At 72.1% G+C, this 53,309-nt stretch carries 46 protein-coding genes, 2 tRNA genes and 2 pseudogenes; 20 read left to right on the forward strand and 30 right to left on the reverse strand.

Annotation, left to right across the window (positions count from 1 at the left end; all coding sequences use genetic code 11):
* Positions 1 to 73: 73 nt before the first annotated feature.
* From ASG05_RS04115 to ASG05_RS04135, 5 genes are all read left to right on the forward strand, one after another.
* The gene (locus ASG05_RS04115; RefSeq protein ID WP_056257597.1) at positions 74 to 1,216 is read left to right on the forward strand and encodes a glycosyltransferase family 1 protein; all 1,143 of its coding nucleotides are present in this window, start codon (positions 74 to 76) and stop codon (positions 1,214 to 1,216) included.
* A 173-nt stretch (positions 1,217 to 1,389) separates the two neighbouring features.
* Positions 1,390 to 1,842, forward strand: coding sequence for a succinate dehydrogenase, cytochrome b556 subunit (gene sdhC / locus ASG05_RS04120; RefSeq protein WP_082486448.1), 453 nt, complete (start codon positions 1,390 to 1,392; stop codon positions 1,840 to 1,842).
* Positions 1,843 to 1,846: 4 nt separating this feature from the next.
* Complete coding sequence (sdhD, locus tag ASG05_RS04125) at positions 1,847 to 2,296, forward strand: succinate dehydrogenase, hydrophobic membrane anchor protein (RefSeq protein WP_056257598.1); 450 nt, start codon at positions 1,847 to 1,849, stop codon at positions 2,294 to 2,296.
* 58 nt (positions 2,297 to 2,354) lie between these two features.
* The gene (gene sdhA, locus ASG05_RS04130) at positions 2,355 to 4,163 is read left to right on the forward strand and encodes a succinate dehydrogenase flavoprotein subunit (RefSeq protein WP_056257602.1); all 1,809 of its coding nucleotides are present in this window, start codon (positions 2,355 to 2,357) and stop codon (positions 4,161 to 4,163) included.
* Between the two features lies 1 nt (position 4,164).
* Positions 4,165 to 4,920 carry a succinate dehydrogenase iron-sulfur subunit gene (locus ASG05_RS04135; RefSeq protein WP_043594421.1) on the forward strand — a complete coding sequence of 252 codons (756 nt, stop codon included), beginning with the start codon at positions 4,165 to 4,167 and terminating at the stop codon, positions 4,918 to 4,920.
* 84 nt (positions 4,921 to 5,004) lie between these two features.
* Here the strand turns inward: ASG05_RS04135 and ASG05_RS04140 are convergent, their stop codons facing one another.
* Together ASG05_RS04140 and ASG05_RS04145 are read right to left on the reverse strand one after the other, a co-directional pair.
* A complete protein-coding gene (locus ASG05_RS04140; RefSeq protein WP_056257604.1) occupies positions 5,005 to 5,352 on the reverse strand; it encodes a hypothetical protein in 348 nt (115 codons plus the stop codon).
* Positions 5,352 to 6,467: a DUF6177 family protein gene (locus ASG05_RS04145; protein WP_157490043.1), complete on the reverse strand. Its 1,116-nt coding sequence runs from the start codon at positions 6,465 to 6,467 to the stop codon at positions 5,352 to 5,354. The genes ASG05_RS04140 and ASG05_RS04145 overlap by 1 nt, the downstream gene beginning before the upstream one ends.
* Positions 6,468 to 6,655: 188 nt before the next feature.
* Here ASG05_RS04145 and ASG05_RS04150 point away from each other — a divergent pair, with 188 nt between their 5' ends.
* Complete coding sequence (locus tag ASG05_RS04150; RefSeq protein WP_056257610.1) at positions 6,656 to 7,399, forward strand: hypothetical protein; 744 nt, start codon at positions 6,656 to 6,658, stop codon at positions 7,397 to 7,399.
* Between the two features lie 62 nt (positions 7,400 to 7,461).
* Here the strand turns inward: ASG05_RS04150 and ptsP are convergent, their stop codons facing one another.
* The gene (ptsP, locus tag ASG05_RS04155) at positions 7,462 to 9,111 is read right to left on the reverse strand and encodes a phosphoenolpyruvate--protein phosphotransferase (RefSeq protein ID WP_255354539.1); all 1,650 of its coding nucleotides are present in this window, start codon (positions 9,109 to 9,111) and stop codon (positions 7,462 to 7,464) included.
* Positions 9,112 to 9,286: 175 nt separating this feature from the next.
* Here ptsP and ASG05_RS04160 point away from each other — a divergent pair, with 175 nt between their 5' ends.
* The 9 genes and pseudogenes from ASG05_RS04160 to ASG05_RS04200 all read left to right on the forward strand — a co-directional run bounded on the left by ASG05_RS04160 (position 9,287) and on the right by ASG05_RS04200 (position 19,676).
* Positions 9,287 to 10,447: a YihY/virulence factor BrkB family protein gene (locus tag ASG05_RS04160; protein WP_056257611.1), complete on the forward strand. Its 1,161-nt coding sequence runs from the start codon at positions 9,287 to 9,289 to the stop codon at positions 10,445 to 10,447.
* Between the two features lie 10 nt (positions 10,448 to 10,457).
* Positions 10,458 to 11,303, forward strand: coding sequence for an exodeoxyribonuclease III (locus tag ASG05_RS04165; protein ID WP_056257614.1), 846 nt, complete (start codon positions 10,458 to 10,460; stop codon positions 11,301 to 11,303).
* Between the two features lie 91 nt (positions 11,304 to 11,394).
* On the forward strand, positions 11,395 to 12,399 hold the full coding sequence (trpS, locus tag ASG05_RS04170; protein WP_056257618.1) for a tryptophan--tRNA ligase: 1,005 nt from the start codon (positions 11,395 to 11,397) through the stop codon (positions 12,397 to 12,399).
* A 2-nt stretch (positions 12,400 to 12,401) separates the two neighbouring features.
* Positions 12,402 to 13,106 (forward strand): GNAT family N-acetyltransferase, encoded by a 705-nt coding sequence (locus ASG05_RS16540; RefSeq protein WP_056257621.1) that lies wholly within the window; start codon positions 12,402 to 12,404, stop codon positions 13,104 to 13,106.
* A gap of 38 nt (positions 13,107 to 13,144) precedes the next feature.
* On the forward strand, positions 13,145 to 14,146 hold the full coding sequence (ribD, locus tag ASG05_RS04180) for a bifunctional diaminohydroxyphosphoribosylaminopyrimidine deaminase/5-amino-6-(5-phosphoribosylamino)uracil reductase RibD (protein WP_082486450.1): 1,002 nt from the start codon (positions 13,145 to 13,147) through the stop codon (positions 14,144 to 14,146).
* Positions 14,146 to 14,784: pseudogene (ribA, locus tag ASG05_RS04185) on the forward strand (GTP cyclohydrolase II); the annotation flags it as partial. The gene ribD and the pseudogene ribA, both read left to right, overlap by 1 nt.
* A 252-nt stretch (positions 14,785 to 15,036) precedes the next feature.
* Entirely contained in the window at positions 15,037 to 16,383 is a 1,347-nt protein-coding gene (locus ASG05_RS04190; protein WP_056257629.1) for an MFS transporter, read from the forward strand.
* 174 nt (positions 16,384 to 16,557) lie between these two features.
* The gene (locus ASG05_RS04195; protein ID WP_056257632.1) at positions 16,558 to 18,495 is read left to right on the forward strand and encodes an ABC transporter ATP-binding protein; all 1,938 of its coding nucleotides are present in this window, start codon (positions 16,558 to 16,560) and stop codon (positions 18,493 to 18,495) included.
* A gap of 146 nt (positions 18,496 to 18,641) precedes the next feature.
* Positions 18,642 to 19,676, forward strand: a complete 1,035-nt coding sequence (locus tag ASG05_RS04200; protein ID WP_056257634.1) for an enoyl-CoA hydratase/isomerase family protein — start codon at positions 18,642 to 18,644, stop codon at positions 19,674 to 19,676.
* 120 nt (positions 19,677 to 19,796) lie between these two features.
* On the opposite strand, the gene ASG05_RS04205 is transcribed toward ASG05_RS04200, so the two are convergent.
* The 15 genes from ASG05_RS04205 to ASG05_RS04270 all read right to left on the reverse strand — a co-directional run bounded on the left by ASG05_RS04205 (position 19,797) and on the right by ASG05_RS04270 (position 35,042).
* Positions 19,797 to 20,849 (reverse strand): Gfo/Idh/MocA family oxidoreductase, encoded by a 1,053-nt coding sequence (locus ASG05_RS04205; RefSeq protein ID WP_056257637.1) that lies wholly within the window; start codon positions 20,847 to 20,849, stop codon positions 19,797 to 19,799.
* Complete coding sequence (locus ASG05_RS04210; RefSeq protein WP_056258428.1) at positions 20,846 to 22,321, reverse strand: NAD-dependent succinate-semialdehyde dehydrogenase; 1,476 nt, start codon at positions 22,319 to 22,321, stop codon at positions 20,846 to 20,848. Before ASG05_RS04210 ends, ASG05_RS04205 begins: the two co-directional genes overlap by 4 nt.
* Before the next feature lie 11 nt (positions 22,322 to 22,332).
* Positions 22,333 to 22,941: an isochorismatase family protein gene (locus tag ASG05_RS04215; protein ID WP_056257640.1), complete on the reverse strand. Its 609-nt coding sequence runs from the start codon at positions 22,939 to 22,941 to the stop codon at positions 22,333 to 22,335.
* 37 nt (positions 22,942 to 22,978) lie between these two features.
* Positions 22,979 to 24,505: a D-alanyl-D-alanine carboxypeptidase/D-alanyl-D-alanine-endopeptidase gene (locus ASG05_RS04220; RefSeq protein ID WP_082486451.1), complete on the reverse strand. Its 1,527-nt coding sequence runs from the start codon at positions 24,503 to 24,505 to the stop codon at positions 22,979 to 22,981.
* 31 nt (positions 24,506 to 24,536) lie between these two features.
* Entirely contained in the window at positions 24,537 to 25,520 is a 984-nt protein-coding gene (locus tag ASG05_RS04225; RefSeq protein ID WP_056257642.1) for a Gfo/Idh/MocA family protein, read from the reverse strand.
* A 35-nt stretch (positions 25,521 to 25,555) separates the two neighbouring features.
* Positions 25,556 to 26,272: a hypothetical protein gene (locus tag ASG05_RS04230; RefSeq protein WP_157490045.1), complete on the reverse strand. Its 717-nt coding sequence runs from the start codon at positions 26,270 to 26,272 to the stop codon at positions 25,556 to 25,558.
* Positions 26,273 to 26,490: 218 nt separating this feature from the next.
* A tRNA-Thr gene (locus ASG05_RS04235) sits at positions 26,491 to 26,566 on the reverse strand.
* Between the two features lie 57 nt (positions 26,567 to 26,623).
* Positions 26,624 to 27,286 carry a TetR/AcrR family transcriptional regulator gene (locus ASG05_RS04240; protein WP_157490046.1) on the reverse strand — a complete coding sequence of 221 codons (663 nt, stop codon included), beginning with the start codon at positions 27,284 to 27,286 and terminating at the stop codon, positions 26,624 to 26,626.
* 157 nt (positions 27,287 to 27,443) lie between these two features.
* A complete protein-coding gene (locus ASG05_RS04245; protein ID WP_056257654.1) occupies positions 27,444 to 28,592 on the reverse strand; it encodes a DNA polymerase III subunit delta' in 1,149 nt (382 codons plus the stop codon).
* A gap of 40 nt (positions 28,593 to 28,632) precedes the next feature.
* A complete protein-coding gene (gene topA, locus ASG05_RS04250; RefSeq protein ID WP_056257657.1) occupies positions 28,633 to 31,584 on the reverse strand; it encodes a type I DNA topoisomerase in 2,952 nt (983 codons plus the stop codon).
* Positions 31,585 to 31,743: 159 nt separating this feature from the next.
* Positions 31,744 to 32,124 carry an Rv3654c family TadE-like protein gene (locus ASG05_RS04255; RefSeq protein WP_157490047.1) on the reverse strand — a complete coding sequence of 127 codons (381 nt, stop codon included), beginning with the start codon at positions 32,122 to 32,124 and terminating at the stop codon, positions 31,744 to 31,746.
* Positions 32,121 to 32,498 (reverse strand): TadE family type IV pilus minor pilin, encoded by a 378-nt coding sequence (locus ASG05_RS04260; RefSeq protein WP_056257661.1) that lies wholly within the window; start codon positions 32,496 to 32,498, stop codon positions 32,121 to 32,123. Before ASG05_RS04260 ends, ASG05_RS04255 begins: the two co-directional genes overlap by 4 nt.
* Before the next feature lie 7 nt (positions 32,499 to 32,505).
* The gene (locus tag ASG05_RS15715) at positions 32,506 to 32,763 is read right to left on the reverse strand and encodes a DUF4244 domain-containing protein (protein WP_082486341.1); all 258 of its coding nucleotides are present in this window, start codon (positions 32,761 to 32,763) and stop codon (positions 32,506 to 32,508) included.
* Positions 32,764 to 32,866: 103 nt separating this feature from the next.
* Complete coding sequence (locus ASG05_RS04265; RefSeq protein WP_082486452.1) at positions 32,867 to 33,955, reverse strand: type II secretion system F family protein; 1,089 nt, start codon at positions 33,953 to 33,955, stop codon at positions 32,867 to 32,869.
* A complete protein-coding gene (locus ASG05_RS04270) occupies positions 33,948 to 35,042 on the reverse strand; it encodes a TadA family conjugal transfer-associated ATPase (RefSeq protein WP_082486343.1) in 1,095 nt (364 codons plus the stop codon). The genes ASG05_RS04265 and ASG05_RS04270 overlap by 8 nt, the downstream gene beginning before the upstream one ends.
* A gap of 369 nt (positions 35,043 to 35,411) precedes the next feature.
* On the opposite strand from ASG05_RS04270, the gene acs reads away from it, so the two are divergent.
* Positions 35,412 to 37,364 (forward strand): acetate--CoA ligase, encoded by a 1,953-nt coding sequence (gene acs / locus ASG05_RS04275; protein ID WP_056257666.1) that lies wholly within the window; start codon positions 35,412 to 35,414, stop codon positions 37,362 to 37,364.
* Between the two features lie 84 nt (positions 37,365 to 37,448).
* Here acs and ASG05_RS04280 read toward each other — a convergent pair whose 3' ends face one another.
* On the reverse strand, positions 37,449 to 37,919 hold the full coding sequence (locus tag ASG05_RS04280; protein ID WP_056257671.1) for a RidA family protein: 471 nt from the start codon (positions 37,917 to 37,919) through the stop codon (positions 37,449 to 37,451).
* Complete coding sequence (locus tag ASG05_RS16675) at positions 37,919 to 38,077, reverse strand: hypothetical protein (protein ID WP_167599048.1); 159 nt, start codon at positions 38,075 to 38,077, stop codon at positions 37,919 to 37,921. The genes ASG05_RS04280 and ASG05_RS16675 overlap by 1 nt, the downstream gene beginning before the upstream one ends.
* Before the next feature lie 50 nt (positions 38,078 to 38,127).
* Between ASG05_RS16675 and ASG05_RS04285 the strand changes: the two genes are divergently transcribed.
* From ASG05_RS04285 to ASG05_RS04295, 3 genes are all read left to right on the forward strand, one after another.
* Complete coding sequence (locus ASG05_RS04285; RefSeq protein WP_056257674.1) at positions 38,128 to 40,686, forward strand: transglycosylase domain-containing protein; 2,559 nt, start codon at positions 38,128 to 38,130, stop codon at positions 40,684 to 40,686.
* Complete coding sequence (locus ASG05_RS04290; RefSeq protein WP_056257676.1) at positions 40,683 to 41,651, forward strand: metallophosphoesterase; 969 nt, start codon at positions 40,683 to 40,685, stop codon at positions 41,649 to 41,651. Before ASG05_RS04285 ends, ASG05_RS04290 begins: the two co-directional genes overlap by 4 nt.
* Positions 41,652 to 41,729: 78 nt before the next feature.
* Positions 41,730 to 41,806, forward strand: a tRNA-Pro gene (locus tag ASG05_RS04295).
* 170 nt (positions 41,807 to 41,976) lie between these two features.
* Here the strand turns inward: ASG05_RS04295 and ASG05_RS04300 are convergent.
* From ASG05_RS04300 to ASG05_RS04335, 8 genes are all read right to left on the reverse strand, one after another.
* Positions 41,977 to 42,582 (reverse strand): thymidine kinase, encoded by a 606-nt coding sequence (locus ASG05_RS04300; protein ID WP_056257678.1) that lies wholly within the window; start codon positions 42,580 to 42,582, stop codon positions 41,977 to 41,979.
* Positions 42,582 to 43,331: a response regulator gene (locus ASG05_RS04305; RefSeq protein ID WP_082486345.1), complete on the reverse strand. Its 750-nt coding sequence runs from the start codon at positions 43,329 to 43,331 to the stop codon at positions 42,582 to 42,584. Before ASG05_RS04305 ends, ASG05_RS04300 begins: the two co-directional genes overlap by 1 nt.
* Entirely contained in the window at positions 43,318 to 44,490 is a 1,173-nt protein-coding gene (locus tag ASG05_RS04310; RefSeq protein ID WP_056257681.1) for a hypothetical protein, read from the reverse strand. The genes ASG05_RS04305 and ASG05_RS04310 overlap by 14 nt, the downstream gene beginning before the upstream one ends.
* Positions 44,487 to 45,728: a sensor histidine kinase gene (locus tag ASG05_RS04315; protein WP_056257684.1), complete on the reverse strand. Its 1,242-nt coding sequence runs from the start codon at positions 45,726 to 45,728 to the stop codon at positions 44,487 to 44,489. The genes ASG05_RS04310 and ASG05_RS04315 overlap by 4 nt, the downstream gene beginning before the upstream one ends.
* A gap of 176 nt (positions 45,729 to 45,904) precedes the next feature.
* Positions 45,905 to 47,092 (reverse strand): Rv2578c family radical SAM protein, encoded by a 1,188-nt coding sequence (locus tag ASG05_RS04320; protein WP_056257686.1) that lies wholly within the window; start codon positions 47,090 to 47,092, stop codon positions 45,905 to 45,907.
* Positions 47,093 to 47,195: 103 nt separating this feature from the next.
* Positions 47,196 to 48,623 (reverse strand): malate:quinone oxidoreductase, encoded by a 1,428-nt coding sequence (locus tag ASG05_RS04325; protein WP_056257688.1) that lies wholly within the window; start codon positions 48,621 to 48,623, stop codon positions 47,196 to 47,198.
* A gap of 178 nt (positions 48,624 to 48,801) precedes the next feature.
* On the reverse strand, positions 48,802 to 49,857 hold the full coding sequence (locus ASG05_RS04330) for an aspartate-semialdehyde dehydrogenase (RefSeq protein ID WP_056257691.1): 1,056 nt from the start codon (positions 49,855 to 49,857) through the stop codon (positions 48,802 to 48,804).
* 108 nt (positions 49,858 to 49,965) lie between these two features.
* Positions 49,966 to 51,231, reverse strand: coding sequence for an aspartate kinase (locus tag ASG05_RS04335; protein ID WP_055971466.1), 1,266 nt, complete (start codon positions 51,229 to 51,231; stop codon positions 49,966 to 49,968).
* Between the two features lie 137 nt (positions 51,232 to 51,368).
* Between ASG05_RS04335 and ASG05_RS04340 the strand changes: the two genes are divergently transcribed.
* Positions 51,369 to 52,178, forward strand: a complete 810-nt coding sequence (locus ASG05_RS04340; protein ID WP_056257694.1) for a DUF1206 domain-containing protein — start codon at positions 51,369 to 51,371, stop codon at positions 52,176 to 52,178.
* A gap of 39 nt (positions 52,179 to 52,217) precedes the next feature.
* Here ASG05_RS04340 and recR read toward each other — a convergent pair whose 3' ends face one another.
* Positions 52,218 to 52,817 (reverse strand): recombination mediator RecR, encoded by a 600-nt coding sequence (gene recR / locus ASG05_RS04345; RefSeq protein ID WP_043595550.1) that lies wholly within the window; start codon positions 52,815 to 52,817, stop codon positions 52,218 to 52,220.
* A 3-nt stretch (positions 52,818 to 52,820) separates the two neighbouring features.
* Positions 52,821 to 53,309 (reverse strand): annotated as a pseudogene (locus tag ASG05_RS16810) (hypothetical protein); the annotation flags it as partial.

Genomic DNA, 53,309 nt, shown 5'->3' on the forward strand with positions numbered 1-53,309 from the left:
CCTCCATGCCGCCGATCCCCTCCCGCCACCGTCGCCGGTGAGGCTCGCACCACGAGCAGTCCGAGGAGGACCGATGCGAGTCGTGATCGTGACCGAGAGCTTCCTGCCCACCGTCAACGGGGTCACCACCAGCGTGTTGCGCGTGCTCGACCACCTGGCCCGACGAGGGCACGAGGCCCTCGTCATCGCGCCGGCCGGACGAGGCACGACGAGCTACGCGGGCTTCCCGGTGCACCGGGTGCCCTCGGTGGCCTACCGTCAGTTCCCCGTGGGACTGCCGAACCCCCAGGTCGCCGCCGCCATCGCCGGCTTCCGGCCGGACGTGGTCCACGTCGCCTCGCCGTTCCTGCTCGGGGCCCAGGCCATCGCCGCCGCCGCCCGCCTCGGCGTGCCCTCGGTGGCCGTGTTCCAGACCGACGTCGCCCGGTACGCGGGCACGAACGGCCTCGGGCTCGGCTCGGCCGTCGCCTGGCGGCTCGTGCGCCGCATCCACGACCAGGCGACGACGACGCTCGTCCCCTCGCGCGCCTCCCTGCGTGACCTCGAGACGGCGGGCGTCCGTCGACTCGAGACGTGGGGTCGCGGGGTCGACTCGGCCCTGTTCCACCCGAACCGGAAGTCCAGCGACGCCGTCCGGTCGCTTCGCGGCTCGTGGGGGGCACCCGACCAGGTGCTCGTGGGCTACGTGGGCCGCCTGGCTCCCGAGAAACAGGTCGAGCGGCTCGCCGCCCTGCGCCCGCTGCGCGGCGCACGGCTCGTCGTCGTGGGCGGCGGGCCGTCGCTGCCCTCCCTCCGCCGCCGCCTGCGACACCTCGACCCGGTCTTCACGGGCCCCCTGCACGGTGATCAGCTCGCCGACGCGTACGCGGCGCTCGACGTCTTCGTGCACACCGGGTCGACCGAGACCTTCGGTCAGACCGTGCAGGAGGCCCACGCCAGCGGGCTGCCCGTCCTGGCCCCTGCCGCCGGCGGACCCCTCGACCTGGTGCGCCACGGCGTCGACGGGTTCTTCTTCGACCCGCGCCACGACCACTCGCTGAGGCGCGGCGTGCGCACGCTGGTCGAATCGGACGAGCTGCGGGCCCGGTTCGGCGAGGCCGGGAGGCGCGCGGTCGTCGGACGCACGTGGGAGGCCCTCGGCGACGAGCTGGTCGAGCACTACCGACGCGCGACGGCGAGCGTCCGCGACGGGGCCGAGCGCGCCTCCGTCCGTTGATCCCGTGGGCCCGTCTTGTCTCGACGTCGAACGACTTCGGCGGGGCGGGGCCGCGGCTCGTCGCGGCGGGAACGTAGACTGGACGGGTTCTGAGAACGCCACCAGCGGACACGGCTGTCCCTCGTACCGACCGAGTGAGAGCGCATCCGCCCCATCCGCGAGGAGAAGTGCTCATGGCCGAGCAGTCGACGGGAACGGTCGCATCACCGGCAGGCAGACCGGGTGCACCGAAGATCAGCGCGCCCAAGGCGCCCGGGAAGATCGCGGGCACCCTGTACCGGGGCCGTGAGGGCATGTGGTCGTGGGTGCTGCACCGCATCACCGGCGTGAGCATCTACTTCTTCCTGCTCGTGCACATCCTCGACACCGCCCTCGTGCGCATCAGCCCCGAGGCGTACAACGCGGTGATCGGCACCTACAAGAACCCGATCATGGGGCTCGGCGAGACCGGCCTCGTGGCGGCGATCCTGTTCCACGCCCTGAACGGCCTGCGCATCATCCTGATCGACTTCTGGGGCCCGGGCACCAAGTACCAGCGCGTGATGTTCTGGGTCGTCATCGGCCTCGCCGTGGTCCTGTTCGCCGGCTTCGCGCCGCGTCACCTGATGAACGTCTTCTCGGAGTAGAGCCATGACCACCCAGACCGTCGAAGCCCCGCGCTCGGCCCGCACGGCCCAGCGCTCCACCAACTACGAGAAGTGGGGCTGGATCTACATGCGCGCCAGCGGACTGCTGCTCGTCGTGCTCGTGTTCGGCCACCTCTTCATCAACCTGCTCGCGAGCGAGGGTGGCGTCAAGGCCATCGACTTCGCCTTCGTCGCCGGCAAGTGGGCCAGCCCCTTCTGGCAGGTGTACGACACGCTGCTGCTCTGGCTCGCACTGATCCACGGCACCAACGGCATGCGCACCATCGTGAACGACTACGTCTCGAAGCCCACGGTCCGCAAGGTGCTGCTCGTCACCTTGCTCGTGTCGACGGCCGTCCTGCTCGTGCTCGGCACGCTCGTGATCTACACCTTCGACCCGTGCCCCGCGAACGCCCCGGCCGACCTGCTGCCGTCGTTCTGCACCGCCGGCTGACCACCCGGCCCACCGCCCGCTCCGGCCACCGGCCGCACGTCCCCCACCGGAAAGAACCGTGACCACACCCTCCCCCGCCTCCGCCAGCACCGTCGTCGACGGCGTCCACTACCACCAGCACGACATCGTGATCGTCGGGGCCGGGGGTGCCGGCATGCGAGCGGCCATCGAGGCCGGCCCGAACGCCAGCACGGCGGTCATCTCGAAGCTCTACCCGACGCGTTCGCACACCGGCGCCGCCCAGGGCGGCATGGCGGCGGCCCTCGCGAACGTCGAGGACGACAACTGGGAGTGGCACACCTTCGACACCGTCAAGGGCGGCGACTACCTCGTCGACCAGGACGCGGCCGAGATCCTGGCGAAGGAGGCCATCGACGCCGTCCTCGACCTCGAGAACATGGGCCTGCCCTTCAACCGCACGCCCGAGGGCAAGATCGACCAGCGACGCTTCGGCGGGCACACGGCCGAGCACGGCAAGAACCCCGTCCGACGGGCCTGCTACGCGGCCGACCGCACCGGTCACATGATCCTGCAGACGCTGTACCAGAACTGCGTCAAGCACGGCATCAACTTCTTCAACGAGTTCTACGTCCTCGACCTGATCATGGGCGAGATCGACGGTGAGGAGCGCCCCGCCGGCGTCATCGCCTACGAGCTGTCGACCGGCGACCTGCACGTGTTCCAGGGCAAGGCCGTCATCTTCGCCACCGGTGGGTTCGGCAAGATCTACAAGACGACGTCGAACGCCCACACCCTCACGGGCGACGGCGTGGGCATCATCTGGCGCAAGGGCCTGCCCCTCGAAGACATGGAGTTCTTCCAGTTCCACCCGACCGGCCTGGCCGGGCTCGGCATCCTGCTGAGCGAGGCGGCCCGCGGCGAGGGCGCCATCCTCCGCAACAGCGAAGGCGAACGCTTCATGGAGCGCTACGCCCCCACCATCAAAGACCTCGCGCCGCGTGACATCGTCGCCCGCTGCATGGCGACCGAGATCCGAGAGGGCCGGGGGGCCGGTCCGCACAAGGACTACGTCTACCTCGACATCACGCACCTCGACCCGGCGGTCATCGACGCCAAGCTGCCCGACATCACCGAGTTCGCCCGCACCTACCTCGGCGTCGAGCCCTACACCGAGCCCGTGCCCGTGCTGCCCACGGCGCACTACGCCATGGGCGGCATCCCGACGAACGTCAAGGCCGAGGTGCTCCGCGACAACACCACGGTCGTGCCGGGCCTCTACGCCGCCGGCGAGTGCGCCTGCGTCAGCGTGCACGGGTCCAACCGCCTCGGCACGAACTCGCTGCTCGACATCAACGTCTTCGGCAAGCGTGCCGGCAACAACGCGGTCGAGTTCGTCAAGGACGCCCCCTTCGTGCCGCTGCCCGACGACCCCGCCGCCTTCGTCCGCGGGCTGGTCGAGGACGTCCGCGCCGCGACCGGCACCGAGCGCATCGCGACGCTCCGCAAGGAGTTGCAAGACAGCATGGACCGCAACGCCCAGGTGTTCCGCACCGAAGAGACCCTCGACGAGGTCACCCACGTGATCGCCGACCTGCGCGAGCGGTTCAAGAACATCTCGGTGCAAGACAAGGGCAAGCGGTTCAACACCGACCTGCTCGAGGCGATCGAGCTGGGATTCCTGCTCGACCTGGCCGAGGTCGTCGTCTACTCGGCGAGGTCACGCCAAGAGAGCCGCGGCGGGCACTTCCGCGAGGACTACCCCACGCGCGACGACGAGAACTGGCTCGTCCACACGATGGCGTACCTGACCGGCGACGCGCACTCCTCCCTGGCGGGCGACCACATCCGCCTCGATACCAAGCCCGTCGTGATCACGAACTACCAGCCGATGGAACGGAAGTACTGACATGAGCACCGCTGTCCTCGAGAACAAGCCCCAGGGCTCCGACGCCGTCCCCACGTTCACGGCCACCCTCATCATCCGGCGCTTCGACCCCGAGGTCGACGACGAGCCCCGCTGGCAGGACTTCGACGTCCAGGTGCTGCCGACCGACCGTGTCCTCGACGCGCTGCACCAGATCAAGTGGGAGCAGGACGGTTCGTTGACCTTCCGCCGCTCGTGCGCCCACGGCGTCTGCGGTTCCGACGCCATGCGCATCAACGGCCGCAACCGCCTGGCCTGCAAGACCCTCATCAAGGACCTCGACATCTCGCAGCCGATCTACGTCGAGGCCATCAAGGGTCTGCCCCTCGAGAAGGACCTCGTCGTCGACATGGAGCCCTTCTTCCAGTCGTACCGCGAGATCCAGCCGTTCCTGATGGCCTCGTCGAAGCCCGAGAAGGAGCGCCTGCAGAGCGCCACCCAGCGTGAGCGCTTCGACGACACGACCAAGTGCATCCTGTGCGCCGCGTGCACCTCGAGCTGCCCGGTCTTCTGGACCGACGGCCAGTACTTCGGTCCCGCGGCGATCGTCAACGCCCACCGCTTCATCTTCGACTCGCGTGACGAGGGGGCCCAGGTGCGCCTCGACATCCTCAACGACAAAGAGGGCGTCTGGCGCTGCCGCACCACCTTCAACTGCACGGAGGCGTGCCCTCGTGGCATCCAGGTGACCCAGGCCATCGCCGAGGTCAAGCAGGCCGTGCTGCGCGGACGCGCCTGACCCCACCCTGCCGATCACGAACGAGGGCCCGACCACCTGGTGGTCGGGCCCTCGTCCGTCGTCCTCGACGTCGCCCTCGACCGGTCAGTCGTCCTCGACGATGCAGGCGGCCTCGAGGGCCAGGGCCAGTCGCAGGGCGACCGAGACGCCGGCCTCGCCCGCGTCGCCCAGCGGGGCGACGGCGTCGATCCAGAAGACCGGGAGGCGCACCGTCGGCGGGTCCGGCAGCAGTCGGTCGATCTCGCCCGCGTCGGTCAGCTCGGCCGCCTGGTACACCGTCAGAAGGGGAACGCCACCCGCCGCGAAGACCTGGAGGGCGTCGCCACCGTCGATCTCTCGGACGCCAAGCGAGTCGTCGACGGCACGGGCCGCGCTGACGAGGTCGAGCTGGTCGTAGACGTGCGGGCTCAAGATGGTGATGTCGCGGGGCATCAGGCCTCGTCCTCGGAGGGCCCGTCGCCCTCGAGAGTGCTCTCGTGCAGCAGGTCGAGTTCGTGCAGGTCTTCTTCCCACGCCTGCAGCAACGGGCTGGCGACGAGTTGTGCGAGCCGCTCGGGGCCGACAGCCTCGAGGGTGCGGTGCAGGGCGTTCCAGCCGGAGGTGCCCGCGTCGCCCAGGGGGACGACGAACGCCGGCAGTCGCGGACGCCCGACGACCACGACGGGGCGTTCGGCGTCCAACGTCGACCGCTCGAGGCCGAGGCGTCGCACCGACGGGGCCCCGATCAAGAGGGCGACCGGGTTGGGCGGTGGGTACGTGACGGCGCGGACGCACCGGTCGGACTCGCCCTCGCGCGCGATGACCAGCGCGAAGGTGGGCAGCGACGAGCGGGCGATCTCGGCGAGGGCGTCGGTCAGCCGTGCGATCGCCTCGTCGAGCGACCCGTCGGTCACGTCGACCGTCACGGCCGTGGTCTCTTCGATGCCGTGGTCGGTGACCCGGGCGGTGACGGTCGCCGACAGGTGCGGGCCCTCGACCACGACCCGGACCGTCTCGGGGGCCTCGTGGCGCGCGTGCTGGGTGAGGACCCAGCGGTCCCAGGCGTGGACGAGGGGCTCGGTCGCTCCCCACCGGGTAGGGAAGGAGCCCGAGGCGGCGGCCGCCAGGGTCTCGAGCGCGCCTCCCAGGCTCGTGTCGTGCGAGGCACGGTGCAGCACGGTGAGGTCGACGCTCAGCTGGCAGGTGGTGTCGACGGCGTCCGCGATGACCGGCAGCCGCTCGGCCGCGGGCGCGTCGACGGCGGACGCGTCGAGCTCGGCGGCCGCCGCGTCGACGTCGTCGTAGGGCACGCCCGTGAGCCCGTCGCGGAGCCGGTCGGCGTCGTCGTGGACAGCCCAGACTCCCCCGGCGGCGACCAGGGCGGCCCGGAGGCCGACGGTGAGCCGTGACCGCTCGCTGGTGACGAGCACCACCCGGCGCCCCGACGCGGGCCGACCGAGGAGGTCCGCCAGCGGACGGCTGAGTCGGACGACGCGGGCCCTGCTGTCGACACGGACCGCTCGCGACGAGATCGCGTCGACCAACGGGTGTCGGATAGGGGTGCCCACCCGTCGAGTCTGCTCCGTGGGGGGCCGCGGTGACCGGATGCACGGCGGACTCGGACGTGCGCGGCCCGGCACAGCCCGGGCGGCCTAGGCTGGGTCATCGTCATCGCCACCGACCCCGAGAGGCATGCCATGGACGACGTCCGACGTCTCGACCGACGGCCCTCCGCGGTCGTCGCCCGGCCGATCTCGTGAGGCGGCGTCCGTACCGCAACGGTGAGCGGCCCGACGACCAGCGAGAACGCCGTCGTGCCTTCGGCGCCGCCCTCCGCACGCGGCCGCCCGTCCGGCCGTCCGCCGAGCGCGACATGGGGCGTGCCCTGGCCCGACTCGACGAGCTCGTGGAGAAAGCCCTCACCTCGGGCGAGCACGACCGCCTGCTCGACGAGACGCGGGTCTCGACCTGGCCTCGAGAGTTGGACGCCGTCGTCTCGGTGGTCGTCGAGAGGCTCGACCCGCCACCGTCGGTGGACCGTGCCGCGGTCGCGGCCGCCGTCGCCGACAACCTGGAGGCGCGGTTCGGCCTCCGCCCCGGAGCCTCGCCGACCGAGCGGTCCGTCGTGCTCTGGCAGTCCGTCGCCGGCGCCGACTCCCGGCTCGCAGAGACCGGCTGGGAGCGCGACGTCCTCTCGGACGACCGGGAGGCGCTGGCCGAGTTCTTCGCGTCGGACGGCGACCCGGTGCGGGCGCGCCTGACACGGTCGTCGGGTCGGCTGCACCTCGAGCTGCGAGGGACGAACGCACCGGTCGGCGACCGGTCGTCGTCGTACGCCGTGTTGTCGCGGTCGAGCGCGCTCGTGCTGGTCGACGATCCGCGCGGCCTCGTGTCGGTGCTCGACGACGACGCGGCCGCCGCGATCCGCGACGCGGTCGTGGCCTGGGGCGACCTCGCCGACCACCTGGACGAGCGACGAGCGGAGATCGGCGCCCGCTGATCAGCACCCGCTGATCGGCCCGCGAGCGGATCGAGGCGGCCCCTCGGCGGGGCCGCCCGGACTCAGACGGTGACGGCCTCGGCGGCCGCTCGTGCCCCGGCCGCGGTGGTCGCCGCGACGGCTGCGGTCGCCAGTTCGCGTGCCTGCTCGAGCGTGTAGCGCGACAGCTCGAGCCGGACGTCGGCCAGCGCGGCCGGCGTCATCGAGAGGGTCGTCGCCCCGAGGCCGACCAGCACGACGGCCAGCAGCGGATCCGCCGCGGCCTCACCGCAGATGCCCACGGGCTTGCCCGCCTCGGCTCCGGCGTCGCCCAGCGACTTGACCAGGCGCAGCACGGCCGGGTGCCACGGGTCCTGGTACGACGCCACCGAGCCCAGCATGCGGTCGGCCGCCATCGTGTACTGGGTGAGGTCGTTCGTGCCGACGCTGACGAAGTCGGCCGTGGCGAAGATCTGGTCGGCGAGCACGGCGAGCGAGGGCACCTCGGCCATCACGCCGACGGTCTTCAGCCCGAGCTCGCGGCCGAGCGTGACGAAGTACTCGGTCTCTTCGGCGTCGCTGACCATGGGAGCCATGACCCAGAGGTCGGCGGTCGTCGCGGCCTGCGCCGCCGCCAGGGCGGTCAACTGGTCGCGCAGGATGTCTTCTTTGACCCGGAGCGCCCGCAGGCCGCGCAAGCCGAGGGCGGGGTTCTCCTCGTGGGCGTCGTTCAAGAAGCTGAGCGGCTTGTCGGCGCCCGCGTCGAGGGCCCGCACGACGACCTTCTTGCCGGGGAACGCCTCGAGCAGGGCGGTGTAGCTGCTGGTCTGGCTCTCGACGGTCGGGGCGCTCGAGTTGCCGAGGAAGAGGAACTCGGTGCGGAACAGGCCGACGCCCTCGGCACCGAGCTCGATCGCGCCCGCGGCCTCGGCCGGTGCGCCCAGGTTCGCGAGCAGCGGGACGGCGTGGCCGTCGGCGAGGGCACCCTCGGTCAGGGGCGCCGCGGCGGCGGCCGCACGGTCGGCGATGCGCTTCTCCGCCTCGGCGACCTCGTCGGGCGACGGGTCGACCGTGACGACGCCGCTCGCCGCGTCCGCGACGACGACCGTGCCGTCGGCGAGGTCGAGGGCTCCGGTCACGCCGACGATCGCGGGGATCGACTTCGACCGGGCGAGGATGGCCGTGTGCGAGGTGGGACCGCCGTCACGGGTGACGAGGGCGAGCACCTTGTCGAGGTCGAGCAGGGCGGTGTCGGCCGGCGCGAGGTCGGGGGCGACGAGGACGAACGGGGTGTCGCTCTCGGGCACGCCGGGGGCCGGCACGCCGCGCAGCGAGGCGATGACGCGCTGGGCGACGTCGCCGAGGTCGGTCGCCCGCTCGGCCATGTAGCCGCCCATGCCGATCAAGAGGTCCTGGAAGGCGGCGAACGCCTCGTGGACGGCGCGCTCACCGGTGCGGCCGTCGTCGATGCGGGCCTTCACGTCGTCGGTGAGCGTGGGGTCCTGGGCCATCAGCGACTGCGCGTCGAGGACGTCCTTCGCCTCGCCACCGGCCTTCTCGCCGCGCGCGGTGAGGTCGGCCGCGACGGCCGACAGGGCCTTGAGCACGCCGTCGTACTCGAGGGCGGCGTCGGTCGTCCGGGGCGCGGTGCCCGGCTCGGGCAGCGGATCGGGCATCTTCTTGACGGGGCCGACGGCCACCCCACGTCCGACGCCAACGCCCTGTAGTGCCACGGTGAACCTCTTCGAGTCTCGATGGTGGAGACGTGCGGCAGGACGCCGGGCACGCTCACGGTCGGTCCATCGTAGACGGAACGCCCGGGCGTCCGGCCGGTGCGCACCACCGGGGGTGGCCGCGGCCTCGATCCCGACACCCGGACCGGGGCTCGCGCCCCCGTACCCTGGACCCATGCGCGCGCCGTGGACCCGAGAACCGACGCCCGACCCGGCCGAGCCGGCCCGCGCCTCCTCGGCCGTCGGCCCGTCCGGGCGCGCCCGGCAGGCCGGGTCGCGCGTCGCCGGGTCGCGACCGACCCGGGTGCTGGCCCGGCACGTGACGTCGAAGGGGCCGCTGCTGGCGGCGGGCCTGACCTACCAGGCCCTCTTCGCCCTCTTCGCAGCGCTCTGGGTGGGCTTCTCGGTGGCGGGCTTCGTCGTCTCGGGGGACGAACTGCTGCGCGACGAGCTGATCGTCTTCATCCGGTCGGCCGTCCCCGGCCTGATCCAGGACGCCGACGGCACGGGCGTCGTCGACCCCGAACTCCTGCTCGACGCGTCGGTGTTCGGCTGGACCGGCGCCGTGGCCCTCGTCGGCCTGCTCGTGTCGTCGATCACGTTGCTGGGCAGCATGCGCGACTGCGTGCGCATCGTGTTCCGGGCCCCCCAGCCGGTCACGCCGCTCGGTCGGCTGATCGTGCGCGACCTCGGGCTGGCGCTCTGTTTCGGAGCCGCCGTCGTGGTCTCGGCGACGCTCTCGCTGCTGAGCACCTCGGCGGTCTCTGGTCTGCTGGCCGGCGCCGGCGTCCCGGTCCGGTCGATCCTCGGCGAGACGACCCAGCGCGTGGTCGGGGTGCTGCTCGTCTTCGTCTTCGAGACCGCGGTGCTCGCCGTGCTCTTCCGGGTGCTGGCCGGGCTGCACATCCCCTTCCGGCGCCTCCTCTCGGGGGCGGTCATCGGGGCGGCCGGCTTCGTCTCTCTGACGCTCGTCGGCGGCGTCGTGCTGCGCGCCACGGGTTCGAACCCCCTGTTGGCCTCGTTCGCGGCGATCGTCGGACTGCTGATCGTGATCAACCTGCTCTGCCAGGTGCTGCTGCTCAGCGCCGGCTGGATCGCCGTCGGCATGGACGACCTCGGCGTGCACGCCGACCCGCATCAAGAGGCCGAACGCCTGCGCCGCCTCGAAGAGGACCGCCTGGCCGAGGAGGCGCGGACCCGGTCGCGTCGGGGCCGTCTCGTCGCCGGGGCCCGCGGCCTGCTCGCGCGGTCGCGGCGGGCCGTCCGCCCGGGTGACCCGCCCGACGTCCCGCCCACCGGCCCCTCGGTCGGCCCCGGCGACGGTGCCCGCCGCTAGTCTGGAGCCCATGTCCACGCGCCTCCGCCTCGCCACCGTCAACGTCAACGGCGTCCGCGCCGCGTTCCGCAAGGGCATGGGCGACTGGCTCTCGGCGCGCGACGTCGACATCCTCACGCTGCAAGAGGTGCGCGCGTCGACGGACGACCTCGAGGGGCTGCTCGGCCCCGAGTGGAACGTCGTGCACGACCCCGCGACCGCCAAGGGCCGGGCCGGCGTCGCCATCGCCAGCCGGGGCGCGGTCCACGTGCACCGGGTCGAGCTCGGCCCCGACGACTTCGACAGCGCCGGTCGCTGGCTCGAGGCCGACTACGAGATCGGCGGCACCGTCGTGACCGTGGTCAGCACGTACGTCCACTCGGGCGAGGTCGACACCCCCAAGCAAGACGAGAAGTGGAAGTTCCTCGACGCCATGTCGGCGCGCCTGCCCGAGCTCGCGGCGCACAACGAGCTCTCGGTGGTCACCGGCGACCTCAACGTCGGGCACCGCCAGCTCGACATCAAGAACTGGAAGGGCAACGTCAAGCGTGCCGGCTTCCTGCCCCGCGAGCGGTCGTACTTCGACCGGTTCCTCGGGCCGGCGGGCGAGCAGGTCGAGACGGTCGACGGCACCGGCGGCGAGGGCCTCGGCTGGGTCGACGTGGGCCGACGGTTCGCGGGCGAGGTCGAGGGGCCGTACTCGTGGTGGTCCTGGCGGGGTCAGGCCTTCGACAACGACAGCGGCTGGCGCATCGACTACCAGCTGGCGACCCCGTCGCTCGCCGACACCGTCGAGCACTACGTCGTCGACCGTGCCGCCGCCTACGACCAGCGGTGGTCCGACCACGCACCGGTCGTGGTCGACTACCGCCTCTGACCGGCGCCGCGCCGCCGCCTCCCGTCTCGCACCAGCGTCTCGCACCACCCGTCTCGCACCACCTGTCTCGCACCGCCCCACCGAGGACCACATGACCAAGCCCCGCCTCTTCTCCGGAATGCAGCCGTCCGCCGACTCCCTCCACGTCGGTAACTACATCGGTGCGCTCCAGCAATGGAAGTCCCTCCAGACGACGCACGACGCCCTCTTCTGCGTCGTCGACCTGCACGCCATCACCGTCCCGCAAGACCCCGCGGCGCTCCGCGCACAGATCCGCGGGACGGCCGCGCAGTACATCGCGGCGGGCATCGACCCGTCGAAGTCCACCCTGTTCATCCAGTCGCATGTGCCGGCCCACACCCAGCTGGCCTGGGTGCTCAACACGCTGACCGGCTTCGGCGAGGCCAGCCGCATGACGCAGTTCAAAGACAAAGCGGCCAAGCAGGGGTCCGACGCGGCCTCGCTCGGCCTCTTCGCCTACCCCACGTTGATGGCCGCCGACATCCTGCTCTACCAGGCCGAGACGGTGCCGGTCGGCGACGACCAGCGACAGCACGTCGAGCTGACCCGTGACCTCGCCACCCGGTTCAACTCACGCTTCGGCGAGACGTTCGTCGTGCCCGAGGCGACGATCCAGAAAGAATCGGCGCGCATCTACGACCTCCAGTCCCCCGAGTCGAAGATGAGCAAGTCGGCGACGACCGACTCGGGCGTCGTGTGGATGCTCGACGAACCGAGCCGCACCGCCAAGAAGATCAAGTCGGCCGTGACCGACGCCGAACGCGAGATCCGCTTCGACCGCGGCGCCAAGGCCGGCGTCTCGAACCTGCTCACCATCCTGTCGTCGTTCTCGGGCGACAGCGTGGCCGACCTCGAAGAGCGCTACGCCGGTCGGGGCTACGGCGACCTCAAGAAAGACACGGCCGAGGCCGTCGTCGAGACCTTCGCCCCCGTCCGTGCCCGGGCCCTCGAACTCCTCGACGACCCGGCCGAGCTCGACCGCATCCTCGCGGTCAACGCCGACCGGGCGAACGAGATCGCGCAGGTCACGATCGACACCGTGTACGACCGCATCGGCTTCGTCCGCAAGGCCTGACCGTGCTGCCGTTCGTGCTCGCGTCGCCGACCCTCGAGTTGCTGGTGCCGAGCGCGGCCGACGTGCCTGCCATCGTCGAGGCCTGCCGCGACGAGACCCTCCGCCGGTTCACCACGGTGCCCGTGCCGTACGACCGGTCGGACGCCGAGTTCTTCCTGAGCCGCATCGTCGACGACGGCTGGGCCACCGGGCGCGAGTTCACCTGGGGCCTTCGCCGTCCGGGGTCGGGTCTGCTCGAGGGCGTCATCAGCGTGCGCCTGCGATCGTCGGACGTCGGCTTCTGGACGGCACCGGCCTCGCGAGGGCAGGGCCTCATGACCGAGGCCCTCGGCCTGGTGGCCGACTGGGCCTTCGAAGGCGGTGGGCTGCGAGAGCTCTTCTGGGAGGGCTACGTCGGCAACGACGCCTCGGCCGCCGTGGCTCGCCACGTCGGCTTCACGTACCAGGGGGTCGGCCCTGGCTTGCACCCCGGCCGCGACGGTGGTCATCCCCTCTGCTGGAAGGCCCGCCTCCGGCCGGGCGACGAGCGATCGACCCGACCGGGCTGGCCCGCCCTGGTCGGCCCGGCTGCCGAGGCGGACCGGCCGGCGGAATACCGCGGCACGGGTGGCGTTGACTCCGTCACCGGCGCCGTCGAAGGCGCCCGGCGACCGTCCCCCTCACCGCACGCCCTCGCGCGCGACCGTTCCCTCCCGGAGGCCCCGTGAGCACCGACGCGATCGATCGCGACCTGCTCGAGCGCACCATGCGTCGAGCCGTCGCCCTCGCGCGCCGTGGGCCGGCACGCGGCGTGAACCCGCAGGTGGGGTGCGTCCTGCTGCGCCCCGACGGCAGCACGGCGGCCGAGGGGTGGCACCGCGGCGCGGGCACGCCGCACGCCGAGGTCGACGCCCTGTCCCACCTGGCCCCGGGTGACGCCCGAGGCCTCACGGCCGTCGTCTCGCTCGAGCCCTGCGACCACGTCGGACGCACCGGCCCGTGCAGCGTCGCGCTGATCGAGGCAGGCGTCGCGCGCGTCGTCCACGCCGTCGCCGACCCCGGCGCGTCGTCCGGCGGCGGTGCCGAGCGGCTGCGCCGGGCGGGCGTGGACGTGATCGGCGGCGTGCTCGCCGACGAGGCAGAAGAGATGGCGCGGCGTTGGCTGGTCAGGGCACGGACGGGTCGCCCCTTCGTGACGGTGAAGTGGGCGTCCAGCCTCGACGGACGAGTGGCGGCGACCGACGGCAGCAGCCGGTGGATCACCGGCACGGCAGCCCGCCGGCACGTCCACGAGCAGCGTGCGGCCCACGACGCGATCCTCGTCGGGACGGGCACGGTGCTCGCCGACGACCCCGGCCTGACCGCCCGGGACGACGCCGGCGAGCTGATGGCCGAGCAGCCCCTGCCCGTCGTCGTCGGCACGCGAGCCGTCCCGGCCGACGCCGCCCTCCGCCGGCACCCGCGGGGTCTCGTCGAGACCGGCACGCGCGACCTCGAGGCCGTGCTCGACGACCTGGGCCGCCGCGGCGTTCGCAGCCTGTTCGTCGAGGGCGGGCCGACGGTCGCGAGCGCCTTCGTCCGCCTCGGACTCGTCGACGACTACCTCGTCTACCTCGCCCCGACCCTGCTCGGCGGGCCGCGCACGGCCCTCGACGACCTCGGCGTCGACCACATCGACCGGCAACGACGTCTGCGCGTCACCGACGCGCACACCCTCGGCGACGACCTGGTGGTCGTCGCCCGCGACACCTCCAGGAGGCACGCATGACCACCATCCCCGCCGCATCGTCCCAGGTGTCGTTCGAGGTCGAGACCACGGTCCCCACCCGCCACGGCACGTTCCGCATGCGCGCCTACCGCGACACCGTCACCGGCGCCGACCACGTGGCGGTCATCGCGAGCGACCCGACCGGCCTCCCCCCGGCGGACGGCGCCCTGGTCCGCGTGCACTCCGAGTGCCTGACCGGTGAGGCGTTCGGCTCGCTCAAGTGCGAGTGCGGCCCGCAGCTGGACGCCGCGCTCGACACCATCCGCGACCACGGCGGCGTCGTGGTCTACCTGCGCGGGCACGAGGGCCGCGGCATCGGCCTGGTCAACAAGCTGCGCGCCTACCGCCTGCAAGAGGACGGCCTCGACACGCTCGACGCCAACCTCGCCCTCGGCCTGCCCGCCGACGCCCGTGACTACGGGGCGGCCGCCGACGTGCTGCGCGACCTCGGACTGACCCGCGTGCGCCTGCTCAGCAACAACCCCGAGAAGCGTCGCCAGCTCGGCGAGCACGGCATCGACGTGACCGAGCTCGTGCCGCTCGTCGTCGGGGTCGGGGCCTTCAACGAGGGCTACCTCGACACCAAGCGCGACCGCATGGGGCACGAGCTGCCCGGCCACCTCGGCGCCGACGGCTGACCCCGGATCAGGCCGCATCGCGCGCGAGCCGCGGGGACCCGCGGACGGGCGCCTCGGCCGGCCCCGCCGGGGGACGACACGGGGTACAGCCGGGGTAAGATGGGCGACGGCTGTCACGAGCGGCCACCGTCTCACCCGGCCGAGCGACCAGCAGATCCCTGCACCGCGCCTCCGTCCGACCCGTTGTGCCGCATCACGCGCCCGGTCGTCGACGTCTGCCGGGCCATCGACCCCCCGCTTCGGAGTGCCCCCGTGTCTGCCCCCACCGTCGATCCGTCGACGTCGTCCGCCCCCGCCACCAACAAACGCTCGCGCGTCATCGTCGCGAGCCTCATCGGCACCTCGATCGAGTTCTACGACTTCTACGTCTACGCGACCGCCGCGGTCCTCGTCTTCCCGACGATCTTCTTCGCCAACGACGACCCGGCCGTCGCGCGCCTCGCCTCGTTCGCGGTCTTCGGCGTCGCCTTCGTCGCCCGACCCGTCGGCTCGGTCGTCTTCGGCCACTTCGGCGACCGCATCGGGCGCAAGGGCACGCTCGTGGCGTCCCTCCTGACGATGGGCATCGCGACCGTCCTGATCGGCTGCATCCCCGCCGGCACGACGCCCGGGTGGGCGGTCGCCGGCCCCGCCTGCCTCGTCGTCCTGCGCTTCTGCCAGGGTCTCGGCCTCGGCGGCGAGTGGAGCGGTGCCGCGCTGCTCGCGACCGAGAACGCCCCGGCGAACCGCCGGGCGATCTACGGCACGTTCCCCCAGCTGGGTGCCCCGATCGGCTTCATCATCGCCAACCTGCTCTTCGTGCTGCTGAACACGACCCTCACCGAGGAGCAGTTCATGAGCTGGGGCTGGCGCCTGCCGTTCCTGGCGAGCGCGGTGCTCGTCATCATCGGGCTGTACGTGCGCTTCAAGCTGATCGAGACCCCGGCGTTCCAGAAGGTGGTCGACTCGGGCAACGTCGCCTCGCTGCCGCTCGCCCGGGTGTTCCGCACGAGCTGGCGCCCGCTGCTGCTCGGCACGTTCATCATGCTGGCCACGTACACGCTGTTCTACCTGATGACGACGTTCACGCTCACCTACGGCACGGCGGACGCCGCGGGCGACCCGGCCGGCCTCGGCATCGCCCGGACGCAGTTCTTGTGGATGCTGATCCTCGGCGTCGTCTTCTTCGGCATCTTCACCCTCGTCTCGGGGCCGCTCGCCGAGAAGTACGGCCGCCGCGCCATGCTCATCTGCGTCACCGCGGGCATCCTCGTCTTCGGCTTCACCTTCGCCCCGCTGTTCGCGGCCGGCCAGCTCGGAGCTCAGGCGCTGCTCATCATCGGCTTCGTGCTGATGGGGCTGACCTTCGGGCCGATGGGGGCCGTGCTGCCCGAGCTGTTCCCGACCAGCGTCCGCTACACCGGCTCGGCCATCAGCTACAACGTGGCGAGCATCCTCGGTGCGGCCGTGGCGCCGTTCATCGCCGTCGCGCTCTGGACGGCGGCGGGCGGCAGCACCTGGCTCGTCGGCCTCTACCTGTCGTCCATGGCGCTCCTGACGCTCGTGGCGCTCGTGCTCAGCCGCGAGACCCGCGACGTCGACTACGAGGCGGCCGGCTGACCGGACGCACGGCGCCTCACCGGCCGGCCCGCGCCTCCTGACCGGAGGCGCGGGCCGTCGTCGTGACGCAGGTGGATGTCACCCGGACGAAGTACGGTCGTAGTCGGCGGTGGCACCGCCCGCGACATCCGACCGCCGCAGACCGCGACGCCGGTCACCGGCACGAGAGGCATCATGAGCTCCGACACACGCGCGCGCACGACGACGTCCACCGGTCAGGAGGCGCGGGTCGACCAGGTCACCGCGCCCCGGTCGCGCTGGGGTCGCCGTCCGCAGCCCGAGGGGCCGCGTGCCACCTTCCGTCAGCTGCTGCCCTACCTGTTCGAACACAAGAAGGTCATGGCCTTCATCATCGTGCTCAGCGTGCTCGGTGCCGCGGCGTCGCTCGGGCAGCCGTTGTTGGTGCAACAGGTGATCTCGGCCGTGCAGCAGGGCGTGACGCTCGGGCCCCTCGTCTGGGCGCTCGTCGGCCTGGTCGTCGCGGCCGGACTGATCAGCGGGTTCCAGCACTACCTGCTGCAGCGCACCGGCGAGGGCGTCGTGCTCTCGAGCCGTCGCCGGCTGGTGGGACGCATGCTGCGCCTGCCGATCAGCCAGTTCGACACCCGCCGCACCGGCGACCTCGTCTCGCGCGTCGGCTCCGACACCACCCTGTTGCGCGCCGTGCTCACCCAGGGTCTCGTCGAGGCCATCGGCGGCAGCCTCACCTTCGTCGGCGCCCTGGTGGGCATGTTCTTGATCGATCCCGTGCTGCTCGGCCTGACCGTGCTCGTGGTGGCCGTCTCGGTCGTGGTCGTCGTGCTGCTGTCCGGCCGCATCCGCGTCGCGAGCCGGCAGGCGCAAGAGAAGGTGGGCGACCTGACCGCCGCGGTCGAGCGCGCGATCAGCTCGGTCCGGACGATCCGCGCGTCGGGCGCCACCGAGCGCGAGATCGCCGGCGTCGAACGTGACGCCGAGGGCGCCTACCAGCGGGGTCTGCAGGTGGCACGGATCTCGGCCCTCGTCGTGCCGATCTCGTCGGTGGCGCTGCAGGCGTCGTTCCTCGTCGTGCTCGGCGTGGGCGGTTACCGCGTCGCCAGCGGTGCCATCGAGATCGCGTCGCTCGTGTCGTTCGTGCTCTTCCTGTTCCTCATGATCATGCCGCTCGGCCAGGCCCTCGGCGCCGTGCTCAGCGTCAACCAGGCGCTCGGAGCGCTCGGTCGCATCCAAGAGATCCTCGACCTGCCGAGCGAGACCGACGGCGACGAGCGCCTCGCGGCCGAGGTCGCCACGGCTGCTGCCACGACCGGTGCCGCCGGCGCGCGAGCGGGCTCGGCGGCCGACGTCGCCGTCCGCTTCGACGACGTGCACTTCCGCTACCCCGGCTCGCCCGTGGCCGGTGCCTCGACCGCCGACCGCCCGGGCGCTCCCGTCGACACGACGGACGACGACCTGACGGTGCTGCGGGGCGTGAGCTTCACCGTGCCCGTCGGGCGACGCACGGCGCTCGTCGGGCCCTCGGGCGCCGGCAAGAGCACCATCCTCTCGCTCATCGAGCGCTTCTACGACGCCACCTCGGGTGCCGTCGTCGTGGGCGGGGCCGACGTCCGCACCCTCGACCGTCACGAGCTGCGGTCGCGCATCGGCTACGTCGAGCAGGACGCCCCGGTGCTCGCCGGCACCATCCGCGACAACCTCACCCTGGGGTCGCCCGACGCCACCGACGACGACTGCCGCCGGGTGCTCGAGGCGGTCAACCTCACGGCCGTGCTCGAGCGGGGCGACCAGGGTCTCGACGCCCAGGTCGGCGAAGACGGCGTGATGCTCTCGGGTGGCGAGCGGCAACGACTCGCCATCGCCCGGACGCTGCTGAACGCGCCGCCCATCCTGCTGCTCGACGAGTCGACCTCGAGCCTCGACGGCCTGAACGAGCAGCGTCTGCGCGAGGCCATCGACGCCGTGGCCGAGAACCGCACGCTCATCGTCATCGCCCACCGGCTCTCGACCGTGGTCGACTCCGACCAGATCGTCGTCGTCGACGCGGGGCGCGTCGTCGGGGTCGGCACCCATTCCGAGCTCGTGCAGACCACCCCGCTCTACCGCGACCTCGCGAAGCACCAGCTGCTCGTCTGACGTCGGCCGGGTCGCCGGGTCGCCGGGTCGCCGGGTCGCCGGGTCGCCGGGTGGCCGGGTCGCCCGGTCGTCGAGTCGCCCGGTCGCCGAGTCGCCCGGTCGCCGGGTCGCCGGGTGGCAGGGCGACGACGTGCGACGATGGCCCGATGAGCGACGTCGCCCCCACCGTCCTGACCCACGTCGACCGCGGGGTGGGCGTCATCACCCTCAACCGTCCGCAGAAGATCAACGCGGTGACGGTCGAGATGCTCGGCCTCGTCGAACGCGCACTCGACGCGTGGGAGGACGACGACGCCGTGACGGCCGTGCTGCTGCAGGGAGCCGGTCCGCGGGGCTTCTGCGCCGGGGGCGACATCGCCTGGATCCACGCCAACGCGACGGAGGACCCCCGCCGCAGCATCGACATGTGGCGGCGCGAGTACCGGGGCACGCTGCGGCTGTCGCGGTGGTCGAAGCCCATCGTCTCGCTGCTGGACGGCATCGCGATGGGTGCCGGCATCGGGCTGGGCGGTCACATCACGCTGCGCGTCGTCACCGAGCGCAGCTCGCTCGGGATGCCCGAGACCCGCATCGGCCTCTCCCCCGACGCCGGCGGCAGTTTCTTGCTCTCGCGGGCCCCGGGCGAGCTCGGCACCCACCTGGCCCTGACCGGTCGGGCGATGTCGGCGGCCGACGCGCTGCACACCGGGTTCGCCGACGTGCTCGTGCCGTCGGCTGAGCTCGCGCTCGTGCTGCCTGCCCTAGCCGAGGGCGGCGTGGAGGCCGTGCGGGCGCTCGGCGTCGCAGCGGGGCCGTCCGAGCTCGCCGCAGCCGGCGACTGGATCGACGAGGCCTACCGCGGCGATGACGCGCGCGCCATCGTCCGTCGGCTGCGCGACCTCGCGTCGTCGGGCCTCGACGCGGCGGGAGCCGTGGCCGACGACCTCGAGGCCGCCTCGCCGACGTCGGTCGTCGTGACCCTCGAAGCCCAGCGCCGGGCTGACCGGCTGCCCGACCTCGAGGCCGTGCTCGGGCAAGAACTCGGGATCGTCACCTCGCTCGCCGCCTCACTGGACCTCGTCGAGGGCATCCGCGCGCGCGTGGTCGACAAGGACCGTCGGCCCCGCTGGTCGCCGGCGACGCTGGACGAGGTCGACGTGGCGGCGACCCTAGCGACGGTCGACTGGACGACGAGACTCTGACCGCGCCGCAGGCGGGAGGCGCGCCGCAGGCGGGAGGCGCGGCGCAGGCGGGAGGCGGGCGCAGGTCGCCGAGGAGGACACCCTCCCGCCCGGCCCGCGTCACCCGCCCGCGGCCACCGGTCAGGGGCGGACGACGCGTCCCTCGTCGGCCGAGCGACGAGCGGCCTCGATCACCTCGAGCCCGCGGACGGCGTCCCAGGGGTCGACCGGCAGCTCGCCGTCACCGCGCAGCGCACGAGCGAGCTGCGAGTAGAAGTCCGGGTAGCGCCCGCCGTCGGTCGGCTGGTCTCGACGGGAGCCGTCGGTGATCACGACGCCACGACGAGCGGTCTCGTCGACGCCGTACGCCGGATCGGTCGGCGCGACTCCCGAGGCCAGCTGGGCCTCCTGCGGGTCGAGACCGTGCACCTCGTACGCCCCCGACGACCCGAGCACCCGGAACCTCGGCCCCGGCACCGCCGCGACGTGGCTCATCGTCAGCCGCGACCGTCGGCCGCCTTCGTGCCCGAGCGACAGGAACACGTCGTCGTCGGCCGAACCGCCCGGGCGCCGGGTCGTGATCTCGGCGTGGACCGTCAGGACGGGTCCCAGCAGCACCGACGCCTGGTCGACGAGGTGCGGCCCCAGGTCGAACAGGATGCCGCCGCCGTCCGCCGCGGTCGCCCGGCGCTTCCAACCGGCGCGGTTCTCGAGCTTCCAGGGCTCGAACCGCGACTCGACCGTGTGGACCTCGCCGAGGTCGCCCGAGGCCGCCAGCCGCGACGCGGTCAGGAAGTCACCGTCCCACCGGCGGTTCTGGTAGACGGTCAGCGGCCGACCGAGCGTTTCGGCGAGTTCGACCAGCGCCCGGGCGTCGGCCGACGAGGTCGCCAGCGGCTTGTCGACGACCACGGCGACGCCGGCGCGGAGCGCCCGGGTCGCGGTCTCGACGTGGGTGTCGTTCGGTGTGGCCACGATCACGAGGTCGAGGTCGCGGCCCCAGAGCTCGTCGACGCTCGCCACCACCTGGGCACCGGGGTGTGCGTCGGCGACCTGCGCCGACCGGTCGGGGTCGCGGGTCACGACGGCGTCGACCTGCCAGGCCGGGTCGGCGGCCAGGAGCGCGCCGTGGAAGACCCGGCCGGCGAGCCCGTAGCCCACGATGCCGACGCGCAACGGCTGTGCGGCGCTCATGCGGCGAAGGGGTCGGGGGTCAGCACGTACACCGTCTCGAGGTACTCGTGGATGCCTTCGGCCCCGCCCTCGCGACCGAGGCCGGACGACTTGACGCCGCCGAAGGGGGCCGAGGCGTTGGACACGACGCCCACGTTGAGCCCGAGCATGCCGGTCTGCAGGCGCTCGGCCAGGCGCTGCCCCCTCGCGAGGTCACGGGTGAACGCGTAGGCGACGAGCCCGAACTCGGTGTCGTTGGCCAGGCGGATGCCCTCGGCCTCGTCGCGGAACGTCGAGACCGCGAGCACGGGCCCGAAGATCTCGGTGGTGAGGATCTCGCTGCCCGGGACGACGCCCGACAGCACGGTCGGCTCGAAGAACGTGCCCGGCCCGGCGACCACGCCCCCGCCGGTCTCGACGACGGCGCCCCGGTCGACCGCGTCGCGCACGAGGCGGTCGGCCTTGTCGACCGCCCGCGCGTCGATCAACGGACCGACGGTGACCCCGTCGTCGGTGCCCGCGCCGACGCGCAGTCCTCGGACGCGCTCGACCACTCGCGAGGTGAACTCGGCCGCGACCGAGTCCTGCACGATGAACCGGTTGGCGGCGGTGCACGCCTGCCCCACGTTGCGGAACTTCGCCTGCATCGCCCCCTCGACCGCCGCGTCGAGGTCGGCGTCGTCGAAGACCACGAACGGCGCGTTGCCGCCGAGCTCCATCGAGGTGCGCAGCACCTGCTCGGCCGCCTGGGTCAGCAGGGTCGAGCCGACCGGGGTCGACCCCGTGAAGCTGAGCTTCCGGAGGCGCGGGTCGCGGATCAGGGGCTCGCACACGTCGTTCGCCGACAGGGTGGTGACGACGTTGACCACCCCGTCGGGCACGCCGGCCTCGACGAGCAGCGCCACGAAGGCGAGCGTCGTCAGAGGGGTCAGCTCGGCGGGCTTGATCACCACGGTGCAGCCGGCGGCCAGGGCGGGGGCGATCTTGCGGGTGGCCATCGCCAGGGGGAAGTTCCACGGGGTGATGAGCAGGCACGGGCCCACCGGGCGGTGCAGCACCGTCGTGCGGCCGGTGCCCTCGGGGTTGGTGCCGTAGCGGCCCGAGACGCGGACGGCCTCTTCGGAGAACCATCGGAGGAACTCGCCGCCGTAGGTGACCTCGCCGAGCGATTCGGCCAGCGGCTTGCCCATCTCGAGCGTCATCAGCAGGGCGAAGTCGTCGCGCCGCTCCATCAGCAGGTCGAAGGCGCGGCGGAGGACCTCGCTGCGGTGCCGAGGCGACGTCGCGGCCCAGCCGTCTTGCGCGTGGACCGCCGCGTCGAGAGCCCGGAGACCGTCCGCCGGGGAGGCGTCGGCCACGGCGACCAGGACCTCGCCCGTCGCGGGGTCGACGACGTCGAGGGAGTCGCCGGTGGATGACGCCCCCCAGGAGCCACCGATGAACAGGCCTGTCGGCACCGCCTCGAGAACCCGACGACGATCGGCCGCCGTCACGCCCCCGGCGCTCACGCCGTGGCCCCCGTCGCCCCGTCGACGACCTCGGCCGACGGTGCGCAGGTCACGCCGACCGCCCGCAGCTCGGTCAGGGCGGCCTCGCTCGGGCCCGGGGCCACGCCGGCGACCAGATCGGTCAACACGGTCACGCGGAGCCCTGCGGCGACGGCGTCGAGGGCCGAGGCTCGGACGCAGTGGTCTGTCGCGAGACCCACGACCTCGACCTCGTCCAAGCCCCGCTCGGCGAGGACCTGGCCGAACGGCCGGCCCCCCTCGACGACGCCGTCGAACAGCGAGTACGCGGGGCGTCCGTCGCCCTTGAGCACGTGGACGTCGACGGCCGACGTGTCGAGGTCGGGGTGGTACTCGGCCCCGGGCGAGCCCTGGACGCAGTGCGACGGCCACGAGTCGACGAAGTCGGGCGCGGTGCTGAAGTGACCACCGTTGTCACCGTCGGGCGAGTGCCAGTCGCGGCTGGCGACGACGAGGTCGTAGCGGTCGGGGTGCGCGCGCAGGTGGTCGGTGACCGCCTGCGCGACGTGCGCGCCGCCGGCCACGCCGAGCGCGCCTCCTTCGGTGAAGTCGTTCTGGACGTCGACGACGAAGAGTGCTCTGGTCATGCGACCATTCTCGCGCGCCGCACCGACACCCGCGTCGTCAGCTGTTGGCCAGGTTGTCGCCGCAACTGTAGACCGCCGTCGTCACCGTGTCGAGGGCGGCCCGCGCGTTGTCCTGCACCGAGCCGATCGCGTAGAAGGCGAAGGTGAGCTTCGTGCCGTCGGCCGCGTCGATCGTGCCGGCCAGCGTGTAGGCCGTGTCGATCCACCCGGTCTTCGCGTGCACGGCCCCCCGGGCGACGGCGTTCGACCCGGTGAAGCGCGAGGCCAGGGTGCCGGTCTTGCCCGACACGGGCAGGGCGTCGTACACGACTCCGAGACCGTGCTCGCGGTTCAGGACCTGGACCATCAGCCGCGCGACGAAGGTCGACGGCACGGCGTCGTTCTCACTCAGGCCCGAGCCGTCGATGATCGTGAGCGACGACGTGTCGAGTCCGTAGGTCGACGACAGGACGCCCTGGTAGAGCGCGGTGAGCGACGCGGCCGAGCCGTCGGCGCCGGACTCCTTCGACGAGACCCGCGCGAGCATCTCGGCGAGGGTGTTGTCGGACGTCGGCAGCAGCTGCGAGATCAGCCTGCTGACCGGCTGAGACGACACCTGGGCGATGACCGCCGCGCTCGTGGCGGTGCCCTGGGTCATCGTGGCCGTGTCGGCGCCGACCACGCCGGCCGTGACGAGGGCCGACCGGAAGGCGTCGCCGGCCCGGGCGACGGGGTCGGTGCTGCGCGGGCTCGTCTGCGCCGCAGGGTTGGCGCGGTCGCCGTCGACCATCAGCGCGGTCACCTCGGAGTGGTATCCGATCGTCTGCTCGGTGCGCTTCCACGACGGGTCCCACTTGTCGGCGGGGTTCCAGTAGGTGGCGTCGAGCGTGATCTGGGTGAGGGGTTGGTCGCCGAGCGACGTCTTGACCTGGCTCGCGAGGTCGGCGACGGTGGGCGCACCGGCGTACACGCTCGACCCCGTGGCGCTGAGCGTGGCGTCGCCGCCGCCCACCAGCGCCACGGCACCGGTGCCGGGATCGCCGGTGACCCGCGTCGTGAGGCGCGCGTCGGGGCCGAGGACCGACAGGGCGACGGCGCTCGTCAGGGTCTTGAGCACGCTGCCCGTGCGGGCGGCCGTCGAGCCGTTGCGGTCGAAGAGCACCTCGCCCGTCGCCGCGTTGACCACGCTGCCCTCGAACTGGGCGAGCCGCGGGTCGGAGGCGGCCCCGGCGACCGAGCAGGTGCGGAGGCGGGTCGCCCCGGGCAACACGTCGGGCACCGACCGCTCGGGGTCGGCCGTCGGCGTCGCATCGGGCGTCACCGTCACGTCGGGCTGGGGCGTCGCCGAACCGGCCCGGGCCGTCGGGGCGCCGGGAGCGGTGGCCGCACCGGCGGCGACCGCTCCGCCGCCGAGCAAGGCGAGGACGAGCACGCCGGCCGTCACGAGGACGGCGCGCGGTCGGGTCGAGACCCACCGCCAGGCGGAGGTCGGCGACCCGGTCGAGGTCGTGTCGGCGGGACCGTCGCCCCCGGCGCCGGCGCCCGGTTCGGGTCGGTCGTGACGTGGCTCACCCTGATCGCTCATCGAGGACATCATACGGAGCGGTGACGCGACGTCACCTCTCGGACGGGTACCGGACGCCGATCTGCCGCCGCACCTCGTCCATGGTTCGCATCACCTCGACGCCGTCCGCCGCGGTCAACAGGGGGCTCTCGCGTTCGCCCGCCGCGACCACCCGCTCGAGCTCGAGCGCCTGGTGCTGCATGCCGCGGAGGCCGCCCTCGTCGGCGTCGTAGCGTTCGACGACGGCGTCGTCGGAGTCGCGCACGGTGAAGCCGCCGGGTGCGTAGAACGTGTCGTCGACGTCGATGCGCCCCTGGGTGCCGAGGAGCGACGCGCTGTTGCGGCCGGACGCGTCGAGGGCGGCGTAGAGCTGCGACGTCGCGCCGGACGCGTGGCCGAGCTGGATGCCGACGCGGGCGTCGACGCCTTGGTCGCTGAGGGTCGCCGTGGCCGTGACGCTCTCGGGCGCCCCCAGGAGGTCGTGGGCGAACGACACGGGGTAGACCCCCAGGTCGAGCAGGGCGCCGCCGCCGAGGGCCGGGTCGTTGAGGCGGTGCCGGGGGTCGGTGGGCAGCGACTGGACGTGCACCGCGGTCAGGAGGCGCACCTCGCCGATGACGCCGGAGCGCACCACCGCGCGCAGTCGCGCACTCTGCGGCGTGTAGCGCGTCCACATGGCCTCGAGCACGACGACGCCGGCCCGACGAGCCGCCGAGTAGACGGCCTCGGCCTCGGCCGCGTTCACCGTGAAGGCCTTCTCGACGAGGACGTGCTTGCCCGCGGCGATCGCGAGCAGGGCGTTCTCGGCGTGGAACGGGTGCGGCGTCGCCACGTAGACCACGTCGACCTCGGGGTCGGCGACGAGGTCGTCGTAGCTGCCGTGGGCACCGGGCACCCCGGCACGGTCGGCGAACTCGCGTGCCTTGGCGAGGTCGCGCGACCCGACGGCCGAGACGGTCAACCCCGCGCCCTGCAGGTCGGAGGTGAAGGTCGAGGCGATGCCGCCGGCGCCGAGGATTCCCCATCGAAGTGTCATGCGGACTGTCTACCAGCCACCGCCGACGACACCGGTCAGCAGGCGTACCAGCGACTGGCCGACCGGACGAAGTCCGGGCTGTCGCCCGGCGCTCCCCCGTGCACGGACGCGAAACCGAGGCAGGCGTGCGCGAGGTCGCCACGGAAGTCCGGTCGGTAGACGGCGTCACGGTGCGGGCCCGAGGCCCACCACTTCTCCGCGGCGACGGCTCCGGTCGTGCCGGTCCCCCCCGCGAGGTTGCCGTCGCAGCCCACGGGGGGTTCGCCGTCGCTGCGGACGACCTCGCCCTTGTGCCCCCAGGCGCTCAGCGGGTCGGGGTTCGGGTCGCCGGCGATCCAGAGCAGGTACCGCTCGAGGCATGCGTCGTACCGCACGTTGCCGGCCGGCAGCAGCCCGAGGCAGCCCTGGCGACGCTGCTCCTGGTACGCCGCACGGAACGCGTCGAGATCGGCCGTCGTCGTGCCCGTCGCCCCGCTGGCGGCGTCGGTGGCACCCGTGGGCACGGCGATCGCGTCGGCCACGGGCTGCGAGGGCGAGGACGAGGAGGCGCCGGTGGCGTCGGCGACGCACGCCGCGCCTCCTGCGCCCTCGGCCTCGGCCTCGGGGTCGCCGGCTGCGGCGAGGACCGTCGCCCGCCCGTCGGCGACGCCCGCCGTGGCGAGGGCCGAGCTGTCACCACCCGCCCAGACGACGAGGAGCACGCCCGCGAGGACGGCGGCGAGCAGCGCGGTGCAGATCACTCGGAGGGGCATGCAGGCGCCTCCTTCCGTCGGTCACGGGCGTCGCTGTCCGACCGTATGGTGACGACAGGGGGCCGGCGAGCCGTTCGGGGTACAAAGGGGCGACGTGATCACCACTACTGGGGGCGGGAGGCCGTGCGGGGCCGACGCCGGGTCGCTCTCACGCGACCACCTGATTGCCGAGTGCAGGGACGGGAACAGCCCCGGGTCGAGGTGACCCGGGGCTGTGGTGGAGCCGCTTATCAGAATCGAACTGATGACCTTCTCATTACGAGTGAGACGCTCTACCGACTGAGCTAAAGCGGCGGGTCCGGCCTGAGCCGGCTGCCCGTGCCTCGCGGCACGATTAGACACTGTACAGGATCAGCGGACCTCACGCGTCACGAGGCGACCGAGCTCGTCGAAGCTGGCCTCCATGCGGGCACGGAGGCTGTAGCGCATGTCGCTGAGGTGGTCGACGTCGTCGTCGTCGATCCACTCGGCCCAGGCGTGGCGCAGGGTGGCGATGCTGACGAGCGACACGAGGTGCGCCCGACTGACCAGCGACGCGTCGACGGCATCGCTCGCGACACCCTCGTCGGCTGCCATGCGCTGGGCGACGACGGTGGTCAGGCGCTCCTCGAAGACGCGCGTCGAGGCGATGCGACGGGCCAGCAGGTCGGGGTGCGCGCGGAGCACGCGACGGCGCAGCACGACGAGCTCGCGGTCGACCGTCGCCGATTCGACCGAGGTCGTCAGCAGCTTGATCAGGCTCGCGAGGACGGGCTCGTCGCGCTCGGCCACGAAGCGCTCGAGGTCGCCACCGTCGGGCAAGGCGGGCGGGTCGCCGACGACGGCCTCTTCTTTGGACGTGAAGTAGTTGAAGAAGGTGCGCGGCGAGACGTCCGCCTGCCGGCTCACCATGTCGACGGTCACGGCGTCGAGGCCGTGCTCGACGATGAGGTCGAGGACGGCGACCTGGATCGCTCGACGGGTGGCCAGACGTTTGCGTTCGCGCAGACCGGGGGCGGCGTTCGGGTCGCTCATCGGGCCATCATCGCGCATGCGTCCGGGAATCCGGTGGACGGGCGCCGCCACCGCGGCCGTCACGCCCGGTCCGTCACGCCGCCGCGGCCACGACGCCGCCACCACGCCACCGACGGGCAGCGGGTCGTCGACGGGTGGCGGGCCGTCGCCGGGCAGGTCAGCGGGTGGCGTGCCGGCTGACAACGACGAGCATGGCCTCGAGCGCCATGGCCGGCGACACGTTGGCCTCGATGCGGCGACGAGCCACCGCGATCGCGTCCAGCACCGCGAGGGTCGCGGCCGGCGTCGACGCGGCCGCCGCCGAGTCGAGCTGGGCCCTGATGCTGTCGTTGATGGGCTGCTCGTCGACGCCGAGCTGCAACAGCAGGACGTCGCGGTACAGCGAGAGGAGGTCGACCATGATGCGGTCGATGCCGTCGCGCAGGCTGCGGGTCGCCCGACGCTTCTGGTCGTCCTCGAGTGCGCGCAACTGGCTGCGGAGGGCCGGGGGGACGGTGCCGCCCGGCTCGACGCCCAACGAGCGCAGCGCACTCGCACGCTCTTCGGCGTCGCGTTCTTCGGTGATCGCCTTGGCGTCGTCGCCGGCGACGGCGAGCAGGGTGGCCGCGGCGATCACGGCGTCCGAGACGCTGCGGATGCCCAGGGCTGCCTCGAGCGTCTGCCGGCGCCGTGACCTGGCCGAGGTGTCGAGCGCGAGGCGGCGCGCCATGCCGATGTGGCTCTGGGCCTCGCGGGCCGCCACGAGGGCGATGTCGGGATCGACGCCGTCGCGGTGCTCGAGCAGCGCGGCCACGTCGGCCACGGCGGGCATCCGGAGGCGCACGCTGCGGACCCGGGAGCGGATCGTCGGGATGAGGTCGGCCTCGCTCGGGGCGCAGAGCAACCAGACGGTGCGCGGCGGCGGCTCTTCGAGGGCCTTCAGCAACAGGTTCGAGGTGCGCTCGGTCATGCGGTCGGCGTCCTCGATCACGACGACCCGGTAGCGACCGACCGACGGCGAGAACTGGCTGGCCGCGACGAGTGACCGGACCTCGTCGATGGTGATGATGATGCGCTCGGTGCTGAGGACGGCGAGGTCGGGGTGCGACCGCGCGGCGACCTGACGCAACGTGGCCTCCTCGTCGGCGGGGCTCCGCGAGAGCAGGGCGGCCGCGAAGGCGTACGCCAGGTTCGACCGACCGGAGCCGGGCGGACCGGTGATCAGCCACGAGTGGGTCATCGAGGCGTTGCCGGGCTGTGTCGACGCCGCCGCGGTCAACGCCTCGATGGCGTCGGGCTGACCCGTGAGGTGTTCCCAGAGGGGCATGGTCAGCGTGCGCCCTCGGCTCGCGCCCCGACCGCGCCGATCACTCGGCCGTGGCCTCGGACGTCGCGGCCTTCGCCGTCGTCGCCTTCTTCACGGGAGCCTTCTTCGCGGGGGCCTTGGCTGCGGTCGCCTTCGCTGCGGTCGTCTTCGCCGCGCCGGTCTTTGCGGCCGGCGCCTTCTTGGCCGGTGCCTTCTTGACCGGCGCCTTCTTGGCGGGCGCCTTCTTGGCGGCGGTCTTGGGCTTGGCCGGCCCCTTGGCCCGCTTGTCGGCGAGCAGTTGGACGGCCCGGTCGAAGTCGACCTCTTCGACCGTCTCGCCGCGCGGGATGGTCGCGTTGGTCTCGCCGTCGGTGACGTACGGGCCGAACCGGCCGTCCTTCACCTTGATCGGCTTGCCGCTGACCGGATCGGCCTCGAACTCCTTCAGGGCGCTGCTGGCCTTGCGGGCGCCGTACTTCGGCTGGGCGTAGAGCTCGAGCGCACCGGGCAGGTCGATCTCGAAGATCGCGTCCTCGCTCGTCAGCGACCGGGTGTCGGTCCCCTTCTTCAGGTAGGGACCGTAGCGCCCGTTCTGCGCCTGGATCTCGTCGCCGCTCTCGGGGTCGGTGCCGACGGTGCGAGGGAGGTCGAGCAGCCGCAGGGCCGTCGCGAGGTCGACCGTGTCGACGCTCATGCTCTTGAAGAGGGAGGCCGTGCGCTCTTTCGGGGCGGCGGCCTTCTTCGCGGGAGCCTTCTTGGCCGGGGCCTTCTTCGCGGCGGTCGTCGTCGCGGCGGCCGCGGGTTCGTTCACCTCGCCGGTCACGGGGTCCGCCGCGATCTCGCCGGCCGCCTCGTCGGACGCCGTCTCGGGAGTCCGCTCGGTGACGTACGGGCCGAAGCGGCCGTCCTTCGCGACGACCTCCTTGCCGGAGTCGGGGTTCACGCCCAGCACCCGGTCGCCGACGACGGGGGCGTCGATCAGCTCGCGCGCCTTCTCGGCGGTCAGCTCGTCGGGAGCGAGGTCTTCGGGCACGTTCACCCGGCGGGGCGTCTCGGGGTCGTCGCCCGGCGCCTCGAGGTAGGGACCGTAGCGACCGATGCGCAGCGTGACGCCCTCGGAGAGGACGATGGAGTTGATGTCGCGGGCGTCGATCTCGCCCAGGTTGTCGATGACCTTGCGCAGGCCCCGGTGCGACTCGTTGCCGAAGTAGAAGCCGTTCAACCAGTCGACGCGGTCGGCGTCGCCGCCGGCGATGAGGTCGAGGTCGTCCTCCATGCTGGCCGTGAAGTCGTACTCGACCAGGTCGGCGAAGTAGTCCTCGAGCAGGCGGACGACCGAGAACGCGATCCAGTTCGGCACGAGGGCCGTGCCCCGCGGGGTCACGTAGCCGCGGTCGACGATGGTCGACATGATGGCGGCGTACGTCGAGGGGCGCCCGATGCCGAGCTCCTCGAGCGTCTTCACCAGGCTCGCCTCGGTGTACCGCGGCGGCGCGGACGTGTCGTGGCCCTTGGCCTCGACCTCGTCGAGGCCCAGGGCCTGGCCCTCGGTCAGCGGCGGCAGCTTGGACTCGGCGGGCTCGGCGGCACCGTGCCGGTCTTCGTCGCGCCCCTCTTCGTAGGCGTTGAGGAAGCCCCGGAAGGTGATGACGGTGCCGGACGCCGCGAACTCGGCGAGGGTGCCCGACGCGGTGCGGGCCGTGATGCCCTCGACCGCCGCGGGGGTGGTCGCCGACACGACGACCGAGGCCGTCGAACCCTTCGCGTCGGCCATCTGCGAGGCGACGGTGCGCTTCCAGATGAGGTCGTAGAGCTTCCAGTCGTTGCCGCGCAGGACGGCCTGCATCTCGGACGGCGTCTTGAAGGTGTCGCCCGAGGGGCGGATGGCCTCGTGGGCCTCTTGGGCGTTCTTGCTCTTGCCCGTGTACAGGCGCGGCTTGTCGGGGACCGTCTCGGCCCCGTAGAGCTTGGCCGCTTGGCTGCGCGCCGCACCGATCGCCTGCTGCGAGAGCGCCGGCGAGTCGGTCCGCATGTAGGTGATGTGCCCGTTCTCGTAGAGCGACTGGGCCACGCTCATCGTCTGCCGGGCGGAGAAGCGCAGCTTGCGCGCGGCCTCCTGCTGCAGGGTCGACGTCGTGAAGGGGGCCGCGGGGCGGCGGGTGTAGGGCTTCGAGTCGACCGAGCCGACCACGACGTCGACGTCGGGCGAACCCAGGGCCTCGGCGAGCGCTCGTGCGGACGACTCGTCGAGCGCCACGGCCTCACCCTTCAAGCGGCCTCGGTCGTCGAAGTCACGACCGGCGGCCACCCGGCCGCCGTTGACGCGGACGAGGCGTGACCCGAAGGCGACCTTCGCGTCGCCCTCGGCCGCGACGGGCTCGAAGGTGGCGGTGAGGTCCCAGTAGGACGCCGAGACGAAGGCCAGTCGTTCGCGCTCGCGATCGACGACGAGACGGGTCGCGGCGGACTGGACCCGGCCGGCCGACAGCCCGGGCCCGACCTTGCGCCACAGGACGGGCGAGACCTCGTAACCGTAGAGACGGTCGAGGATGCGTCGGGTCTCTTGGGCGTCGACCAGCGCGGTGTCGAGCTCGCGCGTGTTCTCTTGAGCCTTCTGGATGGCGTCCTTGGTGATCTCGTGGAACACCATGCGCTTCACGGGCACCTTGGGCTTCAGCTCTTGCAGGAGGTGCCACGCGATGGCCTCGCCCTCGCGGTCCTCATCTGTCGCGAGGTAGAGCTCGTCGGCGTTCTTGAGCGCGCGCTTGAGGTCGGAGACGGTCTTCTTCTTGGCGTCCGAGACGACGTAGTAGGGCTCGAAGCCGTTCTCGACGTCGACGGAGAACTTGCCCATCGACCCCTTCTTCAGCTCGGCCGGGAGGTTCTTCGGTTCGACGAGGTCGCGGATGTGACCGACGGAGGCCAGCACCTCGTAACCGTCGCCGAGGTACTGCCCGATCGTCTTGGCCTTGGCGGGCGACTCGACGATGACCAGTTTCTTCGTGCCTGGCACGGGACTCCTTGGGTGGTGGTGCGGCGACCCGGTCCGACGGACCGGGCGAGGGGCTGCAGGGCGAGGACGGGGTGCTCGATCGCTCCCACCGACCCCGAGGAACGTCGGGAGCCGTGCAGCCGACAGCCACACCATACACACCCGACGCCCGGGCCTCCTTCACGGGACACGGCCCCCGGGCGGGGCCGACGCGGGCGGCGGACCGGCCGTCGCACGGGCCCTGACGTCGAACGGCCCGAAGGCCGTCGCGACCTCGACCGTCACCTCTGCACCCGTCACGACGCACTCCGAGACCCCGACCCCGTTCGCCGCCGCCGTGACGGCCGCGCGGTCGCACGGTGTGCCCGCGACCAGGCCGGAGAGGGCGTCGGCCGCGGCGAGCGCCGAGGCGTCGGCCGCCCCGGCGGAGCGTGACCGGACGGCCAGCGCGGAGTGCGAGCCGACCAGCACGACGCCGAGGGCGGCGAGCGTCGCCAGGGCACCCGCGAGGACGGCGGTCGAAGTGCCGAGGTCGCACGCCAGCAGGCGGCGCATCGTCATCGCCCGTCCGTGGGGGCACAGCTGCGGGAGGTCAACGTGACCGGCCCGCCCACGGGACCGAGACGGACGTCTCGGCGGAGGTCGATGCAGACGAGGTCGGGGCCGTCGGACCGGACGATCCGGGCTCCGGGTGCGAGACGCTCGAGGGTGGCCCCCACCGAGCTGCCGTCGCCCCGGGCCGTCTGCCGGGCGACGACGGCCGCGGCGTCGGCGAGGCGGACCGACTGCGAGGTGACGGCGAGGCTCGTCACGACGAACGCGACGACCACGATCAGGGAAGGCATCACCATGGCGAACTCGACCGTCGCCGTCCCCCCGTCGTCGAGGAGCGGCCGGAGGAGGCGCCCGCGGCACCCACGGACCCGACCGGACACGGGGTGCTCAACCGACCGTCAGGGCCGAGCGGACCAGGTCGGACAGGACGCCCCGGACCTCGTCCGACCTCATGATCGTCACGAGCAGCCCCGCGAAGCCCACGGCGGCCATGATGACGATCGCGTACTCCGCCGTCGCGGCACCGTTGTCGGCCCGGGCGAGGCGCTGCGCGACGGTCACGAGACGAGGGGCTCGTGAGACGCCCGGGGTGGACGTCGGGCCCGCCGGGGGGACGACGGGCTGCGGATCGGTGGTGAGTGTCATGGTGTTCCTCTCTCTAGGGGTGCGGCACCGCTGCGGTGCCGGTTCGAGCCTGTCGGGGTCACGGCGGCCGAGTCGTGACGCGGGCTCCTGCTGGGGACGACGGTCACCACGAGCCGGCTGTGGACGACACGAGCGAGACGACCAGCGGGACGACCCCGATCACGAGGAAGGCCGGCAGGATGCACACGCCGAGCGGCAGCATGAGGGTGACCCCGAGCCGGCTCGCCGCGGTCTGGGCGGCGGAGCGGGCCTCCGACCGCAGTTCACGGGCCTCGGAGCGCAGGAGCACCCCCGCCGGGGCACCCGCGCGACGGGACAGGTCGAGCACGAGCTCGCAGCGCCGCCGCTCGGCGAGGTCGGCGGCCTCGTCGACCGCACCCGCGCCTCCTCGGGGGTCGGGGGCCACCCCGCCGACGCCGCACGAGGCGACGGCCTCGTCGACGGCGGTGAGGCCGGACGACCACGCTGCTCCCCCGGACAACGCCACCGCCAGCAGTTCGGGCCGCAGGCCCGGCACCCTCGGGGACGGGCGTGCGCGCCGGACGAGGTGCGCGTTCCACCGTCGTGCCAGCGTGACGAGACCCGCCGCGACGACGAGACAGGCCCAGCCGATCGGGGTGCCCACGAGGACGGCACCGGTGTCGAACCCCAACCCCAGGGAGAAGAGCAGACCCACGACCGGGAGCGCGAGCACCACCTGGGACGTCGCGCGGGGGCCGCTCAGCGCAACCCGGACGTCTCGTCGGGCCTCGTCGGCGGCACGCAGAGCCCTGACCACGGAGTGGAGGCAGTCGGCCATCGGAGCCCCGCTCGTCTCGGCGACGCGCCACGCACACGCCACCTGCCGCCACGTGCGCTCGAGCTCGAGGGCGTCCGGGACGCCGACGAAGCGGTCCTCGTCGAGCCACGAGACGAGACCGGCCGACACCGGGACGCCGTCGGCCCCACCGGAGGCCACGGCCTCGGCCAGCCGTCGTATCGGGCCGTCCGGCTCGACGGACGCGACGTGGCCCCAGGCTCGCGTCGGCGCGACCCCGGCCTCGACGAGGACCGCGAGGCGTTCGACGACGACGGCGGCCGGGGTCGGCGTCGTCCTGGTCCGCCTCGCCGTGTGGTGGCTCCGGGGACGGTGACTCGGGCGACGGAGGCCCGGGCCGTCCCGCCGGGTCGGGGCACCCGGCCGGTCAGTCACGCAGCCCCGTCCGGGCGCACAGTCGCCCGTCGGGGCCGACGGCCAGGTGCCCGATGTCGGCGAGCCTCCGGTGACCACCGCGACGCTCGAGGTGGAAGACGGCGTCGATCGCGCTGACGGCTTGGCGGGCCAGGGCGTCGACCGACAACCCGGCGAGTGCCCCCAGCGCCTCGAGACGCGCGGGCACGTCGTCCAGCCCGTTGGCGTGCACGGTGCCCGCCCCTCCGTCGTGACCCGTGTTCAGGGCCGCGAGCAGGTCACGGATCTCGCGCCCTCTCACCTCGCCCACCACGAGTCGGTCGGGTCGCATGCGCAGCGCCTCGCGGACGAGGCGGGACAGGTCGACTCCCCCGGCACCCTCGAGGTTCGGCTGGCGCGTTTCGAGCGCCACGACGTGGGGGTGACGCGGTCGCAGTTCGGCGACGTCCTCGATCGTCACGATGCGGTCCGAGGCGGGCGCCTCGGACAGGAGTGCCGCGAGGAAGGTCGTCTTGCCCGCCCCGCCCGACCCGCTGACGAGCACGTTGGCCCGTCGGGTCACGCAACGCGTCACCGAGTCGAGGTCGCCCCCGTCGAAGAACCCCCGCCGCTCGAGATCGAGCAACGACGGCGACTCGGCACGGGGCACGCGGATGGACAGGGCGGTGCCCGCGACCGCGAGCGGCGGGAGGACCACGTGCACGCGGACGCCGTCGCCGAGGCGGACGTCCACGCACGGACTCGTCTCGTCGACGTGGCGTCCCCCGAGCGACACCAGACGCACGGCCACCTGCCGTGCCGAGGCCTCTGACAGGTGGACCGCCGTCTCGGCTTCGGCCCCGCCACCTCGATCGACCCAGACCCCGACCCCGCCGGTCACGAAGACGTCCGTGACGTCGGGTTCGTCGAGGAAGCGTGCGAGCGGACCGAAGGCGGACCGCTGCTGCCTGGTGAACCTGGCGTGTACCCCGATCTGCGAACCTGTACCCCGTTCTGGAACCGTCGTGGACGACGGCCGGAGGACGAAGCGGGCAGGCGGGTGGTCGAGGGTGAGCGACGGGTGACGGTCGGGCTCAGCGGGCCGGGACGGACGGGGTGGAGAGGACATGCCCCGACGGTAGGCACGCGACCGCCAGTACAGACAGATCGGTGGGCATCGGTGGGGATGCTTCGCCCGCACCAGGACGTGGGGAGGAGGCGACGCCCCACCCGGGCGAGGGCCGGGTGAAAAGAGAGGGGCGGCACCGGTTGGGGGGAACCGGTGCCGCCACGTGCGTCGGGCGATTGGGGGGAATCAGCGCGACGCACGTCGGAATCTAATCCGACTCGCCCACTGTACCCCAGATTGCCCCTCGCGCACCACGACGGCGTCACGGTCGCGGGCGTGTCGCAGGCGTCGGTCCGCCGTGACCTCCGGAGTAAGGTCGTCGGCGCGGCTCCGTGCCGCGGTTCACGCAACGACGCGAGAGGACTTCCGATGCTCGACGGCACCGACGACCACACCCCCGACGGGCGCACCTTCGCCCCGCCCGCCGACTTCGCCAGGACGGCCGTGGCCGGGCCCGACCTGGCCGAGCGGGCCGCCGCCGACCGCCTCGCCTTCTGGGCCGACCAGGCCCGCGAGCGGCTCTCGTGGGCCGTGACGCCGACCGAGACCCTCGACTGGTCGGACGCGCCCTTCGCCCGCTGGTTCGCCGACGGCATGCTCAACGTCGCCTACAACTGCCTCGACCGCCACGTCGAGGCCGGTCTCGGCGACCGCGTCGCACTCCACTGGGAGGGCGAGCCCGGCGACGCACGCTCCCTCACGTACGCCGAGCTGACGCGCGAGGTGAAGCGCGCCGCGAACCTCCTGCTGTCGTTGGGCGTCCGGTCCGGTGACCGCGTCGTCGTCTACCTCCCCCAGATCCCCGAGGCGGTCGTCACCATGCTGGCCGTGGCACGGATCGGGGCCGTGCACTCGGTCGTCTTCGGTGGCTTCAGCGCCGAGAGCCTGCGGGCGCGCATCGACGACGCCGGCGCCCGCCTGGTCGTGACGGCGGACGGCGGCTGGCGCAAGGGAGCCGTCTCGCCCCTCAAGGCGGCCGTGGACGAAGCCCTGGCGGTGGACGGCGAGTCGTCGGTCGAACACGTCCTCGTGGTCCGTCGGGGCGGCAACGACGTCGACTGGACCGACGGCCGCGACGTCTGGTGGCACGACGCGATCGAGACCGTCGACGACGAGCACGTCGCCGAGGCGTTCGAAGCCGAGCACCCGCTGTTCATCCTGTACACGAGCGGCACGACCGGCAAGCCCAAGGGCATCCTCCACACCTCGGGCGGCTACCTGACCCAGGTCGCCTACACGCACTCCGTCGTCTTCGACCTGCACCCCGAGACCGACGTCTACTGGTGCACCGCCGACGTCGGCTGGATCACCGGCCACAGCTACGTCGTCTACGGCCCCCTGGCCAACGGCGCCACCCAGGTGCTCTACGAGGGGACGCCGGACTTCCCCGCTCCCGGCCGGTGGTGGGACCTCGTCGAGAAGTACGGCGTCACGATCTTCTACACCGCGCCGACGGCCATCCGGGGCTTCATGAAGTCCGGGAGGGAGATCCCCGGCGCCCGCGACCTGACGTCGTTGCGCCTCCTCGGCTCGGTCGGCGAGCCGATCAACCCGGAGGCCTGGCTGTGGTTCCGCGAGGTGATCGGCGCGGGCCGCACGCCGATCGTCGACACGTGGTGGCAGACCGAGACGGGCGCGCAGATGATCTCGCCCCTGCCCGGGGTGACGACCACCAAGCCCGGGTCGGCCCAGACCCCGCTGCCGGGCGTCGTGGTGGACGTGGTCGACGACCACGGCGTGCCGGTGGCGAACGGCGAGAGCGGCCTGCTCGTCGTGTCGGAGCCCTGGCCGTCGATGCTGCGGGGCATCTGGGGCGACCCCGACCGCTACGTCGAGACGTACTGGAGCCGCTTCGGCGACCGCTACTTCGCCGGGGACGGCGCCCGCCGCGACGCGGACGGCGACATCTGGCTGCTCGGCCGCGTCGACGACGTCATGAACGTCTCGGGCCACCGGCTGTCGACGGCCGAGATCGAGTCGGCTCTCGTGTCGCACCCCATCGTGGCCGAGTCCGCGGTCGTCGGCGCCGCCGACGAGACGACCGGTCAGGCGGTGGTCGCCTTCGTCATCCTGCGCAACAAGGCCAAGACCACCCAGACCCCCGAGGAGGCGGTGGCCGCCCTGCGCGCGCACGTCGCCCACCAGATCGGCGCGATCGCCCGGCCGCGCACCGTCGTCCTCGTCGACGAGCTGCCGAAGACGCGCTCGGGCAAGATCATGCGGCGCCTGCTGCGGGACGTCGCGGAGGGCCGCGAGGTCGGCGACACGACCACGCTGGCCGACACCTCGGTCATGTCGGTCATCACGGCCGAGATGCGCTGACGCGGCTCGGACACGGCCCGTGACGACGACGGCCCCTCCTCTGGTCGAGGAGGGGCCGTCGGTGCGTCAGGACGAGGAGGCGCGTCAGCGGACCTCGAGGACGAGCTCGACCTCGACGGGCGAGTCGAGCGGCAGCACCGCCACCCCGACCGCGCTGCGGGCGTGACGACCGGCCTCGCCGAAGATCTGGCCGAGCAGGTCGGAGGCCCCGTTGATCACGCCGGGCTGACCCGAGAAGTCGGGGTCTGACGCGACGAAGCCGGTCAGCTTCACCACGCGCACGACGTCGTCGAGCGAGTCGAGCACCGTCGCCGCCGCCGCGAGGCCGTTCAGGACGCAGGTCGCCGCGAGCGCCTGGGCGTCGGCCGGTTCGACCAGGCCGTGGCCCTCGCCCACCTTGCCGGTCGACGGCAACTGGCCGTCGACGAAGGGAAGCTGCCCCGCCGTGAAGACGAGCGACCCGCTGCGGAGGGCGGGCAGGTACGAGCCCGCGGGCGCCGCGACCGGCGGGAGGACGAGACCCAGCTCGGCCAGGCGGTCGTCGACCGTACCCATCAGGCGTCCTGGCGGGGGCGCTTGAGCCACGCGACGGGACCGCCCTCGGGGCCCTGGGTCACCTGGACGAGCTCCCACCCGTCGGAGCCCCAGTTGTTGAGGATCGCCGTGCTGTTGTGCACCAGCAGGGGCGTCGTCGTGTACTCCCAAAGGACCATTTCGGCTTCCGTTCAGCTTGAAATTCGGCGATGTCGCTTACCCTGATCCTATGTCTGCCCAAAAATCGAAGCCCACGTCCGCCATCGGGGCACTCTTCGGATTCGTCGGCTTCAGCGTCCTGGCCGGCCTCCTGGTGACCATCGGCGTGACGCCGGCCATCGCGGTCGCCGGCATGACGGCCTCGAGTTCGATCGGCGTGTTCGAGTCGATCCCCGAGTACATCGAGATCGGCAAGCTGCAGCAGCGCAACACGCTGTACGCGAGCCAGGGCGGGCAGCAGGTCCCCTTCGCGACGCTCTACAGCGAGAACCGCGTCGAGCTCAAGTGGGACGAGGTGAGCGAGAACCTCAAGACGGCCGTCGTCGCCGGTGAGGACCGCCGCTTCTACGAGCACGGCGGCGTCGACGTCACCTCGCTGGTGCGTGCGGCCGTCGGATCGGCGGGTGCCGGCGAACTCGGTGCGAGCGGTGGTGGCTCGACGCTCACGATGCAGCTCGTGCGCAACATCCGCATCGCCCAGTCGCAGCAGCTGCCCACCGCCGAAGAGCGCGACGCCGCCTACAAGGAGGCGACGACCACGACCCTCGACCGCAAGCTCGAAGAGATGAAGTTCGCGATCGGGCTCGAGAAGAAGTACAGCAAGGACGACATCCTGCTGGCCTACCTCAACATCGCCTACTTCGGCGACCAGACCTACGGCGTGCAGGCCGCCGCTCAGCACTACTACAACAAGAGCGCCGCCGACCTGACGGTGCCCGAAGCCGCGAGCCTCATCGCGATCGTGCAGTACCCGGACTCGCGCAACATGTCGACGCCCGAGAAGTACCCGGCCAACAAGGCCCGACGCGACGTCATCATCAAGTCCATGCTCGCCGAGAAGGACATCGACCAGGCGACGGCCGACGCCTCGCTGGCCACTCCCGTCGAGAGCTACGTCGTGCTGACCGCCCCCTCGCAGGGATGCGGTGCCGTGACCGTGCCCTCGGCCGCGTACTTCTGCGACTACGTGAAGAAGAGCATCAAGGACCTCGCAGTCCTCGGCTCCACGCCCGAAGAGCGTCAGGCGAACTGGAACACCGGCGGGTACAGCGTCTACACGACGCTGAACCTCGACCTCAACGAGAACGCGAAGGCCCAGATCGACACCTTCGCTCCGGCGTCGGAGAACCGTCTGAAGCTCGGCAGCGTCGTGGACTCCGTCGAGGCCGGCACCGGCCGCGTCATCGTCATGGCCCAGAACACGACCTTCTCCGAGGTCGTGAGCCCCGACCCGACGCTGACGTCGGTCAACTACAGCACGGACTACGACTACGGCGGATCGGGCGGCTTCCAGCCCGGTTCGACCTACAAGCCCTTCACCCTCATCGACTGGATCGAGCAGGGTCACGGCATCTACGAGTCGGTCAACGCCAAACCCCGCACGTTCAACATGACGATCGACGGGAGTCGCGGCAACAAGTACGCACCGAAGAACGACGCCGGCGAACAGCCCGGCCTGATGAGCGTGGCCGACGCCACGGCGAAGTCGATGAACACCGCGTACGCCGCGATGGCGGAGAAGCTCGACATCGCCGACATCCAGGACGTCGCCGAGAAGCTCGGGGTCCACCGCGCCGACGGCGGCCCGCTGCACGACTACGCCTCGGCCATCCTGGGCTCGGCGGACGAGATTGCCCCCCTGACGATGGCTGCCGCGTACGCCGGCATCGCATCCGGCGGCACGTACTGCACGCCGATCATCGTCGACAACATCAAGGACGCCGAGGGCGCCGACATCGGTGGCCAGGCCCAGAACTGCAACCAGGCGGTCGACCCCCAGGTCGCCGCTGCGGCGGCCGTGGCGATGCAGGGCCTGTGGCGGAACGGTACGGCCGTCGGTGGCCTCCCCGCCGACGGGTACCCCGAGATCGGCAAGACGGGCACCACCGACGCGAAGGACCAGATCTGGATCGCCGGCGCGACGACGAAGCTCGCCACCGTGGTGTGGCAGGGCAACGCCGACGGAGGCAAGAAGAGCCTGCGCACGGTGGCCTCACCCAACCAGAGCAGGTACGGCAGCTACGCGAACGCGCGGCCCCAGTTCTTCAAGGCCGTCCAGAGCGTCAACAACACCGTGTATCCCGGCACCGCGTTCGGTGAGGCGTCGCGGGCCGTGTTGCGCGGCTCGGGCGTCGCCGTTCCCGACATGTCCGGCATCACGCCGTCTGAAGCCCAGGCCCTGCTCCGGGGCGTGTCCCTGAGCTACTCCGACGGTGGCACCCAGGCCTCCGCGCTGCCTGCGGGCCAGGTCGTCGGTTCGGACCCCGCCGTCGGCACCGTCGTGTCGAAGGGCACGACCGTGAAGGTGTTCACCAGTGACGGCAGCGGCGCCACGACCGTGCCCGACGTCTCTCGCCAGAAGGTCGCCGACGCGGTCAAGTCGATCGGCGGGGCGGGCTTCGACACGTCGAAGGTCTCGATCGCCGGCTTCACGCAGGGCGACGGGAAGAACGCCTGCCAGGTCAGCGCGACGAACCCTGCCGCCGGGACGTCGGTGGCCAAGGACTCGGCCATCGGCCTGACCGTCTTCGGCGACAAGGACGGCAACGACCCGGGCAACTGCACGTGAGCCCTCGCACCACCTCCGGGCTCAGCCCCCTCGGGACGACGGCCGTGACCGCAGCAGCGGGCGCGGCCGTCGGCCTCGGGGCCCTCGCCTGGGGAGTCCTCGTCGAGCGCAACCGTTTCACCGTGCGACACGAGGTGCTGCCGATCCTCGAACCCGGCTCGCGCACCCTGACGATCCTGCACCTCTCCGACCTGCACCTCGCCCCGTGGCAGTCCGAGAAGCAGGAGTGGGTCCGCGGCCTCGCCGTGCTCGAACCCGACCTGATCGTCAACACGGGCGACAACATCGGCCACGCCGACGCCCACACCGCCCTCGAGTACACCCTCGAGCCCTTCCGCGGCGTCCCCGGCGTCTTCGTGAACGGCTCGAACGACTACTACGGCCCCTCCCCCAAGAACCCCTTCACCTACTTCGGCGGGCCCAGCAAGGCCCACCGCGCGCCGGTCGACCTCGACATCGACCGGATGCAGTCGTTCTTCACCGACCAGCTGGGGTGGCTCGACCTCGACAACACGGCACGGGCCCTCGAACTCCGCGGCTCGAGGCTGGAGCTCTTCGGCGTCAACGACGCCCACCGGGGCTGGGACCGGCTCGACCGCATCCCCGGAGCCCTCGACGACCTCCGTGAGAACGTCGGCTGGCAGGACGACCGCGGCGGGCCCGACCCGATCAGCATCGGCGTCACTCACGCCCCCTACCAGCGCGTGCTCAACTCGTTCGTCAACAACGGGGCCGACGTCATCTTCGGCGGCCACACGCATGGCGGACAGGTGCAGGTGCCCGGCTACGGGGCCCTCGTCACCAACTGCGACCTCCCGCGCAGCAAGGTCAGCGGTCTGACGACCTGGAGCCATGCGCGGAAGACCGCGCACCTCGAGATCTCGGCCGGACTCGGCACCTCGATCTACGCCCCCGTGCGGTTCTCGTGCCGCCCCGAAGCCGTGATCGTCACCCTCACGGCCTGACCTTCGGGACGGTGACACGAGGAGCCTCGAACATGGGCTATTCTTGTCAGGTTGCTTCACGTGAGAACGCGAAGACATCGGGGTGTGGCGCAGCTTGGTAGCGCGCCTCGTTCGGGACGAGGAGGTCGTGGGTTCGAATCCCGCTACCCCGACCAATGCAAATGGCTCCACCTTTGGGTGGAGCCATTTGCATTCTGTGCTTGTTGGTTCGCCCTTCGGGCGACACGGATTGGTCCCACCTCAGGGTGGGGCCAATTGCTCTTCGCCCTTTGGTTCGCCCTTCGGGCGACACGAATGGCTCCACCTCTGGGTGGGGCCGACGGGGTCAGGCCAGGCGGCCGCCGGACTCGGCGAGGTAGCAGGCACCGCAGAGCGACTCGTAGGTGACCTCCTGCCCGTCGATGGCCACCTGGTCACCGTCGAACACGAAACGGTCGCCGACGGTCCGAGCCGTGAACACGGCCTTGCGTCCACAGCGGCAGATCGTCTTCAGCTCTTCGAGCGAATGCGCCACCTCGAGCAGACGGCGGCTGCCCGGGAAGGCCACCGTGCGGAAGTCCGTCCGGATGCCGTAGGCCAGCACGGGGACGTCGTCGAGGATCGCGATGCGCAGCAGGTCGTCGATCTGGTGGGGCGCCAAGAACTGCGCCTCGTCCACGAGCAGGCAGGCCAGGCTCGACCCCGTCTCGGCACGCACCGAGTCCCGACGTTCGAGGAAGACCCGTCGCACCTCGTCGTGGGGCGCGAACGTGACGTCCGCGGCCCGCGTGACGCCCAGGCGCGACACGATGGCATCGTCGCCCTTCGTGTCGACGCCGGGCTTGGCCAGCAGCACGCGCTGCCCGCGCTCTTCGTAGTTGTAGGCGGCCTGCAGCAGAGCCGTGCTCTTGCCGCTGTTCATCGCGCCGTAGCGGAAGTAGAGCTTGGCCACTACTGCAGGTAGCCGTCTTCGGCGGCCCGACGGATGAGCTCGGACTTCTTGCTGGCCGGCCGGTTCGCCTTGGCGTACTTCTCCCTGACCCGACGCAGGAACGTCTTCGCCGTCTCGTACTGCACGTTCATCTGGGCCGCGACCTCGTTCGTGCTGAACCCCGACACGTAGAGCCGGAACGCCTCGGCCTCACCCGCGCTGAGCTTCGGTCGGGTCTGGTTCGCAGCACCGGCCGGCAGCGGACGCCAGTCGCGCTGGGGCGAGTTGTCGCGAGCGACGCCCATGACCTGCCGGGCGGCGTCCATGACCTCGCGCATCGGCAAGGTCTTCGACAGGAAGGCCGAGGCACCCGCCTCGAGGGCCCTCTCGCGGGACTCGCGGGTGTCGAGGCTGGACAACACGACCACCTTCGCACCGGCGGCGCGACACGTGCGCACCCTGGCCTCGATCGACACGGGCTCTTTCAGCTGGAAGTCGAGGAACACCAGGTCGGTCGGGAAGTTGTCGCTGTGCACCAGCTGGAGCCACGTGTGTGCCGTCAGCACGAGGTCGAAGTCGTACGCGTTGACGTTGATCCAGCTGCTGAGGCTGTCGAGCAGCACTTCGTGGTCGTCGAGGATCGCGAGCCGGACGCGTCGCGCCGGCGGCGCCTCGGACCCCGGGCCGACGGTGGCCCACGACGGTGCTGCGACGGGCCTCCCGAAGCCCGGACGGTGGGACGAGCGGCCGCTCGGCTCAGTGCTGGTCATAAGAAAACCTTAGTGTCAGAAGCGAGGTCGACCGGTCGACGCGGAGGTCGCCCGAGACGAGGCGGAGCACGGTGAGGTAGGGCGAGAGCGACCGCCGTGCGGCCGTGGCCGACGACGCGACCGCGAGCTCGATCGTGACGTCGACCCGCGCCTCCTGACCGACGAGAGCGACCCGCAGCGAGCTCACGTCGACCACCGCGGGGTCGTCCACGGCCGCGAACAACGCCCAGAGCGCCGTCCGGTGCTCGGGCCCGAGCCGATCGGCCACCCGACCGGGGTCGACGACCTCGGTCGACACCCGCCGGCCGGGGGCGTCGAGTCGTCGCGTCAACCACGTCGCGTCGGCGTCCGCCACCAAGGAGGCGCGGAGGGCGTCCGCCACTCGGCGCGCCTCGTGGGCGTCGTGGTCGGTGACCCGGCCCGCCGCGATCAGGCGGGCCAAGAACGGCACGACCTCTCGGTTCAGCACCGTGACGCGGTCCTGCTGGACGGACCGGGCGAGGGTCACCCGCAGGTCGTCGGTGCTGACGCGCCGGAAGCCGACCGCGCGGGTGATCCACCGCTCGACGTGGCCGACGTGGACGGCCGAGAACACGGCCGACGCGGCCGTGAGGGCCAGCAGCGGAGTGACGGCGACCACGACGTACGTCGCGGTGGGCACCGTCGTGACGAAGCCCGGGGACTCGACCACGACCACGATCGCGACGACGACCCCGATGACGGCACCCGCCAGGGCGATCTCGCGAGCGGGTCGGTACGGGGCGAGGCCGAGCAGGAGCACGCCCGAGACGACCCCTGCCCAGTCGTCCCGGACGAACGGGTTGCTGCCGGACGTCGCCACGGCCGACAGCACGGACGCGACGGCGCAGCCCGCGGCGACGCACCAGGCGGCCCTCGGCCCGAACGGCGCCCTCAGCGGGTCCGCCGCCACGACGAGCACGGCCGCAGCGGCGGCCACCGTGACCAGCGCGGCCACCGCCGCCCAGGGCGTCGACACGTCGGACGCGCGGAACACGGTCTGGAAGGACGCGACGAGCAGGGCGGTCGCCCCGGCCGCTCCCGTGATCGGCCGGGCCGCGAGGGCACCGAGCGGATCGACCTCTTGAGGCGTGGGCACGGAGGCGCGAGTGACCACTCGCGGGGCGGCACCGGCGGTCATGCCGACACCCCGTCGTCGGTCGCGACCGCGAGGGGCGTGGTGGTCGCAACGGCGAACGGGACCCGCAGCACGATCGAGGTGCCGCTGCCGGGCGACGACCAGATCTGCACGTGGCCGTCGACACGACCGAGACGGGCCTCGACCGAGTTCGTCAGCCCGAGACGATCGGGGGCCACCGCCGCCTGGTCGAACCCCACGCCGTCGTCGATGACCATCACGGTCAGGTCGGTGCCGTCGCCGAAGACGACGATCTCGGCACGGTCGACGCCGCTGTGCCGGCTCACGTTGACCAGGCACTGGGCGGCCGCGAGACCCAGGGCGTCCGCGGTGGTGCCGTCGAGGCGGCCGACCGACGAGACGTCACCCGTCACGGCGACGTCGAGCCCGTCGGCCCGCGCCTGCTCGACGGCGGCGTGCAGGCGGCTGCGCTCCCAGCCGTCGGCGGCCGCGATCGCCTCGGCCGGGGCTCCGACGCCCGGTGACAGCCAGTCGCGCCCCACGAGGACCTCGAGGTCGTCGGAGATCGAACGTGCGGCCTGCGGACTCAGGGGCCCCGGGCCGGTGGCGGCCACCGCCGCGAGGTGACCGAGGACGGTGTCGTGGACGAGGGCCGCCGCCTGACCCTCGACGTCGACGCGCAGCCGCTGCACCTGCTGCTCGAGCGCGGCCCGGTGCAGCCCCGGCTGCGCCCGGCGCGCACGACCGCGCGAGGCCTCGCCGTGGACCGACACGACGGCGACGAGGACGAAGGCGAGCAGCGTGGTGACGTCGAGTCGGAAGGACGCGCCCGTGTGCCGGGTCGCCAGCTGCGTGGCGAGCTCACCGGCCGCGTACCCTGCCGCCGACCAGAGCAGCCCCCGACGCGGGCCGAGGGCCGTGCTGCCCACCATGACGAGGGCGATCTTCGGCAACGACAGCGAGAACGCGTCGGAGGCCTGAACCGACGCCACCTGGGCGAACAGGGTGACGGCGTACCAGTAGAGGGAGGCCGTGCCGACGATCAGGTAGGCGAGGTGGGCCGTCATGGACCTCGTGCGTTCGACCACGACGAGCAACGCGAGCACCGGGACGAGCGAGACGAGCGCGGGCCAGAGCAGGAGGCTCGGTGAGGCGACCTGCTTGACGACCAGGAGGGCCGCCGCCGCCACCAGCACGGTGGCCGCGATGGCGTGACACGCCCTCGACACGGAGTCCCCGAGGGCCGCCGGTGCGAGGTGGGCCGGGAGGCCGAGCAGCATGCGGCCTCCTGATCGGCTCGTTCGTGGTCTGGAGAGATCATGGCAGAAGGCTGACCACCCGTGTACCCCGGCATGAGGGGACGTCGCCGCAGGTGGGCGGACGAGTGCCGCCGTTTGTGCCCCGATCTGCCCACCGGGGCACAGACGGGGGGAAGGACCGCGGCCGTCGGGACGACTCAGAACAGCCGCGGCTGCGTGGACCGGGCACCGCCCGGGAGCTCGTGGGCGATCAACGCCCGTGGTGGCCCTGCCGGCCTCGTGTCGACGTCCGCGCCCGTGGCGGTGCCGGCGCCCGTGCCGATGCCTGTGCCGGCTCCGGTGCCCCGACCGTTCAGTCCCATCAACCGCAGCGAGCGCGCGCTGTCGTCGAGGGCCGCCGAACGCATCGACCCGGTGGACGGATCGGCTCGCCCCTTCTCGAGGCCGTACTCGCGGAGCAACGGACGCAGGCGGGCCGCCAGCCAGGAGCGGTAGCCCGTCGGGGCGTAGGTGCCGTGAGCGTAGAGCGCTCGGTACTTCGGCACGAGCTCGGGGTGCTCACGGTCGAGCCAGGAGAACCACCACTCTTTGACGCCGGGCTTGAGGTGCAGCGCGCTGTACATGACGCTGGAGGCGCCCGAGTCGCGGACGGCGGCCAGCGCCGCGTGCAGGTGGTCGAGCCCGTCGGTGAGGTAGGGCAACACGGGCATCATGAACACCGAGCACGACAGCCCGAGGTCGCGAGCCGCCGAGACGGTGGCCAGGCGGGCTGCGGTCGTCGGCGTGCCCGGCTCGACCGACTGCTGCAGGTCGTCGTCGTAGATCGCGACGGACATGGCCAGGTCGACGGGCACGTGCTGCGCCGCCTCGGCGAGCAGGGCCAGGTCGCGCCGCAGCAGCGTGCCCTTCGTGAGGATGCTGAACGGCGTGCCCGAGTCGGCCAGGGCCGCGATGATGCCGGGCATGAGCCGGTAGCGCCCCTCGGCCCGCTGGTACGGGTCGGTGTTGGTGCCGAGGGCCACCGGGTGGTGCTGCCACGTCGGACGGTGCAGCTCGCGCGCGAGCACCTCGGCGACGTTCACCTTGACGACGATCTGCCGGTCGAAGTCGTCGCCGCCGTCGAGGTCGAGGTACTCGTGGGTGGGACGGGCGAAGCAGTAGACACAAGCGTGGCTGCACCCCCGGTACGGGTTGATCGTCCAGCCGAAGGGAAGAGCCGAGTCGCCGCCCGGGACGCGGTTCAGGGCACTCTTCGCGACGACCTCGTGGAAGGTCACCCCCGCGAACTCGGGCGTGGTGACCGAGGTGATGAGGTTGTTCAGGCGCGCCAGGCCGGGCAGGGCCGACGCCTTCTCGGTGTCGACCGCTTGCTCGGACCATCGCATGAGCCCATTCGAACACACGTTCGAACGGGGGTCAAGCCGGCGCGACGAGCAAACGTCGTCCCGACCGGGCCGGGCACGGAGACCGCGGGGTGAGCGGAGAACGTCAGGCGTGGATGCCCAGCGCCTCCGCGGTCGCCCCGATGGTCGAGGCCGCACGTCGCTCGTCGGACGACAGGTCGTCGCCGTAGGTCGGGATCATCGCGTTGAGGCGGGGCTTCCAGGCCGCGATGCGGTCGGGGAAGCACCGTTCGAGCACGGTGAGCATGATCGGCACGGCGGTCGACGCACCGGGCGACGCGCCGAGCAGACCGGCGATGGTGCCGTCGCCGGCCGTGATGACCTCGGTGCCGAACTGCAGCACGCCGCCCTTCTTCGCGTCCTTCTTGATGACCTGCACGCGCTGACCGGCCGTGATGCGGTACCAGTCCTTCGGGTCGGCGTCGGGCATGAACTCGCGCAGGGACTCGAACTTGGTCTGCTTGCTCGCCGCGAGCTGGCCCACGAGGTACTTCACCAGCGACAGGTTCGCGAGGCCGGCCCGGATCATCGGGTACAGGTTGTGCGGGCGGATCGAGGCGAAGAGGTCGAGCATCGAGCCGTGCTTCAAGAACTTGGGGCTGAACCCGGCGTACGGCCCGAACATCAGGCTGGCCTGGCCGTCGACCACGCGCGTGTCGAGGTGCGGCACCGACATCGGCGGCGACCCCACGGCGGCCTTGCCGTAGACCTTGGCCTGGTGCTTGCCGACGACGACCGGGTCGTCGCACCGCAGGAACTCACCGCTCACCGGGAACCCGCCGAAGCCCTTGATCTCGTCGATGCCGGACTTCTGCAACAGGTGCAGGGCCCCGCCTCCGGCGCCGACGAACACGAACCGTGCGTCGACCGTCGTGGGGCTGCCACCCTTCGCGCGCAGGGCGACGCGCCAGGTGCCGTCGGGGAGCTTCGTGAGGTCGGTGACTCGGTGGTCGACCTCGAGGGTCGCGCCCTCGCCCTGCAGGTAGGTGAAGAGGAGGCGCGTGAGGGACCCGAAGTCGACGTCGGTGCCGGCCGCGATGCGGGTCGCGGCGATCGGCTGGCCCTCGGCCCGGCCCGGGATGAGCACGGGTGCCCACGACCGGATGACGGACGGATCGGTGCTGAACTCGAGCCCCTGGAACAGCGGGTGCTCGCGCAGCGCCTCGTGGCGCTTGCGGAGGTACTCGACGTTCTTCTCGCCCCAGACGAAGCTCATGTGCGGGGTCGAGTTGATGAAGGCGTCGGGCTGGGGCAGGGCGCCCTCGGCCACGAGGAACGACCAGAACTGGCGGGACACCTGGAACTGCTCGTTGACCTTGACGGCGCTCGAGGTGTCGATCGTGCCGTCGGCCCGCTCGGGCGTGTAGTTGAGCTCGCAGAGGGCCGAGTGGCCCGTGCCCGCGTTGTTCCAGGGGTTGCTCGACTCGAGGGCCACGTCGCCCAGGGCCTCGTAGATCTCGATCGTCCAGCTCGGCTCGAGCTGCTTGATCATGGCACCGAGGGTGGCACTCATGATGCCGGCCCCGATGAGGGCTACGTCGACGGGCTTCTTCGCATCAGTCACGGAGGTCAGTCTAGGCCTGGGCCCCGCCCGGGCCCCGGGTGCCCGACACGGGACGGACCCGGGGTTTCTCGACGTCGAGAGACCCGGTGACGTCGTCGACGCCCCGGTCCGCCCCCGTCGGAGCGCCTCAGACGACGGCGGAGCGCTTCGCCGCCACGAGCTCGGCGATCTGCACGGCGTTCAGCGCCGCACCCTTCCGCAGGTTGTCGTTGCTGATGAAGAACGCCAGCCCCCGGTGGCCGGGGACGCCTTCGTCGTGCCGGATGCGGCCGACGAAGCTCGGGTCGGCGCCGGCGGCCTCGAGCGGCGTCGGCACGTCGGTCAGCACGACCCCGGGGGCGTCGCGCAACAGCTCTTCGGCCCGTTCGACCGTGATGTCGGAGGCGAACTCGGCGTTGATCGAGAGCGAGTGGCCCGTGAACACCGGGACGCGCACGCACGTGCCGCTGACCAGCAGGTCGGGTCGCTCGAGGATCTTGCGACTCTCGTTGCGCAGCTTCTTCTCTTCGTCGGTCTCGCGGGTGCCGTCGTCGACGATCGAGCCCGCGAGCGGGATCACGTCGAAGGCGATGGGGCGCACGTACGTCACGGGTTCGGGCAGCTCGACGGCGCGGCCGTCGTGCACGAGGCCGATGGTGTCGCCGTCGATCGCGGCCCGGGTCTGCTGCAACAACTCGTCCGCACCGGCGAGGCCGCTGCCCGACACGGCCTGGTAGGTGCTGACGATCAGCCGCTGCAACGTGGCCTCGGCGTCGAGCACCTTGAGCACGGGCATGGCCGCCATGGTCGTGCAGTTCGGGTTGGCGACGATGCCCTTGACCGCCTGGTCGAGGGCGTGCGGGTTGACCTCGCTGACGACCAGCGGCACCTCGGGGTCCATGCGCCAGGCGCTCGAGTTGTCGATGACGAGGGCACCCGCCGCGGCGAAGCGCGGAGCGTGGGCCCGGGAGCCCGTCGCCCCCGCCGAGAAGAGCGCGATGTCGAGACCGGTGGGGTCGGCCGTCTCGACGTCCTCGACGACGATCTCGGCGCCGCGGAAGGGCAGGGTCGTGCCGGCCGACCGGGCGGTCGCGAAGAATCGGATCTCGGCCACGGGGAAGTCACGCTCGTCGAGCAACGTGCGCATGACCTTGCCGACCTGTCCGGTCGCGCCGATCACGCCGACGCGCAGTCCTTCGGCCATGGGGTCCTCCTGGGGGTTCGGTGGTGCGGTGTCTCGAAGCGGCGGGGCAGGGTCGGGAGGAGCGGTGACGGACCGCGCGCGCCTCCCGGGGTCGGCGACCGGGTCGCGTCAGCGGCCGGTGCCGCCGTGGACGACGGCGTCGACCTCGGCGTCGAGGCCGAAGGCCGTGTGGACGACGCGCAGGGCGTCGTTCAGTGTGTCGGCACGGGTGACGACCGAGATGCGGATCTCGCTGGTCGAGATCATCTCGATGTTGATGCCCGCCTCGAACAGGGCGGTGAACAGACGCGCCGAGACGCCCGCGTTCGTCCGCATGCCGGCGCCGACGAGGGCGAGCTTGCCGATCTGGTCGTCGTACTGCAGCGACTCGAAGCCGATCTCGGCCCGGTCGGACTCGAGGGCCTGGAGCACGACGGCGCCCTCGGACTTCGGCAGGGTGAACGAGATGTCGGTGCGGCTCGTCGAGGCGGCCGAGACGTTCTGCACGATCATGTCGATGTTGGCGCCGGTCTTGGCGACCGTTCGGAAGATCTGCGCGGCCTTGCCGGGCACGTCGGGGACGCCCACGACGGTGATCTTGCCCTCGCTGAGGTCGCCCGCGACCCCGCTGATGATGGGTTCTTCCACGTTCTCTCCCTCTTTCGGGTTGACGACGAGCGTGCCCTCGTTGTTGTTGAACGACGAGCGGACGTGCAGGGTGACGCCGTGGCGCCTCGCGTACTCGACGGCGCGGATGTACAGCACCTTCGAACCGGCGGCCGCGAGCTCGAGCATCTCTTCGCTCGTGACGCGGTCGAGCTTGCGGGCCTTCGGCACCACCCGCGGGTCGGCCGTGAAGACGCCGTCGACGTCGGTGTAGATCTCGCAGACGTCGGCGTCGAGGGCCGCGGCGAGCGCGACGGCCGTCGTGTCGGAGCCGCCGCGACCGAGCGTCGTGATGTCGCCGGTGGACCGGTTGAAGCCCTGGAAGCCGGCGACGATCGCGACGTACCCGGCGTCGAGCGCGTCGCGCACCCGACCGGGCGTCACGTCGACGATGCGGGCCTTGCCGTGCTGGGCGTCGGTGATCATGCCGGCCTGGCTGCCGGTGTACGAGCGGGCCTCGACGCCCAGGCTGCGGATCGCCATGGCGAGCAGGGCCATGCTGATGCGTTCACCCGCCGTGAGCAACATGTCGAGTTCGCGACCGCCGGGCAGCGGGCTGACCTCGTTGGCGAGGTCGAGCAGCTCGTCGGTGGTGTCGCCCATGGCGCTGACGGCCACGACGACGTCGTTGCCCGCCTTGCGCGTCTCGACGATGCGCTTGGCGACGCGCTTGATGCTCTCGGCATCGGCGACGGACGACCCGCCGAATTTCTGCACGATCAAGCTCACGGTGACTCCTGGAGGGGGAACTGGGCGCGCCGGAGACCGGCTCACGCCTGCGTCCGGCGATTCTATTCGGTGTCGAGGGCGTGTGACGCACGTCGGGACGCGGGGCGTCGTCGTCGCCGCTCCCCTACGGTGGAGCGATGCCCGACACCACCGACCAGGCCCGCGGCGCGGCCGACCGCCTGCAGGACAGCCGCGCACTCTCGACCGCGGCACGCATCGGGTTCGCCATGAACGGGCTGCTGCACGTCGTCATCGGCGTCATCGCCCTCGGCGTGGCCTTCGGCGGCGGCGGCGAGGCCGACCAGGGCGGGGCCCTCGGGCAGTTCGCCTCCCGCCCCGGCGGGGTGTTCCTGCTCTGGCTGATCGTCGTGGGGCTCTGGGGCCTCGGCCTGTTCCAACTGCTCGAGGCCGCGCTCGTCCGAGGTGGCGGCAAGGACGCCTGGGCCGACCGGGCGAAAGAGGGCGGCAAGGGAGTGGCCTACCTCGCCGTAGGCCTCACGGCATTCACCTTCGCCCGGGGGTCGTCGTCGGACAGCTCGGACCAGACGCAGACCCTGAGTGCCCGCCTCCTCGCCGTGCCCGGCGGCGTCGTGCTGCTCGTCGTCGTCGCCCTCGCCGTCGTGGCGATCGGGGGCTACTTCGTCGTCAAGGGCGTGAAGCAGAAGTTCCGCGACGACCTGGTGCTGCCGGGCGGCGCCGCCGGCCGGGGCACCATCGCGCTCGGCGTGACCGGCTACGTGGCGAAGGGGATCGCGCTGGCGGTCGTCGGGGTGCTGTTCGCGGTGGCCGCCGTGACCGCCGACCCGAGTGAGGCCACGGGACTCGACGGCGCGCTCAAGGCCCTGGCCGCCCTGCCGTTCGGCGTGGTCGTGCTGACCGCGGTCGCCGTGGGGCTCATGGCCTACGGCGTCTACTGCGTCGTGCGGGCGCGTCGCGCCCGACTCTGACCGGTCAGCGATTCCGGTGGGCCCAGGAGGCGCGGGTCGTCATTCGGAGACGAGCCGGCGGCCCTCGAAGGCCCGGCCGAGCGTGACCTCGTCGGCGTACTCGAGGTCGCCGCCGACGGGCAGGCCCGAGGCGAGGCGGGTGACGCGCAACCCGAACGGCGCGAGCATGCGCGACAGGTAGGTCGCCGTCGCCTCGCCCTCGAGGTTGGGGTCGGTGGCGATGATGACCTCTTGGACGGTGTCGTCGGCCAGACGCTGGACCAGCTGACGGATGCGCAGGTCGTCGGGCCCGATGCCGTCGATGGGGCTGATCGCCCCGCCGAGCACGTGGTACAGCCCGCGGAACTCTCGGGTGCGCTCGATCGCCTGGACGTCTTTCGCCTCTTCGACCACGCAGATGGTGGCCGGCGAGCGGCGCGGGTCGCGGCAGATGTTGCAGGTCTCCTGCTCGCTGACGTTGCCGCAGATCTCGCAGAAACGCACCTTGGTCTTGACGTCGACCAGCAGTTCGGCGAGGCGCGACGTGTCGAAGGACTCGTTCTGGACGATGTGGAACGCGATGCGCTGCGCCGACTTCGGCCCGATTCCCGGCAGGCGACCGAACTCGTCGATCAGCTCTTGGACGATGCCTTCGTACACGCGTTACTCGCTTCTCTGAGGCGTGACCCGGGGGGCGATCGTCTCTTCTTCGATGAACTGGGCCCCGAGGATCTCGCGGACGACGGCCTCGCCGTAGCGGGACCCCGTGGGGATGCCGCGGCGGGGGTCCCCGGTCGCCGCACGGCGTTCGGCGACGGACGGTCCGGCCGAGGCGGACGGGGTCGAGGGTGCCGACGTCGTCGGGGAGGGAGGGCCCGCGGGCCGCGCCACCGGGGTGCCGACGGCCTCGGCGGGCGGGGGCGCGGCGTCGACCGTCGGCACCCCACCGGGCGGCTCTTCGGTGATGTGCTCGGGTTCGTCGGGCTCGGGCGGCGCGCTCTGCGGGATCGGTGCGACGTCCCACCCGGTGACCGGCGCCGAGCCGGCCGGACGTCGGCCCGAGGTCGCCTCGGGCGAGGGCGCCGAGGCACCGGACGCGCGGGTCGACGTCGAGCGGGCGGCAGGCTCGGCGGCCGCCGCAGGTGTGGCAGG

Source organism: Frigoribacterium sp. Leaf186, assembly GCF_001423905.1.
Taxonomy (GTDB): domain Bacteria; phylum Actinomycetota; class Actinomycetes; order Actinomycetales; family Microbacteriaceae; genus Frigoribacterium.

Coding starts and splice junctions, on each gene's coding strand:
- ASG05_RS04315 (WP_056257684.1), bottom strand. CDS start 45,728: ATGCTGCTCGGCCTCCCGGCCCACCTCGCACCGGCGGCCCTCGGGGAC.
- ASG05_RS15715 (WP_082486341.1), bottom strand. CDS start 32,763: ATGACACTCACCACCGATCCGCAGCCCGTCGTCCCCCCGGCGGGCCCG.
- ASG05_RS04285 (WP_056257674.1), top strand. CDS start 38,128: ATGTCTGCCCAAAAATCGAAGCCCACGTCCGCCATCGGGGCACTCTTC.
- ASG05_RS04115 (WP_056257597.1), top strand. CDS start 74: ATGCGAGTCGTGATCGTGACCGAGAGCTTCCTGCCCACCGTCAACGGG.
- ASG05_RS04280 (WP_056257671.1), bottom strand. CDS start 37,919: ATGGGTACGGTCGACGACCGCCTGGCCGAGCTGGGTCTCGTCCTCCCG.
- ASG05_RS04230 (WP_157490045.1), bottom strand. CDS start 26,272: ATGCCCCTCCGAGTGATCTGCACCGCGCTGCTCGCCGCCGTCCTCGCG.
- ASG05_RS04340 (WP_056257694.1), top strand. CDS start 51,369: ATGCCCGACACCACCGACCAGGCCCGCGGCGCGGCCGACCGCCTGCAG.
- ASG05_RS04310 (WP_056257681.1), bottom strand. CDS start 44,490: ATGACCGCCGGTGCCGCCCCGCGAGTGGTCACTCGCGCCTCCGTGCCC.
- ASG05_RS04255 (WP_157490047.1), bottom strand. CDS start 32,124: ATGACGATGCGCCGCCTGCTGGCGTGCGACCTCGGCACTTCGACCGCC.
- ASG05_RS04200 (WP_056257634.1), top strand. CDS start 18,642: ATGAGCGACGTCGCCCCCACCGTCCTGACCCACGTCGACCGCGGGGTG.
- ASG05_RS04195 (WP_056257632.1), top strand. CDS start 16,558: ATGAGCTCCGACACACGCGCGCGCACGACGACGTCCACCGGTCAGGAG.
- sdhC (WP_082486448.1), top strand. CDS start 1,390: ATGGCCGAGCAGTCGACGGGAACGGTCGCATCACCGGCAGGCAGACCG.
- trpS (WP_056257618.1), top strand. CDS start 11,395: ATGACCAAGCCCCGCCTCTTCTCCGGAATGCAGCCGTCCGCCGACTCC.
- ASG05_RS04330 (WP_056257691.1), bottom strand. CDS start 49,857: ATGGCCGAAGGACTGCGCGTCGGCGTGATCGGCGCGACCGGACAGGTC.
- sdhD (WP_056257598.1), top strand. CDS start 1,847: ATGACCACCCAGACCGTCGAAGCCCCGCGCTCGGCCCGCACGGCCCAG.
- ASG05_RS04270 (WP_082486343.1), bottom strand. CDS start 35,042: ATGTCCTCTCCACCCCGTCCGTCCCGGCCCGCTGAGCCCGACCGTCAC.
- ASG05_RS04245 (WP_056257654.1), bottom strand. CDS start 28,592: ATGCCCCTCTGGGAACACCTCACGGGTCAGCCCGACGCCATCGAGGCG.
- acs (WP_056257666.1), top strand. CDS start 35,412: ATGCTCGACGGCACCGACGACCACACCCCCGACGGGCGCACCTTCGCC.
- ASG05_RS04205 (WP_056257637.1), bottom strand. CDS start 20,849: ATGAGCGCCGCACAGCCGTTGCGCGTCGGCATCGTGGGCTACGGGCTC.
- ASG05_RS04325 (WP_056257688.1), bottom strand. CDS start 48,623: ATGAGTGCCACCCTCGGTGCCATGATCAAGCAGCTCGAGCCGAGCTGG.
- ASG05_RS04240 (WP_157490046.1), bottom strand. CDS start 27,286: ATGAGCGACCCGAACGCCGCCCCCGGTCTGCGCGAACGCAAACGTCTG.
- ASG05_RS04165 (WP_056257614.1), top strand. CDS start 10,458: ATGTCCACGCGCCTCCGCCTCGCCACCGTCAACGTCAACGGCGTCCGC.
- ASG05_RS04305 (WP_082486345.1), bottom strand. CDS start 43,331: ATGACCAGCACTGAGCCGAGCGGCCGCTCGTCCCACCGTCCGGGCTTC.
- ASG05_RS04320 (WP_056257686.1), bottom strand. CDS start 47,092: ATGCGATGGTCCGAGCAAGCGGTCGACACCGAGAAGGCGTCGGCCCTG.
- ASG05_RS04215 (WP_056257640.1), bottom strand. CDS start 22,941: ATGACCAGAGCACTCTTCGTCGTCGACGTCCAGAACGACTTCACCGAA.
- ASG05_RS04140 (WP_056257604.1), bottom strand. CDS start 5,352: ATGCCCCGCGACATCACCATCTTGAGCCCGCACGTCTACGACCAGCTC.
- ASG05_RS04135 (WP_043594421.1), top strand. CDS start 4,165: ATGAGCACCGCTGTCCTCGAGAACAAGCCCCAGGGCTCCGACGCCGTC.
- ASG05_RS04220 (WP_082486451.1), bottom strand. CDS start 24,505: ATGAGCGATCAGGGTGAGCCACGTCACGACCGACCCGAACCGGGCGCC.
- ASG05_RS16675 (WP_167599048.1), bottom strand. CDS start 38,077: ATGGTCCTTTGGGAGTACACGACGACGCCCCTGCTGGTGCACAACAGC.
- ASG05_RS04225 (WP_056257642.1), bottom strand. CDS start 25,520: ATGACACTTCGATGGGGAATCCTCGGCGCCGGCGGCATCGCCTCGACC.
- ASG05_RS04160 (WP_056257611.1), top strand. CDS start 9,287: ATGCGCGCGCCGTGGACCCGAGAACCGACGCCCGACCCGGCCGAGCCG.
- ribD (WP_082486450.1), top strand. CDS start 13,145: ATGCGTCGAGCCGTCGCCCTCGCGCGCCGTGGGCCGGCACGCGGCGTG.